The 57,671-nt window shown below is 33.2% G+C and carries 52 protein-coding genes (1 of these 52 running past the window's edge); 18 read left to right on the forward strand and 34 right to left on the reverse strand.

Annotation, left to right across the window (positions count from 1 at the left end; all coding sequences use genetic code 11):
* Nucleotides 1-234 precede the first annotated feature (234 nt).
* Both P7122_RS14675 and P7122_RS14680 read left to right on the forward strand, forming a co-directional pair.
* Nucleotides 235-2,124, forward strand: a complete 1,890-nt coding sequence (locus tag P7122_RS14675; RefSeq protein WP_278006553.1) for an Eco57I restriction-modification methylase domain-containing protein — start codon at nucleotides 235-237, stop codon at nucleotides 2,122-2,124.
* Nucleotides 2,125-2,204: 80 nt separating this feature from the next.
* Nucleotides 2,205-3,848 carry a coiled-coil domain-containing protein gene (locus tag P7122_RS14680; RefSeq protein WP_278006554.1) on the forward strand — a complete coding sequence of 548 codons (1,644 nt, stop codon included), beginning with the start codon at nucleotides 2,205-2,207 and terminating at the stop codon, nucleotides 3,846-3,848.
* A 109-nt stretch (nucleotides 3,849-3,957) separates the two neighbouring features.
* On the opposite strand, the gene P7122_RS14685 is transcribed toward P7122_RS14680, so the two are convergent.
* From P7122_RS14685 to P7122_RS14705, 5 genes are all read right to left on the reverse strand, one after another.
* Nucleotides 3,958-4,755, reverse strand: coding sequence for a Fic family protein (locus P7122_RS14685; RefSeq protein WP_278006555.1), 798 nt, complete (start codon nucleotides 4,753-4,755; stop codon nucleotides 3,958-3,960).
* 2 nt (nucleotides 4,756-4,757) lie between these two features.
* Nucleotides 4,758-4,970 (reverse strand): hypothetical protein, encoded by a 213-nt coding sequence (locus tag P7122_RS14690; RefSeq protein WP_278006556.1) that lies wholly within the window; start codon nucleotides 4,968-4,970, stop codon nucleotides 4,758-4,760.
* A gap of 680 nt (nucleotides 4,971-5,650) precedes the next feature.
* Nucleotides 5,651-6,733, reverse strand: coding sequence for a Fic family protein (locus P7122_RS14695; RefSeq protein WP_278006557.1), 1,083 nt, complete (start codon nucleotides 6,731-6,733; stop codon nucleotides 5,651-5,653).
* A 103-nt stretch (nucleotides 6,734-6,836) separates the two neighbouring features.
* Entirely contained in the window at nucleotides 6,837-7,439 is a 603-nt protein-coding gene (locus P7122_RS14700) for a hypothetical protein (protein WP_278006558.1), read from the reverse strand.
* A gap of 310 nt (nucleotides 7,440-7,749) precedes the next feature.
* Nucleotides 7,750-8,499 carry a hypothetical protein gene (locus P7122_RS14705; RefSeq protein WP_278006559.1) on the reverse strand — a complete coding sequence of 250 codons (750 nt, stop codon included), beginning with the start codon at nucleotides 8,497-8,499 and terminating at the stop codon, nucleotides 7,750-7,752.
* A gap of 210 nt (nucleotides 8,500-8,709) precedes the next feature.
* On the opposite strand from P7122_RS14705, the gene P7122_RS14710 reads away from it, so the two are divergent.
* From P7122_RS14710 to P7122_RS14720, 3 genes are all read left to right on the forward strand, one after another.
* Nucleotides 8,710-8,898, forward strand: a complete 189-nt coding sequence (locus tag P7122_RS14710; RefSeq protein ID WP_262733644.1) for a hypothetical protein — start codon at nucleotides 8,710-8,712, stop codon at nucleotides 8,896-8,898.
* A gap of 185 nt (nucleotides 8,899-9,083) precedes the next feature.
* A complete protein-coding gene (locus P7122_RS14715; protein ID WP_278006560.1) occupies nucleotides 9,084-9,713 on the forward strand; it encodes an NAD(P)H-dependent oxidoreductase in 630 nt (209 codons plus the stop codon).
* A 63-nt stretch (nucleotides 9,714-9,776) separates the two neighbouring features.
* Nucleotides 9,777-10,970 (forward strand): DegT/DnrJ/EryC1/StrS family aminotransferase, encoded by a 1,194-nt coding sequence (locus P7122_RS14720; protein WP_278006561.1) that lies wholly within the window; start codon nucleotides 9,777-9,779, stop codon nucleotides 10,968-10,970.
* A gap of 21 nt (nucleotides 10,971-10,991) precedes the next feature.
* Here P7122_RS14720 and ribB read toward each other — a convergent pair whose 3' ends face one another.
* The 9 genes from ribB to pheT all read right to left on the reverse strand — a co-directional run bounded on the left by ribB (nucleotide 10,992) and on the right by pheT (nucleotide 22,471).
* On the reverse strand, nucleotides 10,992-12,140 hold the full coding sequence (gene ribB, locus P7122_RS14725) for a 3,4-dihydroxy-2-butanone-4-phosphate synthase (RefSeq protein ID WP_278006562.1): 1,149 nt from the start codon (nucleotides 12,138-12,140) through the stop codon (nucleotides 10,992-10,994).
* 34 nt (nucleotides 12,141-12,174) lie between these two features.
* On the reverse strand, nucleotides 12,175-14,154 hold the full coding sequence (locus tag P7122_RS14730; protein WP_278006563.1) for an LptF/LptG family permease: 1,980 nt from the start codon (nucleotides 14,152-14,154) through the stop codon (nucleotides 12,175-12,177).
* A gap of 18 nt (nucleotides 14,155-14,172) precedes the next feature.
* On the reverse strand, nucleotides 14,173-14,817 hold the full coding sequence (gene lolA1, locus P7122_RS14735; RefSeq protein WP_278006564.1) for an outer membrane lipoprotein periplasmic chaperone LolA1: 645 nt from the start codon (nucleotides 14,815-14,817) through the stop codon (nucleotides 14,173-14,175).
* Nucleotides 14,818-14,835: 18 nt separating this feature from the next.
* Nucleotides 14,836-17,259, reverse strand: coding sequence for a DNA translocase FtsK (locus P7122_RS14740; RefSeq protein WP_278006565.1), 2,424 nt, complete (start codon nucleotides 17,257-17,259; stop codon nucleotides 14,836-14,838).
* Nucleotides 17,260-17,301: 42 nt separating this feature from the next.
* Nucleotides 17,302-18,090: a M15 family metallopeptidase gene (locus P7122_RS14745; RefSeq protein ID WP_278006566.1), complete on the reverse strand. Its 789-nt coding sequence runs from the start codon at nucleotides 18,088-18,090 to the stop codon at nucleotides 17,302-17,304.
* 73 nt (nucleotides 18,091-18,163) lie between these two features.
* A complete protein-coding gene (locus tag P7122_RS14750) occupies nucleotides 18,164-18,535 on the reverse strand; it encodes a diacylglycerol kinase (protein WP_278006567.1) in 372 nt (123 codons plus the stop codon).
* Nucleotides 18,536-18,542: 7 nt separating this feature from the next.
* A complete protein-coding gene (gene tpx, locus P7122_RS14755; RefSeq protein ID WP_278006568.1) occupies nucleotides 18,543-19,043 on the reverse strand; it encodes a thiol peroxidase in 501 nt (166 codons plus the stop codon).
* Between the two features lie 132 nt (nucleotides 19,044-19,175).
* Nucleotides 19,176-20,033 carry a phosphatase PAP2 family protein gene (locus P7122_RS14760; protein WP_278006569.1) on the reverse strand — a complete coding sequence of 286 codons (858 nt, stop codon included), beginning with the start codon at nucleotides 20,031-20,033 and terminating at the stop codon, nucleotides 19,176-19,178.
* Between the two features lie 11 nt (nucleotides 20,034-20,044).
* Nucleotides 20,045-22,471, reverse strand: coding sequence for a phenylalanine--tRNA ligase subunit beta (gene pheT / locus P7122_RS14765; protein WP_278006570.1), 2,427 nt, complete (start codon nucleotides 22,469-22,471; stop codon nucleotides 20,045-20,047).
* Nucleotides 22,472-22,656: 185 nt separating this feature from the next.
* Between pheT and P7122_RS14770 the strand changes: the two genes are divergently transcribed.
* The gene (locus tag P7122_RS14770) at nucleotides 22,657-23,892 is read left to right on the forward strand and encodes a peroxiredoxin family protein (protein ID WP_278006571.1); all 1,236 of its coding nucleotides are present in this window, start codon (nucleotides 22,657-22,659) and stop codon (nucleotides 23,890-23,892) included.
* Between the two features lie 513 nt (nucleotides 23,893-24,405).
* Here P7122_RS14770 and P7122_RS14775 read toward each other — a convergent pair.
* The 3 genes from P7122_RS14775 to recG all read right to left on the reverse strand — a co-directional run bounded on the left by P7122_RS14775 (nucleotide 24,406) and on the right by recG (nucleotide 29,206).
* The gene (locus P7122_RS14775; protein ID WP_278006572.1) at nucleotides 24,406-25,023 is read right to left on the reverse strand and encodes a hypothetical protein; all 618 of its coding nucleotides are present in this window, start codon (nucleotides 25,021-25,023) and stop codon (nucleotides 24,406-24,408) included.
* 165 nt (nucleotides 25,024-25,188) lie between these two features.
* The gene (locus tag P7122_RS14780) at nucleotides 25,189-26,583 is read right to left on the reverse strand and encodes a short-chain fatty acid transporter (protein WP_278006573.1); all 1,395 of its coding nucleotides are present in this window, start codon (nucleotides 26,581-26,583) and stop codon (nucleotides 25,189-25,191) included.
* 520 nt (nucleotides 26,584-27,103) lie between these two features.
* The gene (recG, locus tag P7122_RS14785) at nucleotides 27,104-29,206 is read right to left on the reverse strand and encodes an ATP-dependent DNA helicase RecG (RefSeq protein ID WP_278006574.1); all 2,103 of its coding nucleotides are present in this window, start codon (nucleotides 29,204-29,206) and stop codon (nucleotides 27,104-27,106) included.
* A 123-nt stretch (nucleotides 29,207-29,329) separates the two neighbouring features.
* Between recG and P7122_RS14790 the strand changes: the two genes are divergently transcribed.
* Both P7122_RS14790 and P7122_RS14795 read left to right on the forward strand, forming a co-directional pair.
* Nucleotides 29,330-31,300 carry a M1 family metallopeptidase gene (locus P7122_RS14790; protein ID WP_278006575.1) on the forward strand — a complete coding sequence of 657 codons (1,971 nt, stop codon included), beginning with the start codon at nucleotides 29,330-29,332 and terminating at the stop codon, nucleotides 31,298-31,300.
* The gene (locus tag P7122_RS14795; protein ID WP_278006576.1) at nucleotides 31,300-32,184 is read left to right on the forward strand and encodes a patatin-like phospholipase family protein; all 885 of its coding nucleotides are present in this window, start codon (nucleotides 31,300-31,302) and stop codon (nucleotides 32,182-32,184) included. The genes P7122_RS14790 and P7122_RS14795 overlap by 1 nt, the downstream gene beginning before the upstream one ends.
* Before the next feature lie 133 nt (nucleotides 32,185-32,317).
* Here P7122_RS14795 and P7122_RS14800 read toward each other — a convergent pair whose 3' ends face one another.
* Nucleotides 32,318-32,836 carry a DUF7935 family protein gene (locus P7122_RS14800; protein ID WP_278006577.1) on the reverse strand — a complete coding sequence of 173 codons (519 nt, stop codon included), beginning with the start codon at nucleotides 32,834-32,836 and terminating at the stop codon, nucleotides 32,318-32,320.
* 50 nt (nucleotides 32,837-32,886) lie between these two features.
* Nucleotides 32,887-34,443, reverse strand: coding sequence for an FMN-binding glutamate synthase family protein (locus tag P7122_RS14805; RefSeq protein WP_278006578.1), 1,557 nt, complete (start codon nucleotides 34,441-34,443; stop codon nucleotides 32,887-32,889).
* 137 nt (nucleotides 34,444-34,580) lie between these two features.
* Between P7122_RS14805 and P7122_RS14810 the strand changes: the two genes are divergently transcribed.
* The 3 genes from P7122_RS14810 to P7122_RS14820 are packed head-to-tail and all read left to right on the forward strand — an operon-like array spanning nucleotide 34,581 to nucleotide 38,317.
* Nucleotides 34,581-36,908 carry an ATP-dependent helicase gene (locus P7122_RS14810; RefSeq protein ID WP_278006579.1) on the forward strand — a complete coding sequence of 776 codons (2,328 nt, stop codon included), beginning with the start codon at nucleotides 34,581-34,583 and terminating at the stop codon, nucleotides 36,906-36,908.
* A gap of 55 nt (nucleotides 36,909-36,963) precedes the next feature.
* Nucleotides 36,964-37,656 carry a carboxypeptidase-like regulatory domain-containing protein gene (locus tag P7122_RS14815; protein ID WP_278006580.1) on the forward strand — a complete coding sequence of 231 codons (693 nt, stop codon included), beginning with the start codon at nucleotides 36,964-36,966 and terminating at the stop codon, nucleotides 37,654-37,656.
* Nucleotides 37,634-38,317, forward strand: a complete 684-nt coding sequence (locus tag P7122_RS14820; protein ID WP_278006581.1) for a putative outer membrane beta-barrel protein — start codon at nucleotides 37,634-37,636, stop codon at nucleotides 38,315-38,317. The genes P7122_RS14815 and P7122_RS14820 overlap by 23 nt, the downstream gene beginning before the upstream one ends.
* A gap of 17 nt (nucleotides 38,318-38,334) precedes the next feature.
* Here the strand turns inward: P7122_RS14820 and P7122_RS14825 are convergent, their stop codons facing one another.
* Together P7122_RS14825 and P7122_RS14830 are read right to left on the reverse strand one after the other, a co-directional pair.
* Entirely contained in the window at nucleotides 38,335-39,282 is a 948-nt protein-coding gene (locus P7122_RS14825; protein WP_278006582.1) for an early set domain-containing protein, read from the reverse strand.
* A complete protein-coding gene (locus P7122_RS14830) occupies nucleotides 39,279-40,253 on the reverse strand; it encodes a pepsin/retropepsin-like aspartic protease family protein (protein WP_278006583.1) in 975 nt (324 codons plus the stop codon). The genes P7122_RS14825 and P7122_RS14830 overlap by 4 nt, the downstream gene beginning before the upstream one ends.
* 88 nt (nucleotides 40,254-40,341) lie before the next feature.
* On the opposite strand from P7122_RS14830, the gene P7122_RS14835 reads away from it, so the two are divergent.
* Nucleotides 40,342-40,962, forward strand: coding sequence for an L-threonylcarbamoyladenylate synthase (locus P7122_RS14835; protein WP_278006584.1), 621 nt, complete (start codon nucleotides 40,342-40,344; stop codon nucleotides 40,960-40,962).
* Here P7122_RS14835 and P7122_RS14840 read toward each other — a convergent pair.
* Nucleotides 40,948-42,159, reverse strand: coding sequence for a multidrug effflux MFS transporter (locus P7122_RS14840; RefSeq protein WP_278006585.1), 1,212 nt, complete (start codon nucleotides 42,157-42,159; stop codon nucleotides 40,948-40,950). The two genes, P7122_RS14835 and P7122_RS14840, sit on opposite strands and share 15 nt — an antisense overlap.
* An 83-nt stretch (nucleotides 42,160-42,242) precedes the next feature.
* On the opposite strand from P7122_RS14840, the gene P7122_RS14845 reads away from it, so the two are divergent.
* The 4 genes from P7122_RS14845 (at nucleotide 42,243) to P7122_RS14860 (ending at nucleotide 46,600) form a co-directional block, all read left to right on the forward strand.
* The gene (locus tag P7122_RS14845; RefSeq protein WP_278006586.1) at nucleotides 42,243-42,689 is read left to right on the forward strand and encodes a DinB family protein; all 447 of its coding nucleotides are present in this window, start codon (nucleotides 42,243-42,245) and stop codon (nucleotides 42,687-42,689) included.
* 2 nt (nucleotides 42,690-42,691) lie between these two features.
* Nucleotides 42,692-43,222, forward strand: a complete 531-nt coding sequence (locus tag P7122_RS14850) for a GNAT family N-acetyltransferase (protein WP_278006587.1) — start codon at nucleotides 42,692-42,694, stop codon at nucleotides 43,220-43,222.
* Nucleotides 43,223-43,535: 313 nt separating this feature from the next.
* Nucleotides 43,536-44,810 carry a ribonucleotide-diphosphate reductase subunit beta gene (locus tag P7122_RS14855; protein ID WP_278006588.1) on the forward strand — a complete coding sequence of 425 codons (1,275 nt, stop codon included), beginning with the start codon at nucleotides 43,536-43,538 and terminating at the stop codon, nucleotides 44,808-44,810.
* A gap of 2 nt (nucleotides 44,811-44,812) precedes the next feature.
* Nucleotides 44,813-46,600, forward strand: a complete 1,788-nt coding sequence (locus P7122_RS14860) for a ribonucleoside-diphosphate reductase subunit alpha (protein ID WP_278006589.1) — start codon at nucleotides 44,813-44,815, stop codon at nucleotides 46,598-46,600.
* Between the two features lie 75 nt (nucleotides 46,601-46,675).
* Here P7122_RS14860 and P7122_RS14865 read toward each other — a convergent pair whose 3' ends face one another.
* The 6 genes from P7122_RS14865 to P7122_RS14890 form a co-directional block, all read right to left on the reverse strand.
* Complete coding sequence (locus tag P7122_RS14865; protein WP_278006590.1) at nucleotides 46,676-48,217, reverse strand: acyl-CoA carboxylase subunit beta; 1,542 nt, start codon at nucleotides 48,215-48,217, stop codon at nucleotides 46,676-46,678.
* Nucleotides 48,218-48,223: 6 nt separating this feature from the next.
* On the reverse strand, nucleotides 48,224-49,663 hold the full coding sequence (accC, locus tag P7122_RS14870; RefSeq protein WP_278006591.1) for an acetyl-CoA carboxylase biotin carboxylase subunit: 1,440 nt from the start codon (nucleotides 49,661-49,663) through the stop codon (nucleotides 48,224-48,226).
* 1 nt (nucleotide 49,664) lies between these two features.
* Entirely contained in the window at nucleotides 49,665-50,141 is a 477-nt protein-coding gene (locus P7122_RS14875; RefSeq protein ID WP_278006592.1) for an acyl-CoA carboxylase biotin carboxyl carrier protein subunit, read from the reverse strand.
* 126 nt (nucleotides 50,142-50,267) lie between these two features.
* Nucleotides 50,268-50,945 carry a PrsW family intramembrane metalloprotease gene (locus P7122_RS14880; protein ID WP_278006593.1) on the reverse strand — a complete coding sequence of 226 codons (678 nt, stop codon included), beginning with the start codon at nucleotides 50,943-50,945 and terminating at the stop codon, nucleotides 50,268-50,270.
* Nucleotides 50,942-51,499 carry an NUDIX hydrolase gene (locus P7122_RS14885; RefSeq protein WP_278006594.1) on the reverse strand — a complete coding sequence of 186 codons (558 nt, stop codon included), beginning with the start codon at nucleotides 51,497-51,499 and terminating at the stop codon, nucleotides 50,942-50,944. Before P7122_RS14885 ends, P7122_RS14880 begins: the two co-directional genes overlap by 4 nt.
* Nucleotides 51,500-51,612: 113 nt before the next feature.
* On the reverse strand, nucleotides 51,613-52,701 hold the full coding sequence (locus tag P7122_RS14890; RefSeq protein ID WP_278006595.1) for a M42 family metallopeptidase: 1,089 nt from the start codon (nucleotides 52,699-52,701) through the stop codon (nucleotides 51,613-51,615).
* Nucleotides 52,702-52,824: 123 nt separating this feature from the next.
* On the opposite strand from P7122_RS14890, the gene P7122_RS14895 reads away from it, so the two are divergent.
* Together P7122_RS14895 and trhA are read left to right on the forward strand one after the other, a co-directional pair.
* On the forward strand, nucleotides 52,825-53,517 hold the full coding sequence (locus P7122_RS14895) for a DUF4294 domain-containing protein (protein WP_278006596.1): 693 nt from the start codon (nucleotides 52,825-52,827) through the stop codon (nucleotides 53,515-53,517).
* A gap of 3 nt (nucleotides 53,518-53,520) precedes the next feature.
* Nucleotides 53,521-54,150 carry a PAQR family membrane homeostasis protein TrhA gene (gene trhA, locus P7122_RS14900; RefSeq protein WP_278006597.1) on the forward strand — a complete coding sequence of 210 codons (630 nt, stop codon included), beginning with the start codon at nucleotides 53,521-53,523 and terminating at the stop codon, nucleotides 54,148-54,150.
* Here trhA and P7122_RS14905 read toward each other — a convergent pair.
* From P7122_RS14905 to P7122_RS14930, 6 genes are all read right to left on the reverse strand, one after another.
* Nucleotides 54,138-54,614 (reverse strand): DUF1572 family protein, encoded by a 477-nt coding sequence (locus P7122_RS14905; protein WP_278006598.1) that lies wholly within the window; start codon nucleotides 54,612-54,614, stop codon nucleotides 54,138-54,140. The genes trhA and P7122_RS14905 overlap by 13 nt on opposite strands.
* 24 nt (nucleotides 54,615-54,638) lie before the next feature.
* Complete coding sequence (locus P7122_RS14910) at nucleotides 54,639-55,031, reverse strand: DUF1801 domain-containing protein (RefSeq protein ID WP_278006599.1); 393 nt, start codon at nucleotides 55,029-55,031, stop codon at nucleotides 54,639-54,641.
* 3 nt (nucleotides 55,032-55,034) lie between these two features.
* Nucleotides 55,035-55,676 (reverse strand): DUF1801 domain-containing protein, encoded by a 642-nt coding sequence (locus P7122_RS14915; RefSeq protein WP_278006600.1) that lies wholly within the window; start codon nucleotides 55,674-55,676, stop codon nucleotides 55,035-55,037.
* Between the two features lie 121 nt (nucleotides 55,677-55,797).
* The gene (locus P7122_RS14920) at nucleotides 55,798-56,196 is read right to left on the reverse strand and encodes a hypothetical protein (protein ID WP_278006601.1); all 399 of its coding nucleotides are present in this window, start codon (nucleotides 56,194-56,196) and stop codon (nucleotides 55,798-55,800) included.
* Between the two features lie 82 nt (nucleotides 56,197-56,278).
* Complete coding sequence (locus P7122_RS14925; RefSeq protein ID WP_278006602.1) at nucleotides 56,279-56,635, reverse strand: hypothetical protein; 357 nt, start codon at nucleotides 56,633-56,635, stop codon at nucleotides 56,279-56,281.
* A 656-nt stretch (nucleotides 56,636-57,291) separates the two neighbouring features.
* Nucleotides 57,292-57,671: the 3' portion of a hypothetical protein gene (locus P7122_RS14930; RefSeq protein ID WP_278006603.1), read on the reverse strand. The gene runs 259 nt beyond the window's last position; only the last 380 of its 639 coding nucleotides appear in the window; the start codon falls outside the window, past its right edge; it ends in the stop codon at nucleotides 57,292-57,294.

A 57,671-nucleotide genomic window follows, 5' to 3' on the forward strand; every position in this document is an offset into this window, starting at 1 on the left:
TCTGAATACCGTCTGATTACTTTGTCGTTTTTATACATAATGTTTAAAATTATGTAGCCTTTATTCAGGACGGGTCAAGGCTTACCATTACGTTGCGATATAGAAATAGTAAATGACGAACTGTATGTTATAGATGATAATGGCGCGCTATTCGAGTATAACCCAACCGAAAAAGAAAGCACACGCATACAGCACACGCTATTTCATCAAAAACAAACCCTTATAGAAAACTGTTTGTTTGGTGTAGATATAAACCCTAATTCTGTAAAAATATGTCGTTTAAGGCTTTGGATAGAGTTACTTAAAAACGCCTATTACACCAAAGAAAACCGTTTACAAACACTACCTAATATAGATATTAATATTAAGTGTGGTAACTCTTTAATAAGCCGTTTTAGTTTAGACGACGATTTAAAAGACGCCTTTAAAGGTAAACAAGTAAACTACAACTTTAAAGACTATAAAAACGCTGTTGCAGAGTATAAAGACACCAATAGCAAAGACCGTAAACGCGAAGTATTACAAATTATAGACGAGGTAAAACACAACTTTACAAGTACATTAGACAATACCTTTATAGCTAAATTCCAGAAAGCACAAGGCGAACTTATTAACGAGCAAGAACGCCAAAACAACCTAAAACAATTTGGCGAAAAAATAACTAAAAAAGACAAAGACGCACTAAAAAAACTAAAAACAAAAGCCGAAAATGCACTTATAGAAAAAGAAGAAATAGTAAACAATGCTATTTACCACAATGCGTTTGAGTGGCGTTTTGAGTTTCCAGAAGTATTAGCAGATGATGGCTCGTATATTGGGTTTGATGCAGTAATTGGGAATCCACCTTATATTAAAGAGCGTGATGCAAAAGATATTTTTGCACCAATACGCAAAAGTCCTAAATGGCAAGAATACCTTCAAGGAAAAATGGATTTGTGGTATTTCTTTTTACACCAAGCCTTTAATATCGCTTCCAAAGACGCTTATATCTCGTATATAACAAATTCTTATTGGGTAAAAAGCGATGGCTCAAAAAGGCTTATTAATAGAATTTTCAATGAAAAGACTTTAAATGAAATTATTTATTTTGATGATTATCCAATTTTTGAAGAAGTATCTGGTAAGCATATGATTCATTCTTACTTTAATTCATTAATTACTGATGACTATGAAGTAAAGTTAGTTATAGTTGACACAAAAGATTTTAGCAAAGATATTAATAAGGAAACAGTCTTACACTATAACAACAAGGTGATAGTAAATAATGATTCTATAACTTTAGATGCTAGTTCAAGTGCATTATTTAATAGTTGTATTAAATTAGGAGAATTATATAATACTTCTGTTGGCATACAAGAAAGTTCAGATAAGGTTGCTTCTAAAAATATACCTAGCGAATTAGAATCTCGATTCAAAGGTGGTGAAGGAGTATTTGTAATTAATAAAAATGAAGTAGAAAGTTTAAACTTAAACGAAAGTGAAATTAAATTATTAAAGCCATATTTAAACACTCATAATGTTGTAAGGTATGGTGTTAATTTTACAGATGAGTATTTAGTCTTTTCAGACAAACAAATAAGAAAGGATATTGAAGAAAATAAATATCCAAACTTAAAAAAACATTTAGATAATGTATCGCACTTTATTACATCTTCTAATGCACCTTATGGTTTGCATAGAGATAGAAGTTCTAAAGTGAATCCTTTTGATATGCCAAAACTTATTTGTCCTGGTATGTTCAAGTATCCACATTTTACATATGATGACAAACAATATTATGTTGGTTTTTCTTTTTCCGTTATTTGGCAAAAAAACAAAGAATATGATTTGAAATACCTTTTAGGCATTCTTAACTCAAAACTTGGCGAGTATTGGTTTAACACTAACGGTAAAAAAAGAGGTGTTGGTGTTGATATTGGGGTAAAAGTTTTTAGACAATTTCCTGTAAAGAAAGCATCTTTACAACAGCAAAATATTATAATAAGTTTAGTCGACAATGCTTTATCTCTAAAAAAAGACAACCCAGAAGCAGACACTACAGTATTAGAAGCAGAAATAGACCGAATGGTATATAAGTTATATGGATTAACAGATGAAGAAATCTCAATAGTTGAAAACTCTTGAGATTCATGAGTACATTAATATAAAATGTAAATAATACGAGCTAAATTGATATAGTAGAGCAATCATCAAAATAAAAAGAAGTGCCTTTAGAAGAAAAAAAATATGACATAGAAGCCAATAACGATTGGGCTAAAAATGTAAAAGGAGAACACTTGTTTATCGATGATGCTCAAAGCGGTCGTAAAGGCTACTTCTGTATAGGCTGCGATAAGCAAATGGAAGCGGTTATAAGAAAGAAAAACCCAAAACATAGGTCTTACTTTCGTCACGTTCCTGTAGATGTAGAAAAAGACAATACACCTTGTACTTTTAGTAATCTTCAATATAGAGAAACGTTAGCAACAGATATTCTACAAAGAATAAAAACTATAAAAGTGCCTAATGTCTATAAATACCCACCAAGAGGTGAAGATGGCGCACCAATGCTGTTAGAAAAAGCAAAATTTGTAACCGCAAATAAAGTTAAATCTCAATTAACCTTTTATGAAGATATTAATGGAGCTATTAAGTTTGGTAAAAATCCAGAAGTCGAAGACAGATACCTTTTAATTAGACCAGATGTTACTTTTTTTGATGCTAATAATATCCCTGTTTTATTAATAGAATTAGTAGTCACTCATAAAGTAAAAGAAGAAAAGAAAATTAAATTAAGACGGTTAGGTATTGATACGGTAAGTATTATAGTGCCAAAATCTTCCGCACAAGACATTGAAGACAATTTTAAAACAACTAAAAGAGTAAAGTGGGAATATAATGGAATCGAAGCAAACACCAAATATATACGAGTTTCCTCTGGAACTTCAGAAGGAGTATTGGAATTTGATGAATACCAAAGAAGAGTTTTTGAAGAATCGCTCAGCTGCCGCAAAACGAGACTTAATAACACGCTACGAACTATTAAAAAATGCCTTCAATCAGAACCTTACCGAAGAGCTGAATACGACTTTGAATCTGAAATATCAAGAATTGAGAGCGCTACAAAAGAAGCTGAACAGAGACTCACAGATTTGGAAAAACGATTTGAGAGAGAAGTTCTTGAAAGCCTTACAGAACGATATAGAGACTTTGAACTCAAACAAAAAGAATTTAGAGTGGAGAGAGAAAAATTTCAAAACAGAGTTGAAAAACTGGAAAAAAGATACCTTGCAAAAATTAAAGAAATTAGAGACCAGCAAGAATCAGTTGACCAACATAGAGCAATCGAACTTAAAGACAATCGAACTGAAGCAGAAATTAGAGAAGACTTTAGCCAATACACAGAAAGATTGGAAGGAGATTTTAGATCACGAAGAGACAGAATTACAAAACTTATCGAATCTGAAAGAAGAAGTCTTGATGAATTTAGTGGAGAGCACAACAGCCTACCAGAACAGTTTAGATATCTTGATGGAGTCGCACGACAAGAGTTTGAAACAGCAAGAACAAGCCTTGAGCAACAAGAAAGAGACCTACCAGAACAGTTTAGAGGACTTGAAGAGCAAGAACAAAGAGAGTTTGAAACAGCAAGAGAAAAACTTAAAAAAGAAGAAGCAGAACTTGAAAAAACAGTTAGAGAAGAATTTTATAGAACAATCCAAACAAATCCCAGAGAACTACCCAAAGGAATTAGAACCATATTGGAAGCACAAAGAGTTGGTCACGATTTCGAAGATGCTAAACGCAAAGAACAACGTTATAAATCAGCACGAGAACTTTTTAATAAGGGAACTTGGAAAACATGGTAAAACATTAGATTGGTTTATGGTTAAAATGGAAGAAACCAATTAAAATTATAGCAAGTTTTCAAAAGCAAACTACACCACTTAAACAGACTAGAGTGTTTTGGCAAAAAAACTATGCCTCGTTTGTCCTACGGATTAAATAATCAGTCATACCTTCTGCAAAATATTTTACCAAAAGCATATCAGAGTTTTCCTGCTCACAATTTACAATAGTGGTAATATACTCTATCTGCTCTTCTTGATTTGTTATTTCAGGAAAAATAGGCGGACAACCATTTTGCATCAATACTGCACCTATTACAATTCTACAAACCCTACCATTTCCATCAGCAAAAGGATGTAATTCATTTAAAAACTTGTTATGAAAGTATGCTATTCTTGTTAGTATATGCTTATCTTCTGTAGTGTTATCTATATCAGAAAAACGATTATCAAACATACCAACCCAAGTGCCCATTACATTTTCTAAATTATAATGAGCTATATATTCTTTATCTTCAAAAAAAGGCTGTCTTGACCCTATAGTTGGTATATTTCTATAATTACCTACCAATTCAGGTTTAAATTCAGTTTCCCAAGCTAAAGGACTTTCCATTAAACAACGATGTACCTCTTTTATTGAATCTTCTGTTAAACTAAAATTATTTAAAGAATCTAATAGACTTTTAAGAACGCTTTGATGATCAGAAATTCCCATTAATGAGTTAAGGTTTACACCTCTAACGGTTTCATTATTTAAAAACCTGATAGTATCACCATATTGCAGTTTAGAGTCTTCTACTCTTGCAGAATAGAAAGAGTAATCATTAATTAATGAATCTCTAAACGACTCTGTCCAATTGTCTCTAGGGTACTTTTCTTGAAAATCTGAAAGTGCTTTATTAAAATTTAATAAATAATCAGGTAACATTATTACCCATTGTATTTATTAAACATAAAACGAGTCCAACGTTTAATGTCGTGTGGGTAAGCAAATAAGCTATCATCCTTTTTAAAAAACGTTTTTCCAAAAAAGTATAATTGAAAATCTCTTTTAAAGGTAAAAGGTATGCTGTCAACAGGTACAGCTTCTTTTGTAGTTGATAATTTTTTTAAAGATAATATGTCTTGTCTTGTAACTAACATAGGGCAAATGTATTAATTTGTTTTGAAATGTCAACAACTACATTATAAATTTTAACTATTCGTTAATTATTAATAACCAATCAATTGTACAACTTAAACTATATATGATACATCAAATTATATACCAATATAATAAATATATCTTTATTCTCATCTACTTTTACAACTTATAAAAAAGTCCACACAACCCAAAACCCAGTTTTTTGCGAAAAAGCAAAAACCCTCTGTCTTTTGTGTTGTTCCGCGCGCCATATAAGTTTAGCGTTTTTTTGTCTTTAAGGTAATAGCATATTACAGCTTTGGTTTTCATAAAATCAAACCAAACTGCAATAAGCTATTCAGTTATTATTTTATCATAAAACCCTAAACTCACCCAAGCTATGTTTACATAATGCGTAGTTATAGCAACTAAAAGCGCTATAACGGTCATTATGTAAAATAGCCACGCACCAACCGCACAAATCGGAACAATAATTAAACTGTGGATATTCACGAGTACATTAATTTAAAATAAAAATGAAACGAGCTAAATAGTGGAGCAACCCCTACTTTAGTTTCGTCTAAAATTAAAATTCGCCGCTATTCACGAGCACCGTTAAAAAAAACAGAAATGGAGCGAGTAAATATCCGCTATAGCCAACGCTCACATTGGAACTTTAAACAAAATTTAGAAAATATTATTAAGCCTCTAACACAGCCATTAATCTATGGTTGAGATATAGTTTTTCTTTACCTACCTTTTCAGAAATTAAAAACCCAGCTTCTTCTAATTCTATTAAATAATTACCAACGGTTTTTGGTGTACCTAATTTGGCATCAATTAAAAACTGCCTTTTAGTGTATGGTAATCTAAATAGTATTTCAACCAATTCTTTAGTATATACTTTAGGTAGTGTCTCTCTTATTTCATTAGCCATTTGTTCCATTAAATCAGTAACATCCTTTAAACGTTGTAATCCTTTGTTAGCTGTATATTCTACCATTTCAAGCATATACAATATCCAACCTTCCCAATCATTATTTTCCGTTACTTCTCGTAATTTAGTATAGTATTCAGCTCTATTGTTAATAATATATTCACTTAAATAAATAGCAGGTGTATCTAATAGTTTTTCAAGTTTTAAATATAAAAGCAACAAAATACGACCTGTTCTACCATTACCATCACTAAAAGGGTGTATAGCTTCAAATTGATAATGCATTAATGCCATTTTAATTAATGGGTCTACAATATCTTCCCCATTTATAAAAGTTTCAAGATTAGCCATCTTTTCTCGTATTACAGCTTCACCAGTTGGTGGTGTGTAAATGGTTTCACCATTAGCATTTTTTAAAGCAGTCCCTGGTGTTGTTCTAATACCTGCGTTATTCTTTTTAATGCTTTGTACAATTTGAACACATAAATTAGTAGATATAAATGGACGTTTATCTATCTCTTGTAAACCATTCCAAAGTGCTTCCTTATAACTTATAACTTCTTTAGTAGCTGGATTATCAAATTTTTTATCTGCTACTAAAGATTTATACAAATCGTCATTAGTAGTTATTATGTTTTCTATTTCAGAACTGGCTTTAGCTTCTTGTAAATGAATGGTATCTAAAAACAATGTTGGGTTTGGTAAATTGGTAAGCATACCATTTAGTTGTGCTAATGCTCTACTGGCATCAATAGTTTTACGTAATACTTTAGTGGTTTCTAAAGTTGTTTTAGGTGGTAACAGTGGTAAACTATTATATGGTGTGTTTCTATTAAATTTAGCCATTTTAAACGAGGGTAAATATTACTTGTATTCTCTTAACGAGGGTAAATATACTATTTTTTTACCTTTGTTCAAGTAATAGAGGTAACTATTACACTCGTTAAAACTAACCTTTTAACCCAAGTTGTTCTTTAATTTGAAAATCATAAAGCTTGTAATCTGCGCCAAAACCAATTTCACCTAACTCAATCGCCTTATGCTTTCGATAATACCAATATGAATTATAAATGCCACCTTTTAAATACAAATCAATAATATGCTTATCAGCTTCAAATTGATGTCTAATATCTTGTACATAAAAATAATCTGTACCTACTTTAGCTTTTAAAAAATGTAACGTAATGTTTTCACCAATCTTTGGTAAATAACTTAATGGCTTACAATTAAAAGTAGCGTAGCGTTTAAAGTATTCAACATTTATAATCAATTCGGTTTTTCTAAAATCAAAATGATAATCAAATTTATAATCAAAAAGATAGTCATAAATTTCTTTAAGTTGTTTTCGTAAATGGTAAGATTTTATACCTGTTTCAGACTCAATTTGTTTTAAAGTAGGATATGGCAAATCATCATCGTAGTAATAATCTTTAGCATTTAAAAAATCAATTAATGGTTTATACTTTTCATTATTACTAAATTCTTTGTTTATCTGTGGCATAATTGATATTATATCAACAAGTATCTGCTTTACTGAAATTTGATGTTCCATAATATTTGAGTTTAGTAACTTAAAAATAAAAAAAGATAGCAAATATAGGTAGCTACCTAATGCCAACGCTATATGCTATAAAGGTCAAGCCCTAAAGGGTTTTAAATAAAACTTTTTTCAAAATAGTTCTTCTATTTCATTAAACATATTAATATAAAAAACTCTTATTCAAAAACCTTGACAGCATCATCCACGCTACCAAAGCATCAGCTTTCTTTTTTTGTTTTCTTTAAAAAAATAATAGTAAAAAGAAAAAGCCCTATGATACAAAACCATAGGACTCTTTCAGCTTCAAAGGTCAGAATGAAACTTATGCCACTTCTACGATGTTTAAAACGTTATATGCGCCATTTTTAAGCGGATACTGAACACCGTTAATCTCTTGAAAGAACTCTACTAATAAAAGAAATACATTGTTTCCTGTACCTGTTGGTACACCTGCTGGAGTTAATGTTTGCGATGCAGAAGTCGAATCAATTGGAATATTTACAGTCGGACTGTACTCAATCGCATTTTCTGTAGTATCAAAATCAACTTTTAAGAAAGCCGAAGTAAAACTAACGTGAGTTGCACCATTTGGATAAGCAATATCGTTTGTAGGTGTTAAATTTGGGATTGAAATTTCACCTGTAGAACCATCAACGCTAAAAGGAGCAAATAAAACCGCACTTAAAACAGCTCTATTATTAAAATCAAAGCCTTTTAAAGCCGCTTTACCTTCTGGTGTTGCCAATCCTGTTGCCACATTTCTTTCACCTCTTATAGAGGATGTATCGAAGTTTTTAATTTTCGTCATTACTTGCGTAACACGACTTGAAACTCTATTATCTTTTGCTTTAATCATTAAGTTTCTTGCAGAAGTTCTTAATAATTTTCCAGAAGATGCAGAACGACCAAATTCAGAACCGTTTTCTCGCGTACGCTCAAACGCTGGATCATTTTGAATACGCTCTTTTGAAACACCGCTTTTAGTCTTTACCAAATAGCCTTCTTTACCCTTGTAAAACGTCAAATTATCTAACGTACCTTCGAGTTTAATAATACCTTTTAATCTTGCCATAACAATTATATTTTTTGATGATGAATATTTAAATATACGAACATATCTAACACACTGGTTATAAGAGCTTCCGAAGTGTTTATAACTTGCCAAAACTTCCGAAATAGATAGTTTTTTCATTATGAAAATTGTCGTATATTGTATATAAGAGCTTTACAGCTACTGTATAGCTAAAGTATAGTTAGAGTATTAATTTTAAATTTAAAATGAATGAGTAGAATCTGTATTTACCCTAAAGACGTGCAAGTGGTAACAGGTAAAAGTGAGCGTTATGGTAGAACTATAATCAATAAGATTAAAGAGCACCTTAACAAAGAGTCACACCAATTAGTTACTATTGATGAATTTTGCGACTTTATGGGCTTTGAAATCAGTAAAGTACGAGGATTAATCAAGTAAATTTCGTATCTTTAACACAAGGTTTTAAAGGTGACCTATTAGGTGACCTCATAATGGTACAGGACTGAAACATCGATAAATAAAGACGCTGAGAAAGAGGTTCACTTACCTCTTTCTCCGCAAAGAGTTCCTAGAAATAGGAACTCTTTTTTGTTTATGGTATATCTTTGCAAATAAAAAAGTAGATGTCTATAATAGAAAAATTAAAGTGGCGCTATGCTACTAAAAGGTTTGAATCTTCAAAAAAAATATCTCAAGAGCAACTCAATACATTAAAAGAGGCATTTAACTTAACAGCTTTATCCTATGGTTTGCAAACATTAAAACTTGTTGTTGTAGAGGATAAAAATATTAGAGAAAAGTTAGTAGAGCACTCTTATGGTCAGCAGCAAGTAGTGGATGCATCACATTTGTTAGTCATTTGTATTCAAACAGAAATCGATGAAGTAGATGTAGATAGTCATTTTGATACCATAAAAAATATTAGGCAAACACCAGATAATATTTTAGATCCCTTTAGAGATGGCCTCAAGGCAACGATTCAAGGTATGAGCACAACCACCAAAAACAATTGGGCTACCAAGCAAGCATACATTGCGTTGGGCAATTTAATGACCGTTTGTGCTGTAGAACAAATAGATAGTTGCCCTATGGAAGGTTTTATTTCTGAGCAAGTTGATAATGTTTTAGGGTTAGACAAATATGGGTTAACGTCAGTTCTGTTATTTCCTGTTGGTTTTAGAGCAGAAGATGATATGTTTGCTAAGCTTAAAAAAGTAAGAAAACCTTTATTAGAAACTATTATAGAATTGTAAAATAACGCTTTTGAAGCGATTGAAAAGGTTATATTTGTTTTTCAAATAAAAAGAAAAAAAATTATGCCTGGATTTGAGTTATTTGGTGACTTAGAACGAAAAGAAGTTAATGATGTACTAGACAGTGGTGTTTTGATGCGTTACGGTTTTGATGGTATGCGTAATGGACATTGGAAAGCAAATGAACTTGAGGCAGAACTAGCTAAGACTTTTAACTCAAAACATGTTCAGTTAGTTTCTAGTGGTACCGCTGCAGTTTCAGTAGCATTGGCTTCGGCAGGTGTAGGAGCAGGTGATGAGGTAATAATACCAACATTTACTTTTGTGGCTAGTTTTGAAGCAATAATGATGCTGGGAGCAATTCCAGTTCTCGTAGATATTGATGATACTTTAACTTTAGATCCTAAAGCTGTAGAGGCTGCAATAACATCAAAGACTAAGGCTGTGATGGTAGTTCATATGTGTGGTAGTATGGCTAATCTAAATGCACTTCAAGAAATATGTGATGTTAATAATCTTGTTCTTGTAGAAGATGCTTGCCAGGCGATAGGAGCAACTTATGAAGGTAAACCTCTAGGAAGTGTAGGAGATTTAGGTTGCTTTTCTTTCGATTTTGTAAAAACCATTACTTGTGGAGAAGGTGGAGCGGTAATTACAAATAATAGAGACTATTACCTTAATGCCGACCATTATAGTGATCATGGTCATGATCATATTGGAAATGACAGAGGTGCAGAAACCCATCCGTTTTTAGGTTATAATTTTAGAATTTCAGAACTGCATGCAGCTGTAGGTTTAGCTCAGGTTAGAAGATTACCAGAGTTCCTAGACATTCAACGTAAGTATCTAAAGATATTTCAAGAGACACTATCCCAAATTTCTGAAATCACGCTAAGAACTGTGCCAGAAGGAGGTGAGGAGAGTGGAGCGTTTTTTAATTTCTTTTTACCAGATTTGGAAACGACAAGAGAAGTTATTAAAGCTTTTAAAGAAAATGGTATAGATGCTTGTTGGAATTATTATGACAACAATTGGCACTACATACGTAAATGGGATCATTTAAAAGATTTAAAATCGCTATTCCCAATTTCTGAAGAGGTTAAAGTAGGTTTAAGTTACCTTAAAACAACGTCTTTTGAGCAATCTGATTATTACATAGGTAGAAATATTTCTTGCCTCATTAAATTGTCATGGACAGAAGAAGAAGTGAAATCTAGAGCTCAAAAAATGGCTGAAATTATTAAATCTTTATTATAATCTTAATATAGTAAACTGCTATTAATAATTAACATAATCTACTATTTCTAAACCATATCCAATCATACCAACACGCTTGGTTTGAAGACTGTTAGAAAGTAGATTGATTTTACTAATTTTTAAATCGTGAAGGATTTGTGCACCAATACCAAAGTCCTTAGAATCCATTGAGATTCTTGGAGCTTTAACTAATTGTCCTTCTTCCTGATTTTCTTTTAAAACAGATAAACGAGATAATATATTCATAGATTCAGCTTGCTGATTTATGAATATAATAGCACCTTTTCCTTCTTTGTTAATGGCATTAAACATGTCATCTAACTTTTGGTCAGCATTATTGGTTAGTGTGCCAAGAATATCATTGTTAACTAGAGTAGAGTTAACACGTGTTAATACCGTTTCGTCAGGTTTCCAAGTACCTTTTGTTAATGCTATATGAACTTGATTATTGGTGGTTTGTAGATATGCTCTAAGTCTAAATTTGCCAAAGCGAGTCTCTATATTAAAATCTTCTTTCTTTTCTATTAATGAGTCGTGCTCCATTCGGTAAGCCACTAAATCTTCAATAGAAACAATTTTTAGATCAAACTTTTTAGCCACTTCCATAAGTTGTGGTAGTCTTGCCATGGTTCCATCTTCATTCATAATTTCCACAATAACACCTGCTGGCTCAAAACCAGCTAAACGTGCAAAATCTATTGCAGCTTCTGTATGGCCTGTACGTCTTAAGACACCACCTTCTTTTGCTATTAAGGGAAAAATATGACCTGGTCTTGCCAGTTCAAAAGGTTTTGTGTCATCATTTACTAAAGCTTTAACGGTCTTTGCTCTATCGCTTGCAGAAATCCCAGTGCTAACACCATTTCCTCTTAAATCTACAGATACTGTAAAAGCAGTTTCCATTGGGTCAGTGTTATTTCTTACCATCATGTTAAGTTCTAACTCTTCACATCTATGCTCTGTAAGTGGTGCACAAATTAAACCTCGACCATGCGTAGCCATGAAGTTTATCATCTCTGGAGTTACCTTTTCGGCAGCAGCTAAGAAGTCTCCTTCGTTTTCACGATTTTCATCGTCAACGACAATAATTACTTTGCCTTGACGAATGTCTTCTATAGCTTCTTCAATGGTATTTAACTTAGTTTTTGTGTCCATAGCATTAGTAGTCATAACCTAAAAATTTAGTGATGCAAAGATACGGTTATTATTTGATGTTGAGAATACAACTTTGGTAGAAGTCGAACGTAATCTTATTTCTTAGAATAATATATTTTATTGGGTAAAGAGGAATAGAGAGTATAAATAATATAGGGTTAACTCTTTTGTTTTTTTGCCCAATGGTTTTGTAAAATTTAGAATATACATAAGCATCTACAACAATATAGATTGCATAGAATATAAAAGCAATAATACTTAAGCTTAAAGATGCTTCTGCAATTTCTGGTAGTTTATTGTTTTTACATATAAAATGCAGCCCAAGTAAAGCACCTCCTGTAATAAAACTTATTAAGCTGGTTTTAGAGTAATCTTTATAATCTTTAAGCAATTCTCTACCTTTTATAAGCTTTTCATCTACTTCTAGGCCTTCGTCTCTTAAACTCTCTAAAGGTATGTTTCTATTTAAAAGATTATGAAGAGCAATTTCCTTTGGTTTTTTGTCTAAATCAAATTCGCCTTGCTCTTTTATAATTCCAACTAATTCTTCTATTGAATACTTTTTGTAGTAGTTGTAAGACTTTGTTTCACTTTCAGATAACTGAAGTTTATTTTTAGGGGCAAAGAGTCTTTTTAATGGAACTATAATGGCATCAAATTGAAAAACTCCTTTGTCATTAGTAGCTCTAGTCGTCAGATAAATACTTAAAGGAAGCATAACAGCTGTAGATAGCCACGATCCTATAATTGGACTAAAGCTTCCTTTTTCTGCACTGTTTTTTGCAAAAATGCCAAAGAAGTGATAGGTTAAAAACAGTACCACTGCAATTACAATTGGTAATCCTAGACCTCCTTTTCTTATTAAGGCTCCAAGAGGTGCACCAACAAAGAATAAAATAATACAGGCAATAGCTAATACAAATTTTTCATGAAAAGCTATTATGTGCTTGTTTAGATGTATGGTTTTGGTTTCAAAATTCTTTTTGTTAGAGTCTATTATTTGGTTTGTACTATTTGCAGAGTTTAATGCAAGATTTAAAATTTGCCCCTTTTTGCTTGTAGGGAAGAGGTCCATAACATTGCCTGTAAATGATGAATCTTTTTCTGTGCTAATATTTAGATTTAAAGCAGCGTAGGTTGTTCTATTGTACAGTGTATTGGATAAGGTTTTGTAATCTTCGTTTCGTTGACCTTTCAAGCTATCTATCGTATAGTTTAGCTGGTCAATGTTAAGCATTGAATGCTTGTCTTTGTAGTTCTTTTCATCCAGATCCTCATCATTAAGCATTTCTAAATCTACATTAATGGTGTAGCTATCAAAATAGCTTTTGGCATGAGGTCTATTAATGTTTTTTCGAATATCTTTATCTATAATTTCTTCGTAGTAGTTACCATTAATGAGTTCTAATTGCAATACATTAGAATCTTCACTACTTTTTAATTCGCCTTTTTCAGAAATAATAACTTTAAAATTACCCGTCCTAGCAGAACTTTTATCGTGTATAATTACATTTTCTAGATACTGCCCTCTGTCTCCAGATTTTTTGTCTACTTTAATGTTAATATTTCCAATTTCATTAAACTGACCTTCAGCGATGGCAAGGGCTGGTTTTACTTTTGCTATGTTTTTTCTTAGGTTGTAAAAGTTATATTCTCCCCAAGGAATAACATTATTTGCAAAAAAGAAACAGGCAATACCAAGAGCAACAATAAAGACACTAAGACTACGCATAGCACGTTGCAAAGAAATACCTGTAGATTTCATTGCTGCAAACTCATAGTTCTCAGCAAAATTTCCAAAAACCATAATAGAAGATAATAATATGGTAAGTGGTACAACCAAAGGCACAAGCTTTGGCATGTAGTATAAAATAAATTTTACAGTTACAGAAATGTCTAAGTCCTTACCAGCAAGTTCAGATATGTACAGCCAAACACCTTGAAGTACAAAGATGAACATGAATATAATTAAGACGCTAAAAAACGTTCTTAAAAACGTGATAAGTATGTACCTATCTAGTATTTTCACATATAAAGTATTAAAACCTTAGTCTATTCTATTAATAAAGTAATCTGAATATTTACTTTCGTCAAAAGTAAACAAGGTTTTTGAGATAGGTTGATCGGTTTGAAAAGAATTAACAGTTAATGTTGTTTTTGTTCCGTTTTTACCAACTTCAATAAGATTGTATATGTGTTTTGTTGTTGCGTCTATACCTAATAAAACATGTTTTATCTCAGAATCTGTGTCCATAGGACTTAATTTTACATATTGAATTTTTCTACCTTTTACATTCTGAATAATATCCATTTTGTAAGTATATCCATCTTCGTAAAACGATAACATATCACTTGGTGAGATTGTGCTTTCATCATCGGAGTTATCTGAAGAAATTGTAACTTCTTCATCTGCAGGACTAATAGTGTAAAGCGTTTTACCATCAAAAATTCTTGTAATGCCTAATATGTTAAGCTTATATTTTTCGCCTTCAATAACAACATCGCCACGCGTTTCTTGATTCATGTTTTCTTCATTGGCGTTGTTTAACTCATATTTAAAGTCAATTGAAATGTTTTTGTAGCTTTTTATTTTAGTACTCACATCATTTAATAGCGTTTCTGCTTTTGTGTCATTTTGAGAAAAACCTGTAAAACCTAATGTGATGAATGTTAAAATTAATAATCGTTTCATTTTTATTTTGAGTGTATATTATTGTTCATTTTCTAATAATTGATCTAGAGCTACTAAATCTGGTACTAAAACTTGTCTGGCTTTACTTCCTTCAAAAGGACCAACAATACCAGCAGCTTCTAACTGGTCTATAATTCTACCAGCTCTGTTGTAACCTAATTTTAGTTTTCGTTGTAGTAAAGAAGCAGAACCTTGCTGTGCTGTAACAATAATTTCGGCAGCTTCTCTAAACAATTTATCTCTGTCAGAAATATCTATATCAAGATTTGTGCCACCTTCTTCACCAACATATTCTGGTAAGAGATGAGCATCTGGATAGGCTTTTTGCGAACCTATAAATTCTGTTATTTTTTCAACTTCTGGTGTGTCTACAAAAGCACATTGCAGACGAATAAGATCATTACCTTGTGTATAGAGCATATCTCCACGACCAATAAGCTGGTCTGCGCCAGAGCCATCTAAAATGGTGCGCGAATCTATTTTACTCGTTACTCTAAAGGCTATACGAGCTGGGAAGTTTGCTTTAATAATACCAGTAATAACATTAACAGAAGGACGCTGTGTGGCAATGATAAGGTGAATACCAATAGCACGTGCCAACTGTGCCAATCTGGCAATAGGTGTTTCTACTTCTTTACCAGCTGTCATAATTAAATCAGCAAACTCATCTACCACCAAAACAATGTAAGGTAAGAATTGATGACCATCATTAGGATTTAATTTTCTGGCTTTAAATTTGGCATTGTATTCAGAAATGTTTCTACAAAATGCGTTTTTTAGCATTTCGTAACGATTATCCATTTCTATACAAAGTGAATTTAAAGTGTTTATAACCTTTGTGTTGTCTGTAATTATAGCATCTTCGCTATCTGGTAACTTGGCTAAATAATGACGTTCTATTTTATTAAAAAGCGTTAATTCCACTTTTTTAGGATCAACCAGTACAAACTTTACCTCAGCAGGATGTTTTTTGTATAATAACGAAGTTAAAACAGCATTTAAACCAACGGACTTACCTTGACCAGTAGCACCAGCCATAAGTAAGTGAGGCATTTTTGCTAAATCTACCACAAAAGTTTCATTACTAATGGTTTTACCAAACGCTATTGGTAATTGCATATCTGATTTTTGAAATTTTTGCGAAGCAATTACAGAGCGCATCGAAACTATAGTCGATTTCTTGTTAGGAACCTCAATACCAATGGTACCTTTACCAGGAATTGGCGCAATAATTCTAATACCTAGTGCAGCAAGCGATAAAGCAATATCGTCTTCAAGATTTTTAATTTTTGAAATTCTAATACCAGCATCTGGTACAATTTCGTATAATGTTACTGTAGGTCCAATAGTGGCTTTTATACTGGTAATACCAATTTTGTAGTTGTTAAGTGTTTCTACAATTCGGTTCTTATTTTCTTCAAGCTCTTCCTGATCTATAGAAATACCTTCGTTATCGTATTTCTTTAATAAATCTAAATGCGGAAATTGAAAATTGCTTAACTCCAAAGTTGGATCAAATTTTCCAAAATCTTCTACAAGTTTAGCTGCAAGATTATCGGTTTCAGATTGTTCTTCCTCAACAGATTCTACCTCAACTTTTATTTCAGGTTCGGCCTCAACTTGAGGCTCAGATTTTATTTGAGGTTCAACTTCAATATTTAATTCTTTTTCTTCTTTTGGCTTAGAATGATTGCTAATTGTAGGTTCTGGTTTATCTAAAGAAATTTCAAAAGCAGACTTTATAGCTTCAGCTTCTTCTGTTAAGCTATTGTCTATAATTGCTGTTTGCGCATCATCTTCTGCATTAGGATTCATGTCATTCTGAAAATCCCTTTTTGCACTACTAAAGAGTTTAACAAATGTGTCTCCTGTAACTTTAAATCTTAATGCAAGGTAGGCGATAAGTCCAAAAAGTAATAATAGCGCAGTGCCTATTTTTCCGATATAATCTTGAAAGAAATGATTCATTTCAAAACCAATTGTACCTCCTAGAATATCAAACTTATGAGTAAAGAATCCGAAGAAAATAGATAACCATACAACTATGAGTGTTCCCCAAATCCAGTGGTTTCTAAGCTTTTCCTTTTTGAGGTTTAAGGTAACGTAAACACCAGAAAGAAAAATTAAACCAGAGAAGATAAAAGAGGGTAGACCAAAGCCGTTGCTTATAAATAACTCACTTACCCAAGCACCCAATTGGCTAGCCCAGTTTTTGTAGGTTTCTGATCGTTCTGGAAAATTGCTCAATGCACTTTGATCTTCTTTGCCTGTGAAAATAAAAGACAAGAAGGAAATAAATAAAAGTACTCCCAATATTATCAGCAGACTACCAAAAATTAGCTTTTGCTGATTAGATAATATAAGTGATGGCTTTTTAAAAGCTCTTTTTGGCTTTGCCTTGGTTTTGGTTGTATTTTTCTTTTTAGTTGTCTTTTTTGCCATGTTATGCCGATTGCTGATTCGGTATCTGTATTTTATGGTGTATTACTTATACGCTTTTACGTTATTGGGAATCCCGTTAACAAAATCTTCAATAATATGAAGATCTTTAGCAAGTTGAGATCCTTCAAACTCTGAAATATCATCAGTTTTTATATTAGAATTATAAAATTCTAAATATTTGCTCGCCAAAGGTACAAAAGACCAGTGCCATTTTTCTTCATTATATCCTGTTCTTCCATTATTTTTATTGGTATAAACTTGATAGAATCCAAAACTATTGGCATGCTTTTTTAACCACAGGTAGGTTTTTAGACCTTTTCCGGTGTTAAAATACGAATTATTTAAACTATTTAAATCTATATCTGTTCCCCAATGATGTCTGGATGTAGAAGGCATAGAACTGTATTCTAAAATTTTCTTAGCTCTATCAACAGGGTTTAGGTTGCTGTATTTTTTCCATTTTCTATTCCAAATGGCTTTTTGTTCATAGAAATTTCTTGTTCCAGATATAATTTTGAAATCAATGCTATCTTTTTTTGCAGCTTCAGTCATTTCAAGAAATGCTTTGTAAACTCTGGTGTTTAAATAGATTTCTTTTGTGCTATGCTTAGCGTCTACTTTTGTAAATGTAGAGTCTGTTTTGTAATTAAACTTACCAAGCACAAACGCTTTGGTAATGTTTAGAGAATCGTTAAAAAAGTTGTTTTTCTCTGGTGTTGTTTTAGTTACACGATCTGTTTTAACGTCTGTTACTACTGAAGTTTCTTTAGGTTTGTTTTGACAACTCGCTACCAATAGTAAAAAAGAAAGAAAAATAGAAAGTTGTTTCATGTTATATAAAAGACAAGTTTTTAGATTGATAGAGCCTTCTATCAATTAACGTTATTTATTTAGGTTTTGGTATTTAAAAAATCTTAGGAAGATAGATTATTCCTGCTATAATCACAGCAACTATTGAAGCAATAAAAACGGCTCCGGCAGAAATATCTTTAATAAGACCTATTTTGGGATGGTGATCTGGGTGAATGAAATCTGCTATATATTCTACAGCAGTATTAACACCTTCAATACTCATTACAAGACCAATCATTGCTGTTTGAAACATCCATTCTGTGGTTGAAATATTAAAATAAAAACCAGCAAGAGTAATTACAATAGCAATAAAGACCTGAATTTTAATGCTGGCTTCGGTTTTAATAAGAATAAGCATTCCTTTAAAAGCGAAACCAACACTTTTTAGTCTGTTTATAATAAATGGTTCTTTGTTTTGTTGCATCTTAGAATTAAGATAAGCTATTCAAAGCACTTGTGTAATCTGGTTCGTTTGCAACCTCAGAAACCTGCTCCGTATGTAATACAGTACCATCAGTATCTATAACAACTACACATCTAGATAATAGAGTTTCAAATGTTCCACCAGCAAATGCTAAGCCGTAATCTTTACCAAATTGACCTGTTTTGTAGTCTGATAAACTTATAACATTGTCTAAGCCTTCTGCGCCACAAAAACGAGCCATAGCAAATGGTAAATCTTTAGAGATACAAAGTACTTTAGTGTTTTCTAATTGACTTGCTTTTTCATTAAATGTTCTAACTGATTGCGCACATGTACCAGTATCTACACTTGGAAAAATGTTTAATACTAAACGGCTACCTTCAAAATCAGAAGAACTTTGATCTTTTAAATCTGTATCTGTAAGTTTAAAATCTGGTGCTTTGCTACCAACTTCTGGTAAGTTTCCTATTGTTTCTACAGGAGTTCCTCCTAGTGTTATTTTTGCCATGGTTTAGTGTTTTAAATTTTGTTAAAAATAAAAAAAGCAACACTGAAAAGTGTAAATAAAATGATAATGTTTCAGCAAGTTGTAGAAGTATGCATATTATTTTGCAGATGCACTCTTAGGATTGAAGTAGCGTTAAAACCTTCCTACAAGCCCAATTTGGTTGCCTGTAAAAGCAAAACTCCAAGATATTTTGTTTTTATTAGGTTCAATAATATCAAAAGCCTCTTCCTTAAATAAAAACTTATCTACGCTATCAACTACTATTATACTTAGAGCTGTGCTAAAACCAATATCTGTAAGCCAATGCGCACCATCTATTAGTCTAGACATTGGTGGAATTGCGCCCAAGGTATACACACCTGCTTTTATCCAAGGACTTTCAAATTGTTTGGCAATGGAATGTGCCATAGTTACAGAAAGTACTGTGTGTCCTGAAGGGAATGAATGTTGTCCTGCTTCTTTTGAAAAAAGTTTAAAATGAAAAGCGCCTTTGCCTGTGCCTGGTCTAGCTCTACCAAATCCGTTTTTAGCAACAGTTTGTATAAGGCCACTTGTAATAGAGGACGTTATGATGAGCACACTGGTTCGTCTAATTTTACTGTTTTTGGTTACTAAACCAAAGCCATAAAGCCCAGCATTGGCCATAAAATAATTCTGAGGACTACCAAAATACCAGCCATAATCTCTAACTACTTTTGGGAAATTAGACCTATGGTTATCTATGTACTTGTCTACACCTTCATCAGCAAGGGCTAGGGTAGCTGTACCAAAGACTAAACCACTAAGTTTTAAAAAATCATTTTTTTTCCAGTGAAGTGGTCTTGTAAACGAATACTTTACTCCATGCCAAGTAGTGTTAATATCATATTTTAACAATGACCAAGTTGAAGCACTATCCTGATCTATTTTATATAGATGTTGGGCATCAATACATTGAGTGGAAAACACGATGAGTATTAGCGTTGTAAAAAGGCGTTTGGCTAATAACATAATAACTTTGATTATCTCAATTCAGCACCAAGCTTGTTTTCAAAATTAGATTGAAGCTTGTTCATTATTTTATCGATTTGTTTATCGTTAAGCGTTTTGTTTTCGTCTTGTAACGTAAAGCTTACAGCATAACTCTTTTTGCCTGCTGGTAAGTTTTTACCTTCGTAAACATCAAACAGATTTACAGCTTTTAGCAATTGTTTTTCAGTTTGCTTAGCAATTGTATAGATATCATCAAACGTAACGCTATTATCAAGTAGCAACGCAAAATCTCTACGAACTTCTGGATACTTAGGTATGGCAGTAAACTTAATTTTGTTGTGTTGTGCCATGTCTAAAACATTATTCCAATTAAAATCAGCAAATAATACGTTTTGAGAAATTCCAAAATGTTTTAAAACCGATTTTTTAACTAACCCAAATTCAACTAAAGTTTTCTTTCCTATAGAAAGGCTCATGCCTTCACTAAGAATATCGGTTTTATGAGGTGCAGATTTTAGTCGGTTTAAGCCTAAGCGCTCTAATACAGTTTCAATAGTACCTTTTAAATAAAAGAAATCACTAGGTGTAGCTTGTGTATTCCAACGTTCTTGTGCTTTGTTTCCGGTTACAAAAAGTGCCAAATGTTTGTGTTCTTCTCTGTTATCTGAATACTGATGGTAAGTTTTACCAAATTCAAACAACTTAAGGTCATCACGTTTTCTGTTAATATTGTGCGAAACAGCTTCTAATCCAGAAAATAATAAAGATTGACGCATAACTTCTAAATCATTACTTAATGGATTTAGCATTTTTACGTTATGGTCAGCATTCAATTGTTCACTTAACTCAATATATTTTGGAGATGTTAAAGAGTTAGCCATAATCTCAAAGAAGCCTTGAGAAGCTAACTGATTGCCAATAACATTTTGAAGTTTGTAATCTTCAAAACGAGATGTGTTAGAAATAGAAGCGTTAAGCTTTTCAGTTGTTTTTATGTTGTTGTAACCGTAAACTCTTAGGATTTCTTCAATAACGTCAGCTTCGCGCTGTACGTCATTTCTAAAAGACGGTACCGTAAGTCCTAAACCAGCTTCAGTAACATTGTTAATTTTAATGTCTAAAGAGGTTAAAATACTTTTTATGGTTTCTTTAGGAATTTCTTGACCGATTAATCGCTTGGCATTATCAAAACTCAATACAACCTGAAAATCTTCAATTTTATTAGGATAAGCGTCAGAGATGTCACTTGTTATTTCACCACCAGCAATTTCAGTAATTAAAAGTGCAGCACGCTTTAAAGCGTACTTTGTAAAGTTAGGATCTATACCACGTTCAAATCTAAAAGAAGCATCTGTATTAAGCCCATGACGCTTAGCTGTTTTTCTAACGCTTACAGGATCAAAATAAGCACTTTCTAAAAAGATATTGGTTGTAGTTTCGGTAACACCAGAATCTATACCACCAAAAACACCAGCAATACACATTGGCTTTTCGGCATCGCAGATCATTAAATCATCTTCGTGTAATTCTCTTTCAATCTCGTCTAGAGTCGTAAACTTTGTGCCAGCTTCGCAGGTTTTAACTTCAACCTTGTTACCAGTGATTTTTGCAGCATCAAAAGCGTGTAATGGTTGTCCTAATTCATGCAAAACATAATTAGTAACATCTACAATGTTGTTAATAGGAGATAAGCCAATTGCTTTTAAGCGGTTTTGTAACCAACTTGGAGATGTTTCAACTTTAACACCAGAAATGGTAACACCACAGTAACGTGGACATTTATCCTTGTCTTGCACATCGACGTCAACCTTTAAAGAACGCGTATCTACGTGGTAAGACATTACTGATGGAGATATCAACTCCAGGTTAAGATCTTGTTGTAATAAACCAGCTTTTAAATCTCTAGCCACACCATAATGACTCATGGCATCGGCACGGTTTGGTGTTAGACCAATTTCAAAAACTTCATCATTTTCCACTTCAAAAATCTCAGCAGCAGGAGTACCAACTTTTAAGTCGGCATCAAGAACCATAATGCCATCATGAGATTCGCCAAGACCAAGTTCGTCTTCAGCGCAAATCATTCCGTGGCTTTCTTCGCCTCTAATTTTACCTTTTTTGATTTTCCAGGCTTCACCTTCTGCAGTGTAAAGCGTTGTGCCAATTGTAGCAACAGGTACTTTTTGTCCTGCAGCCACATTAGGTGCACCACATACAATTTGTACAGGCTCTGCTTCACCAATATTTACAGTTGTTACTTTAAGTCGGTCTGCGTTTGGGTGTTGTTCGCAAGTTAATACCTCGCCAACTACGATGCCTTTAAGGCCACCTTTAACAGATTCGTAGGTTTCTATACCTTCTATTTCAAGACCAAGATCTGTAAGTAATTCGCCTGTTTTTTCGGCGTTCCAATCTATATTGATAAACTGTTTTAACCAGTTGTAAGATATTTTCATGTGCTGTTTTATTCAGGCCACAAAGATAATAATACTTAAATGTTAATGAAACATCCCTAATTAAATTTTAAACAGGTTGCATTTCGCTATCATAAAAACGTAAATCTGTGTAGAGGATTTTTGGATAGGCTTTTTTATGTAAGGTAATTGTTGTTATTTCGAACTTAAATAAAATTCAATTTACAATGCGATATATTTTTGGTCTTTTAGTGATAAGTCTTCTATTTTCATGCAAAGACGATAAAAAAAACAATACCCTTAGAGACAATAAATTAGAAACAGGAAGTTACAGAGCTTGGATTTCAATTCAGGATAATGAAGAAATTCCATTTGTGTTTGAGGTAGAATCTGATAAAAAATTAAATATTTATAATGCTGAAGAAACGATTGTAGTAGATGAAATAGAATATAAAAATGATTCTGTATACATTAATTTACCTGTCTTTGAAGACTACCTAGTGGCAAAAATTAATCAGGATAATAATTTAAACGGTTTTTATATAAGTCCTGATAGAAATAGAAAAGTACCGTTTGAAGCTACGTTTAAAAATGCAATTAGATTTGGAACAGGAACAGGTGCGGCTTATAATATTGAAGGAGTTTGGGAAACTGTATTTAGTAAAGGTGTTGAGGAAGATGAATACATTGCAAAAGGTGTTTTTAAGCAATACGATAATGGGAAAATTACAGGAACATTTAGAACTACAACTGGTGATTATCGTTATTTGGAAGGTGTATTAGATGGTACACGCTTAAAACTCTCAACCTTTGATGGTGCTCATGCCTTTTATTTTACAGCAACTGTAACCGACTCAACTATGAACGGTTATTTTTATTCTGGAAATCATTGGAAAGAACCTTTTGAAGCGAAGCGTAATAAGGATTATGAACTGCCAAGTGCCAATGAATTAACCTATTTAAAAGAAGGTTATGATAGTTTAGATTTTGTTTTTTCTAATACCTCTGATGAGTTGGTAGGTCTTAAAGATGATAGATTTAAGGATAAAGTTGTAGTGGTGCAAATAATGGGAACATGGTGTCCTAACTGTTTGGATGAGAGTAAATACTATGCGGACTTTTACAAAAAAAATAAAGACAAAGGTATAGAATTTATTGCCTTGGCATTTGAGTATGCTAAGGACAAGGAAACTGCTTTTAGTCGTATAGACAGGCTACAAAGTAAAATAGGTATAGATTATCCTGTACTTTTAGCTCAATATGGTGGTGCAGACAAAGCCAAGGCACAAGAAAAATTACCAATGCTTAACCATGTGTTGTCTTATCCAACTTCAATTTTTATTGATAAAAAAGGAAAAGTAAGAAAGATACATACAGGATTTAATGGACCTGCAACAGGTGAAAAATACATAGAATTCAAAAAGGAATTTGAGAGTTTTGTAAACGTATTACTGGCTGAATAAATAAATAGCCTTGATCTAACTTACATAAAGATTAAGGTATCAGTAAAGCTACCTGAGAAAATAGATAGATAATTATTGGGATGTTAAAAATCAGAGTTGTGGCAAGTAGATAGTTGTTTGCTTCGCCTGAAAGTTTTGACTTTGATTTGTATAATTTGAGAACATAATAGGAAGAAATAAGATTTATAATAACAGCTAATAAGTAAGCGAATATTGTTGTTGTAAGTTTGTTCTCGTAGGGTGTAAACCAAAGTAAATTACCAAATTGTTTAATCGTTATTGAGTCAAAAAAAGAACTTAGTCCCAAGCCTATGAAAATACGCACTAGGTTTGCTAACAAAATGCCAATAACTGCAATACCCAAAACAACTAAAAAATGAAGATATATTGATTTGTGAGGCAAAGAAGCTTTTAGGTTGTTCTTATTGAATTTGTAATATACCAGAAATAATACAGGACAGCATATAAGCATTAATAAGATTTCAATAAAAGCAAGAGGAAATCCCATAAAATCTAATTCTCAGTGATTTTTTGAAGCTTTAATTTGAAGTTATTAGGAAGAGAAACATCATATTCAGATTTTTCAATAAGTATTTTAAAAAGTTTTTCTAAATCTTCGGGTTTATAATCTTTAATGTTCATAGATACTTCAGATTTAGTTCTAAAATGAAGTGTTATGTTATTAGTAAATTTGCTAAACTCTATTTTGATAAGTTTATCGATGTCTCGTACTTCTACCCAGTGATTCTTTAAAATAAAGGTATTGCCTTTAATGTATGCTCTGTAAGGTTTTAGTTTTTTGTAAACAAACCAAAATATTACTTCAGCCAAAGCAGCAATCCAAAATAAAGAAATAAGATAAATAATATCTTTTTCTCCTTTCCAAGGCCATAATAAGAAAGTCATTAATATAGCGTAGAGTAAATTGAATATGTTTATTTGTTTACGTTGACTTTTTATTTTAAAGTCTGCAACATATTCTTTTTTTAGAGTGCTGTATTCCCACATTAAAATAATTATAAAACATAAAGTGACTAATGAAATATTTAGAACATCTGGGAACTTGTTTTCAGTGAATTGACCTATAAACAAGGTGATGATTAAAATGATAATAAGGATATGATATCTCATTGATAAGTTGGTTTTTTCGGAATTATATGATAGTGGGTGATGGTCTGTGGTGATAGTTGATAACAGGTTTCTATTGATTTGTAATTTCGATTGCTTTCTCTAAAATTTCATCACGTCCTTGTATTAATCCGTTTATTGTGGTGATATTAAAAGTTCTTAACAGTGTTAAAGCGGCATAAATGTCACCAAAAGTGCCTGCACCACAAACAATACCACAAAAGGAATAAACAAATAGCCAACCACATCTCTGGCTTGTATTTTAATACCTTTGCTCATTACAGGAAAAACGACGAGCAAAAAGAAGGGTTGTAGTAAATTACTTAAGCTTTCTCCGTACGCAACAGACATAGAAGCTCTGGCTGTCATAGCTGTAATTTCAGTAGGTGAGAGATTGATGCTAAGTTCTTGTACCATGTTTAAAATACTTGGGCCAATAACCGCAAATTCACCACCTGCAGACGGTATTGCAAAATTGATAATGCCTCCTGATAAATATGATATAAAAGCGTAATTTTCGGTCGTAGCAATAGTTACTAAAGTGTTTGTGATTTTTTCACCCAAACCAGAAGCGAGCATAATGCCCATTATACCTGCATAAAACGGATATTGAAACAGGACTCCCGAGATATTGCTGCTGGCACGTTTCATAGCAATACTATATCGCATTGGTGTAATGTGTAATAGCATCCCAGCCACAAAGAAGATGAAAATCATAATATTAAAGTTGAGATCAAAGCCCTTGGTTGCAAAGTGGTAAATGATATATGTTAATCCTAGTGCGGCAACAGTAAGCTGCAGCCAACCAGCATTATTTAAAGCATCAGATAATGCTTTGTAAGGTAGCTTGTAAGAAAGGGCTTCGTCTTTAACCGAATGGGTTTCGTCATCTAACGACGTTTGTAAATCCTTGAGTTCTTTGCCTTCGTGAGTTTTAGGAATAAGTAACCAAATCAATAATGGAGAAACAACCACAAACAAAACAATCATCGCAATATTTAGCGTCGCGCCTAAACTATAACTTGTAGAAATAGTATCGTTTAAAATACCTTCTTGTATTAAAAAGTTGTTTTCTGTATTAAGCAACAAGGCAATAGAGCTAGATAAACCGCAAACCCAACCATTAAAAGAAAAGTACACGCAAGCCACCAAAAAAGGATAGTGAATACCTTTAATGCGCAAAGCCAATTCGCGACCTAAAATGGCAGTAACTACGACCATTCCAAAGCTAATTAAGGATAATAATGCACCAAGCGCAATGATAATCAAATAAACCTGTGTTGGTGTTTTAATGTATTTAGTAATGTGGTCAATCCCTTTTTTTACAGGTGAAGATTGCGCAATACAGTAAGCGGTAATGATAATAAGTACAATCTGCATACCAAACGACAGAAGACTCCAGAAGCCATCGTACCAACCTTGTAAAATATTAATAGGTTGGTGGTCTGTAAATACCAAGGCTAAAGCAAAAGTGAGTAGAGTAAGCAGTAGCGCAAATACATAAGCACTAGGCATGTATTTGGTAAAACCATCTGTAAATTTCTGACCGAGTTTGGTAATCATGGTTGGTGTTGTTTTGTTAAAAATCGTCAATTCAAGTGAGTTTTACGATTCTTAAATCGAAAAATTTGTGTAATAAAAGATAATTAAGACTGTAATCTGTTCTCGGTTTTATTTTAGTAATCTTAATAATACGTTAATTAACAATTGGTTACTGTTCTTTAACAAGTCGCTAACAGCCTCGCTTTCAAAAACGGTCTACCTTGAAAACATATTCATCAGCAAAACACGTTTGGTTATGTTTTGAAGGTCTGGTTGTTGTTGGTGCCAGGCCTTTTTTTCATTCCTGCGAAAAGCAGGAATCTCATCGCAAAAGACCCTAATCTATATAAACCACGTATTGTTATTCTAAACTTGCTTGTTCTGAATTTGTTTCAGTATTTCAGCGTCTTCTAATTAATGAGTAAGTCGTCAGTTCGAGTGATTTTGAGATTATCGAAAACAAAATATATTTTGTTTGAAGATACCTAAGCGTAGCTTAAAAATCGTATAGAGAACTTTTACTGAGATCAATTTCTAAATCTTAACTAATATAATTCCAGATATTACGGTATTTACTCATTTGTCTGTAAGTGTTCAAAATCATATTATGCTCTGGTAAAGCTAAGCTTGGATCAAGATTTAAAACCGACTTAGCATAGTGTCGTGCGCTTTGTAAAATGTCTTTATCCTTTACAATATCTGCAATTCTAAGGTTTAAAACACCACTTTGTTGTGTACCCATAATATCACCAGGACCTCTAAGTTTCAGGTCTACTTCGGCAATTTCAAAACCATCTGTAGAGCGCACCATGGTTTCTAAACGCGTTTTACTGTCGTTACTCAGTTTGTGTCCGGTCATTAAAATACAATAACTCTGTTCAGCGCCACGACCAACACGTCCACGTAGCTGGTGTAATTGCGATAGGCCAAAGCGTTCTGCGCTTTCAATAATCATAACTGAAGCATTTGGTACATTAACACCAACTTCAATAACAGTAGTTGCAACCATAATGTTGGTTTTGCCTTCGGCGAAACGTTGCATCTCATAATCTTTGTCTTCGGCTTTCATTTTTCCATGAACAATAGAAATTTGATAGTCTGGTGTTGGAAACTCTCTTGAGATACTTTCGTAGCCATCCATCAAATCTTTATAGTCCATTTTTTCACTTTCTTGAATGAGAGGATACACGACATAGATTTGTCTGCCTTTTGCAATTTCGTCTTTCATAAATCGAAAAACTTTCAGTCGATTATTGTCGTATCGATGAACTGTTTTTATCGGTTTTCTACCAGCAGGTAATTCGTCAATAATTGAAATATCTAAGTCGCCATAAACAGACATTGCCAAGGTTCTCGGAATTGGAGTAGCAGTCATGACTAAAACATTAGGAGGAAGTTCGTTTTTATGCCATAATTTTGATCTTTGTTTTACGCCAAAACGATGTTGCTCGTCGATAATGGCAAGTCCTAAATTTTTAAATTTTACCTTATCTTCGAGTAGTGCGTGAGTGCCAATTAAGATTTGTAAATTGCCATTTTCTAGATTTTCATGAATGATCCGTCTGTCTGAAGTTTTAGTTGAACCAGTTAATAATAAAATGCTGATATTCAATTTATTGCACCACTCAAGTAATTCATTATAGTGCTGAACTGACAAAATTTCAGTTGGCGCCATTAAACAGCATTGAAAACCATTGTCAAGTCCCATGAGCATTGACATAAACCCAACTATAGTTTTGCCAGATCCTACATCTCCTTGTAAAAGACGGTTCATTTGTGCATTGCTTCCTAAATCTGCTCTAATTTCTTTAAGAACACGTTTTTGTGCATTGGTTAAATCGAAGGGTAAATGGTCTTTAAAAAAGGTGTTAAAATAGTCTCCTACTTTTTCAAAAGTGAAGCCTTTTATTTTTGATTTGTGGATTAAATTTTTCAAAATTAACTGCAATTGAATGTAGAATAATTCTTCAAATTTTAATCGAAATTGTGCTCTAGAAAGTAGCTCTGGAGACTTCGGAAAATGCACATTAAAAAGTGCATCAGATTTTGATAATAATTTTAATTCCCCTCTAATTGTATCCGATAAAGTTTCAGCATAACGTCCTTTGGTTTCCAAAAATAATTGCTGCATTATTTTGGTTACAACACGATTTGTTATCCCTTTATTTGATAGTTTTTCGGTAGACGGATAAATGGCTTGCATGGCAGAACGCAGATTTTTTTCATGTTCTGACAGCAATTCTAATTCTGGATGTGGCATACTAAATTTGCCATTAAACCAATTGGTCTTACCAAAAATAACGTAAGGCTGCCCTGTTTTTAAGCTTTCTCTTATCCATTTTTGTCCTCTAAACCATACCAGTTCCATAACTCCAGTATCGTCTCTAAATTCAGCTACTAAGCGTTTACCTCGTTTTTGTGCTACTTCTCTAAAACTGGTAATTCTACCAATTACTTGCACTTCGGCATTGTTGCGTTGTAATTGATTGATTTTGTAGTATTTGGTGCGGTCGATGTAGCGGTTTGGGAAGAGGTTAATCAAGTCCTGATAGGTGTGAATACCCAATTCTGAGCGCAATAAGTCTGCTCGGTTAGGCCCAACTCCTTTGAGGTAATCAATAGGTGTTTGTAAATTCACACTCATAACTGCGAATTTACCAAATTCTTGCAAAGCTGTAATTCTAAAATTTTGTTATTTCTAATCTATTAGGTTTAGTGTTTGTTTTAAAAGTTTTACTTTGGTCTAATCCTTGATTTAATCGGAATTATGAAAAAATTATTGGTTGTATGTCTGTTGTTTGTTTCTGTGTTTTCTAATGCGCAGCAAACGGATTATGTGGATTTTAGAAGAGCAGAAGCTTTATTGGTTTTTAATCAGTTAGCGGTAGATAGTACAACTTATAATTCTTACGAAATTGATTTTAAAATTTTAAAGCCAACAGATTCTATTTATTTAGATGCTGTAAATATGAAGTTTAAGCATGTGGCTTTAGATAATTCTACGGCAACATTTAAAAATGATGGTAAAAGATTAATTGTTTTCAATGATTTTAAACCTAATGAGTCTTATAAATTAAGCTTTGTCTTTAACAATGCGCCCAAAAAGGCTATGTATTTTATAGGATGGGAACATGAGGGTAAGAATCAAATCTGGACACAAGGTCAAGGAAAATACACTAGTAATTGGTTACCAAGTCTTGATGATACAAATGATAAAATTGAGTTTGATTTAAAGTTTCTTGCACCAAAAAAGTATGAGGTTATTTCAAATGGTATTTTAAAATCAAAGTCAGATAATCTTGGTAATATATTGTGGGAATATGATATGCAAAAGCCTATGTCTAGTTACTTGGTGGCTGTTGCAGTTGGTGTATATAATAAAAAAACAGAAATTTCAAAAAGTGGCATTCCTTTAGAGTATTACTATTATCCTGAAGATTCCTTAAAAGTCGAGCCTACCTATCGCTATAGTAAAAGAATGTTTGATTTTTTAGAGGAAGAGATTGGATTTGCTTACCCTTGGCAAAACTACAAACAAGTGCCAGTACACGATTTTTTATATGCTGGTATGGAAAATACGAGCTGTACTATTTTTTCAGATGCTTTTATGGTAGATGATATAGGTTTTAATGATAAAAGCTATGTTAATGTTAATGCGCACGAATTGGCACATCAATGGTTTGGTGATTTAGTAACGGCAACGTCTGGCGAACATCATTGGTTACAAGAAGGTTTTGCAACCTATTACGCCTTGTTAGCGGAGCGTGATATTTTTGGTGATAATCATTATAATTTCAAATTATATGAGTCTGCTGTAGATTTAGGACGACAAGATTTAGCAGGTGAAGGTACGTCGCTTCTAAATGCAAAGTCGAGTAGTTTAACCTTTTATCAGCGTGGTGCATGGGTGCTTCATGCGTTGAGAGGTTTGGTTGGTGATGATGTGTTTAAAAAGGCCGTGAAAGCTTATTTGGATAAACACCAGTTTAAAAACGTTAAAACTTCAGATTTTATAAATGAAGTAGAGCGTTTCTATGGTAAATCGCTAAATACATTTGTTGATGTGTGGATTAAGCAAAAGGATTTTCCTGTTGATGCTGCTTTTGGATTGCTTCAAAATGAATCTACTTTTATTAACGAGTATCTTATGGTAGATTGCCAGGCAAAAACTTCTAAATGTGAAGAGTATTTAAAATATTATGTTTCAGACGAAGCAAAAGTTAAAGTGATTTCTCAAATGCCAGAATTGGTAACTAGCGATACCTTTAAGCATGGCTTTAAGGTAAGACAAGCGATTTCGCAATACGTAAGGCAAATACCAAAAGCGATCAAGGAAGACTATGAAACGTTGTTAGATGATAAGTCTTACGTAACTATTGAAAATGCTTTGTATAATCTTTGGACAGCATTTCCTGAAGAACGAGCAAAATATCTGTCTAAAACCAGAAATGTAGTAGGTTTTAATGATAAGAATGTGCGCCTGCTGTGGATTGCTTTAAATCTTAATACTCCATTTTACCAAGCTGATAATAAACAAGGCTTGTTTGAAGAATTGGTAAGTTATACAGATGAGCGCTATAATGCGGATTTGCGTATGAATGCCTTTAACTATCTTAATCTTATGAATGCATGTAACGACACCTGTAAATCTAATCTTGAAAAAGCAAAATCGCACCATAACTGGAGAATGGTTAAGTTTGCAAAAGAAATGTCCGAAAAATTAGAGAATAAAAAATAATGCGAGCATTAGTAATTTCAGGTGGTGGGAGTAAAGGTGCTTTTGCTGGTGGAGTAGCGCAATACCTTATGGAAAGGGAAAAGCGTGAATACGACATGTTTTTAGGAACGTCTACAGGTAGTTTGTTGGTGCCGCATTTGGCACTAGATAAGGTAGATAAACTCTATGATATTTTTACCAATGTACAGCAACAAGATATTTTTAGTGTAAGCCCTTTTGTGCAACGTAAAAAAGGTGATAGAGAGTATGTGTCTATAGATTTTGTGAACTCAATGTGGCAATTTATTAGAATGAAGCGCACATTTGGAGAGAGTAAAGCACTTAGAAAGCATATAAGAAAACATTTTACGGTAGAAGAGTTTCAGAAAATTAGGGCAACCAAACACGATGTAGTAGTGACGGTAAGTAATCTGTCTATGAATCGTGTAGAGTATAAGTCTATAAATGATTGTACTTACGATGAGTTTTGCAATTGGATATGGATTTCTTGTAATTATATTCCATTTATGTCATTAGCTATGGTGGATGGCTATGAGTATGCAGATGGTGGATTAGGATGTGTAATTCCTATACGAGAAGCAATTTTAAGAGGAGCAACAGAGGTAGATGCGATTGTTCTTGAGGCAGAAAACCTTGGAAAGCAACGTGTACTTGGTAAAAATCCGTTTTCATTAATGATGAATTTATTTGGGCATTTGCTCGATCAGGTTGAGCGAAGCGATGTTCTAATTGGAAAACTTGCTGCTAAAAACAAAAATGTAAAACTCAATTTATACTACACGCCAACAAATCTTACAGAAAATTCTCTAATTTTTAGTAAAAGACTTATGGAAAAATGGTGGCTTCAAGGGTATGAATACGCAGAGAAAAAGCATTCTGATTAAAGTGTGCAGGTTGTAGTATTCGCTCTATACTGTTTGACTAGCTTTTGTATGCGAGCTTTTTTAGAATTTAGTTCTAATTTAGACTTAAACGAGAGTAAAAAAGTCTTCCTTTAGGAAGATTTAGATGGGCTTTTTACCACATTTCGCCAACTTCTTTCTTTATGTAAGAAAGAGCAGCATTGCTAGGTGCAGGTTTGTCCATAAGCTCTGTTAAAACAACTTCACGCAACTTATTAGCACTATCTGTTTTTTCATTCATATTAGCTTTTCTTATGAGTTGAATTGTTGCGTTTTTAGCGGCTAAAATAATACTCCAGCATTGATCGCTAACATAGATTTGCTGTGTTAAATTATGTTCAAACTCTTGCTCTATAGTTGCTATAAGTAGATTTTCGTAATCTTCTTTATTTGAAGAGGTTGGAGATGTTCTTGTTAATAAGCTTTGCGGTTTTATGCGTTCTAGAAAAAGAGACATGCGCTCGTAAGCTTGTAGTCTTAATGGAAATGACTCTTTCTGTAAATCTTTAGTTAATAAAAAATGACGTCTTTTGCTTTCGTTAGTCATATGTTCTCTAAAAAATAAAAAAGCAATAACACCTGTAACAACAGCAGGTATAGTATACATCAAAAGATTAAGAATTTGTTCTTCCATAGTTTTTAATAAGAAGTGATTGGTAAAAAATTAGTAATTAGTTTCAAATATTATTTACAGCCGCCAAGATAAACACAATCTTTTAATTCTTGCATACTTTTAAAATCTACTGGAGTTTTTTCGTAATTAAACGTGTGCTTAAATTCTTTTGTAAGATTGTGGTCATCGACATTCATTTCGATATCTCGCATATTGAATTGGCATGGGTGTTCGTAGCCAGCTGCATGAGTAATTTCGATTAATTCTTTTTTAAAGGTTTTAAAGTATTGTGCTAAACGTTCAGATTTTAAAGGTACATTAATACCATTTTGCAACCATTTCTTTTGTGTAGCTACACCAGCAGGACAGCGGTTAGTATGGCAAATTTGTGCTTGTATACAGCCAATACTCATCATAGCTTCACGTGCTACATTGATGCAGTCGACTCCCATTGCAAATGCCATAGCAGCTTTTGCAGGAAAGCCTAATTTTCCGCTACCAATAAAAACAATACGTTCTGTAAGATTATGCTTTTGAAAAAGTTTATAAACATCACTAAATCCATAAACCCAAGGTAAAGAGACATGATCAGCAAAACTAGGAGGTGCTGCACCAGTTCCTCCTTCACCACCATCTATGGTTATAAAATCTGGTCCACGATTATCGCGTTCCATAATTTGAGCCAGTTCTTCCCATTGTTCTAGTTTTCCTATAGCGGCTTTAATACCAACTGGCAGACCTGTTGCTTCGGCAATACTTTCTACAAAATCTACCAATTCTGGCACTGTGGAAAATGCCTTGTGGTTTGGTGGAGATAAAACAGTTTTGCCTACTTCAACACCTCTGATATCTGCAATTTCTTTGGTGATCTTTTTTCCAGGAAGCACTCCGCCTTTTCCTGGTTTTGCACCTTGAGATAGTTTTACTTCAATAGCTCTGATAAAAGGATTGTCTTCAACTAATTTTACCATTTTTTCCATAGAAAAACCACCATCTTCTGCTCTTACACCAAAGTAGCCAGTACCAAAATGAAATACAACATCACCACCATTACTGTGGTATGGAGACAAACCTCCTTCACCAGTATTGTGGTACGCGCCAGCTAACTTTACCCCTTTATTTAAAGATTCAATAGCTTTGGCAGATAATGAGCCAAAACTCATAGCAGAGACATTAATTATTGATGCTGGTCTGTATGGACGTTTACGTTTGTTATAAGCTCCCATAACTTTAGCGCAAGGAGCAAATGTTTTATCAATGATGTTTGGATGATTTTTTTCAACCTTATATGGCATCATGGCATTGTTTATAAAAATGTGCTGATGTGCATATATGTCTCTGTCTGTACCAAAACCTTCGTAATTGTTTTCTTGTTTTGCAGAAGCGTAAATCCAACCTCTTTCAATACGATTAAAAGGTAATTCTTCTCTATTGTTGGCAACAAAGTATTGGCGCATTTCTGGGCCAATGCTTTCTAGCAAATAGCGCAAATGGCCTACAATTGGGAAGTTGTGACTTATGGTGTGCTTACGTTGAAAAAAGACATCTCTCATGGCTACGAGTACTAAAAAAACGATAATCCAAAGCCACCAAGGAATGTTACCCAAGAATTCTAAAATGGAATCCATAATCTGAAATAAAATTTGCACTAAGATATTGAAAATTGATTACATCATATTCTTGATATTTTGTTTATAATTTATAAAGATAAAACATGGTAAAACCTATGGTAATATGTAATTTCACAGCTTGAAAAAATGAAGTTTTGGAAAAGTATCTTAGTCAACTAAACGACGCACAATTAGCACCAACCATACAGAAAGACGGACCAATGATCGTAATCGCTGGTGCAGGTTCAGGAAAAACAAGAGTGCTTACATATCGTATTGCTTATTTAATGAGTCAAGGAGTAGATGCCTTTAATATCTTATCATTGACTTTTACCAATAAAGCGGCTCGAGAGATGAAAGGCAGAATCGCAGATATAGTAGGTGATAGCGAAGCTAAAAACCTTTGGATGGGAACGTTTCACTCAGTGTTTGCCAAAATCCTTAGGTTTGAAGGACATCATCTGGGTTTTCCTAGCAACTTTACTATATACGATACCCAAGATGCACAAAGACTTATAAGTTCTATTATAAAAGAAATGGGACTTGATAAAGATGTGTATAAGGTGAAACAAGTTTATGGTAGAATTTCTTCGTACAAGAATAGTCTTATAACTGTAAAGGCATACTTTAGAAATCCTGAGCTTATGGAGGCAGATGCTATGGCACGCAGACCTCGTTTAGGAGATATTTATAAAGAATATGTAGACCGTTGTTTTAAAGCAGGAGCAATGGATTTTGATGATCTTTTATTAAGAACCAATGAGTTGCTAACGCGTTTTCCGGCTGTATTGGCTCAGTATCAAGATCGTTTTAGATACATATTGGTAGACGAGTATCAAGATACCAACCACTCTCAGTATTTAATAGTTAGAGCTTTGTCTGATCGTTTTCAAAATATATGTGTGGTAGGTGACGATGCGCAGAGTATCTATGCGTTCCGTGGTGCAAACATCAATAATATTCTAAACTTTCAGAAAGATTATGATGATGTAAAAATGTATCGATTAGAGCAAAATTACCGTTCTACAAAGATGATTGTAGGTGCAGCCAATTCTGTAATTGAGCATAATAAGACTAAGTTAGATAAAGTGGTTTGGACCGCTAATGATGTTGGGGAGAAAGTTATTGTGCACAGATCCATGACAGATGCAGATGAAGGGCGTTATGTAGCAAGTACAATTTGGGATACCAAGATGAATCAGCAATTGCCAAATAGCGATTTTGCTGTACTTTATAGAACTAATGCACAGTCTCGTGCTATAGAAGATGCGTTGCGTAAAAGAGACATTCCGTATAGAATTTATGGAGGATTGTCGTTTTATCAACGTAAGGAGATTAAAGATGTAACGGCTTATTTGCGTTTAATTTTAAACACTTCAGATGAAGAAGCTCTAAAAAGAGTGATTAATTATCCTGCAAGAGGTATTGGACAAACTACCGTAGATCGATTAATTGTAGCAGCAAACGCTACAGGTAAGACCATCTACGATATTATGAAAAATATAGATAATGAGTCTGTAAATATTAATGGAGGCACTAAAAATAAATTAAGAGATTTTGTAACTCTCATAGAAAGCTACAAAGTAATGAACCAAAATGCTAATGCTTTTGAGTTGGCAGAACATGTAGCAAAAACTAGTGGTCTTGTAAGAGAATTAGGCAAGGATGGTACACCAGAAGGCGTTACTAAGATGGATAACGTGCAAGAATTGCTTAATGGTATTAAAGATTTTGTTGAAGGACAAATTGAAGTTGCAGATAGTACAGGTTCTTTATCAGAATTTTTAGAAGATGTTGCATTGGCTACAGATTTAGATGGTGATAAAGGTGATCCGGATCATGTGGCTCTAATGACAATTCACTTGGCAAAAGGACTTGAGTTTTCGCATGTTTTTATTGTTGGTATGGAAGAAGATTTATTTCCAAGTGCCATGAGTATGAACACCCGAAGCGAGCTAGAGGAAGAGCGTCGCTTGTTTTATGTGGCTTTAACAAGAGCAGAGAAGCAAGCTTACCTTACGTATACTGTGTCTCGTTACCGTTGGGGAAAACTAATAGATGCAGAGCCAAGTCGTTTTATTGAAGAAATTGATGATGAATTTGTAGATATTACCACACCATTAAAAGAGCAACGCTTTAATCCAATGTTAGATGCATCTATTTTTGATGATGTAGAGCCAAATAAGGTGCGTTTTGCAAAACCAAAGTCTCCAAAGTTTAAAAAGAAAGAGACGAAGAAGCCAGAGAAGTTTCAAATTAGTACACCAAAAAAATTAAAGCCTGTAAGCCAAACAGATACAGGAGCTAATTTGTTTGATACCAAATTAACTGTAGGCAATATTGTGAATCATCAACGTTTTGGTAGAGGTGAGGTTCTTAAAATTGAAGGTGTAGGAGGCGACTTAAAAGCCGAAATTAAGTTTGAAGGTGGAGCTACTAAAAAACTTTTATTGCGTTTTGCTAAGCTAGAAATTATTTCTTAGCCTTTTTTAACGCAACCATTTGTGGTTTTTCTCATCTAAAAATAAACTTTTCATTATGCCCAAAAGGCTTCATTTTGCGATATGGTTAATGCTAGTCGCTGTTTTTAGTTGCGAAGACACAATAATAGAGGATAATATTAGAGTTTTGGTGCATGGTAGTGTTGTGGACCAAAATGCAGAACCAATTACAAATGCAAGCATTAAAGTTTATGCAGACGCAGATGCTTTTGGTGCAGACCGAGTACTTTTAGGAGAAGGTGTTAGTGATGCTTCAGGAAATTTTAATATAACGTCTTTATTTGGACCAAATGAATTGTTTCTTGTAGACGTTTCTTCAGGCGATCAATATTCTACTTACCGTTATCAAACCAATACAGAAGAGTTTACTCCTGGTGATCTTACTTTTAATTTACAAACTGTAGCGTTAAAAGAGATGACCAATTTTACTTATAATATTATAAGAGAAAGTGGTGAAGGCAACACCTTGTACTATAGATTTACATACTTAGATGCCAATTGTACAGAGGTTTATGAAGAAGGTGCTTTAAGCGATTCTCTTAGTTATTGCAATACTACAAGAGTTACGGGTTCTACTTTAGATGATGCATCTCCTAATGCAGAAAATATAGGTTTTATAGTGCCATTACAATCTCAGGTTGAGTTCTCTTACCGTCTTAATGAAGGTGAAGAAATTTCTGAAATAATAACTATTAATTCAGCTGACTATGCGTTTCAATTTAGCTACTAAGATTTTAATTATTCTTGTTTTTGGTTTTCAGCTGAATGCTCAAAACGATAGTATAAGCCAAAATAAAAAAACATCAAAGGTTCCTGTTTTGTATGATGAAGAACGTCAATATTTTGGTGCTATGTCACTAACATATCAGAGTCCGATGCCTTATGGTAACAATTTTATAGGTAAAGGTTTTGAAGGTAATGGAGGTTATAATTTTAAATTTCAGGTTTTTATATTCAAAAACTTCTTTGTTGGTTTTAGTTATGGTTTTAGTGATTTTAATACTACAAATACCGAATTAATTGGTAATTATACAGAGAGTACTGTAGAAGAAATCTCAGGTATTTTGGGTTATGAGTTTCTTCCGTTACCTAAAGTTAGGTTAGGAGTTAATACTTCGGTCTTTGGAAACGCTACTTTAACAAATTCAATTCAATCTGGTTATGGCAATAGAGATTTTGGTAAGCTAAGAAATTTTGGTGTAACACTAGAGTATGAGTTTGTTAGAAATCTAAATGTATTGTTAGAATACAATTGGCGAAAAATAAAATCTGAGATTGAGGTGCCGAATGAATTAAAATCTTTTTTTGAAGAAGGAACTTATAATACCTTAAATATTGGATTGAAGTTTAATTTTGGAGGTTCAGCGTTTACAGAAAAGCTATCGTTTTAGTACCTAATAACAATATATCATTTTACCATACAAACAGAATTGATGTTGCCATCATTATCGTATTCTTTTACGGTATTTGTTGGGTCTGTAATCCATTTTCCGTCTACGATAAATTTATAATGGTATTTTCCGCCAGATAATCTTTTGTTGTAAACCCAGCAATCATCTACTTTAGTCATTTTGTATTCATCTTCTGTCCAGTCGTTAAAATCTCCACTGAGAATTACCGTTTCTGCGTTTTTAAATTCGCAAAGTCTAAAAGTTACATTTTTTTGAACATCAATAACAGAGTTATAACCGCCAAATTCGTTTTCAACTTTTGAAGGATTTTGAGGGTCTACAATCCAAAGGTGTCTGTCTATTATAAATTTGTATTGATAAATATCTGGTTTTAGTTGTAAGGTTACTTCCCAGCCATCTTCGGTAGGTTTCATTTTAAAACCAGTTTCGTCCCAACGGTTAAAGGTGCCACTGAGAATAACACGATCAGCGTCTTTGTAGCCTTTTAGCTTAAAAGTAACATTACCATAATCTGTAGCAAATGCACTGTAAAGCTTGAGGTTGTAGGTCATAAGCCTTTGACCACCATAATCTCTGGCATCTACAATATTTTCAAAATCAGAAGAAGGTTCTGCCCAATGAAACCCATTAACAACAAACTTAAACTCCCAATCAAAGTCTGATGTAAAAATGGATAGATCCTTTTTTAGTTCATAGATAGAATCACTGACTTTGTTCATTCTCCATTCGTCATTGTCTCTAGTCCAATCATTAAATTCGCCAGATACACATACAAAATCTATGTCATCACCATTATTTTTTATATTGGGATAATCATTAACATTGAATATAAATGTAAGATTGTCGCCTTTAATTTTATAACCCTTTTGGTTTTGTGAGTGTATACTAATGGTTATAAATAAAAGCCCTAAAAAAGGGAGTAGTATCTTGTTTTTTATGATCAAGGTTCTGTAATAGGATTGGCAATAAAATAGAGCCTTTTTTTCCTGTAATTGATTATTGTTCTCTTTTGTATGAAGAATTCAAAACCTAAAACACCATCTAAATTAGTACCAAAAGCCGAGTTCATTTTTTTTAGATTGGTAAGTACTGTTTTCATAGGGCCAAAGTAAATTGAATCATTCAGTTTTACTCTGTACAATTTTCCTGCCAAAACCTTTTTTTGCTTACCACTGGCTCCTGTAAGTTTTAATTCTCTACTTGGGTAAAAATAATCTAAAATTTCTGAATCAAGGTTTTTATTAAGCTGATTGTACTCTGCGGCTGTATCTAATCCAAATTTTACTTTTTTGTCACCAACGTAAGCATCTAATATAATGGTATGCTTTTTTAGAGTAAAATCTATACTGTCTTCAATGGTTTCTGCATAGACTTTGTCAGAAAGTTTGTTTCCTTTTTTGTCTATTTTGGTAAGTGTTAATTGGTTAAGGTGCATGTCTATAAAGATTTCAAAATCTTTAAGAACACTATAGCCAATAATGCCAAGGAGTTTAATTCTTTTGGTCTTTTCTATGTGTGATAAATCTATAACGTCGGCATCAAGCTTTTCAAGGTTTATATCATTTATGCTAAGTAAGTTGAGGTGTTTTTCTTTTACATCTTCAATATTATCATTAACACCACTTTTTTGCGTTCCGTCATCACCATATTTTCGTGTTGGCTTAAAGTGGATACTATTTAAAATGAGAGTTTCGGAGCCAGTATCTATAATAAAGTCACCAATTTCATCTAAAATTTCTACTTCAACAACAATGAGTTGGTCAATGACTTTAAAAGGAATACGCGTTGTAGAAGCGTTAACAAATTCTGCTTTGGTAAAAAAGATAGGAGGAATATCCTTTATAGGCTTGTCTTCGGTAGCAAACATAGTTGCAGAAAACAAGAATGCGATTAGTATTTTGATTGATTGATTCATACTATATAAGACTGTAAGTTAAGGTATAATGTTACAGCTTTAAAAAAAAAAATTATTCTTTTTTTGCTTTTATATGTATCTTTAATTTATGGCAGAGTTTATAAAATTATATCCTGAGAACCCAAACCCAAGAGCTGTTCAGAAAGTTGTTGAGGTTTTAAAAAGAGGTGGTTTAGTCATTTACCCAACTGATACTGTGTATGGTTTAGGTTGCGATATTACCAATATAAAAGCGCTAGAGCGTATAGCTCAGATAAAGGGCGTGAAACTTGAAAAGTCTAATTTTTCGTTTGTTTGTGAGGATTTGAGCAATCTTAGCGATTACGTAAAGCAAATAGACACTTCTACATTTAAAATTTTGAAACGTGCTCTACCAGGTCCTTATACCTTTATTTTGCCAGGTTCTAAAAGTTTGCCAAACCCTTTTAAAAAACGAAAAACCGTAGGAATTAGAGTACCTGATAATTCAATTGCTTTGGCTTTAGTTAGTGCTTTGGGTAATCCAATAGTATCAACATCTATAAGAGATGAGGACGATATTATAGAGTACACTACAGACCCAGAATTAATTTTAGAAAAATGGGATAATCTGGTTGATATTGTTATCGATGGAGGCTACGGAGGCAACGAAGCTTCTACAATTATAGACCTATCTAATGATTCGCCTGAAGTTATAAGAGAAGGAAAAGGAGCTTTAGATATTTTTTAGAATTGTTTTTGCTTTGGCGCTAATAGAATAAAAAAGCACTAAAGAAATAATTCCACATACCAAGAAACCAATAAATAATGGTGTTACAGACTCCTTTACAAAACCACCTATAAAATTAGCAATAGGCACAGCCATAACTGTTGATATAAAACCGTTTAGAGCAGAGCCAATACCAGCTATATGTCCCATAGGTTCCATAGCTAAAGCACGAAGATTACCAAATAGAAATGCTACGCTGGCAAATTGTAACATAAAAAAGCCTATTAAAACTTCGATACTAGGATTGCCAGAAACACCAAATAAAATAACGTAAGTAAGAGAAATGCCTATAAAAGAAAGTAAGGCAATATTAACAAGGTTTCTCATCCCAAAACGCATTACTAATGCGCTGTTAAGATAAGTAGCTAGCCCAATAGTTACAGCTAAACTTGCAAATATGTATGGAAAGTATTCACCCAAATCATATTGTACCTGAAATATTTGTTGAGCAGTACTCAGGTAAACCATAAAAGAACCAGTAATTAAACCCGAGAATAAAGTGTAAATCACAGCAGGTTTAATTCTAAAAAACTCAATTGTACCATTTTTAAATATAGCAGGTCTAAACGTTTTTTTGTGTTCGGGTTTTAGGGTTTCTTTCTGTCGTTTCCAAAACCAAAACATAATGATTAAACCAAAACCTAAATTGAAAATAAAAATAGATTTCCAACTAAAGTGTAGCATCAAAAACTGACCAAGCATAGGAGCAATAACAGGTACCAAAATAAATGTCATTACCACAACAGATAAGATTTTTGCCATATGGTCACCACTGTAAGAATCTCTAACAATAGCAATACTCATGGTTCTAGGAGAAGATAGTCCAATACCTTGTAGTGCTCTTCCTAAAATCATCATTTCAAAACTCTTGGTGGTAATACATATGTAAGATGCAATGATGAAAATAAAAAAGCCAACGTATACCATAGGTTTCCTTCCAAAGCTATCAGACAACGGACCAAAAGCTAGCTGACCAATACCTAATCCTAAAAATATAGTTGTAATCAATTTTTGATTTTCGGTGTCACCCAAACTTCCTATGTGTGCTCCAATTGTAGGTAGTGCAGGTAATACAGCGTCTATAGATAATGCTACAATAGACATTAATGCTGCCATAAGCACAATAAATTCTAACTGGGATCTGTTTTCATTTTGCATGCTGCAAAAGTAAACCAATTATTATCTACTTTTGAAGAGTTACCATACTATAACGCAACATTAACATTCAAATAACTAATACCATGTTAACAGAGGCTTTAATAAAATTGTTTAATAGAGATTTGGCCAAATTAAAAGCCGAAATACAGCTTTATAAGAAAGAGTCAAATCTTTGGATCACAGATAAAACGGTTTCTAATTCGGCAGGTAATTTGGCGCTTCATTTAGTAGGAAATCTAAATCATTTCATAGGTGCTGTTTTGGGTAATACAGGATATGTAAGGCAACGCGATTTAGAATTTTCTCTTAAAAATGTACCTTTAGCTGAAGTGCTAAAGCAAATAGACGATACTACAGTTGTAATAGAAAACACATTAAGCAAGTTGTCTCAACAAGATTTGCAAAAAGAATATAGAAGAAATCCGTTTGAAGATTATATGACCACGGAATTTTTTTTAATGCATCTGGCAATGCATTTAGCTTATCATTTAGGACAAATTAATTATCACAGACGTTTATTAGATTATTAAATATGAAATTCAAAAACTTTACAATAAGACTTCTTCAACCAAATGAAGGCAAAGCATTTTTTAATCTTATAGAGAATAACAGAAGTCGTCTAGAGGATTTTTTTGCAGGTACAGTATCTAAAACAAAAACCTTAGAAGATACACTTTTGTATTGTGTAGAAATACAAAAAAAAATTAAAGATTTTAGCTATTTACCTTATATGATAACAGATATTAATACAGGTGAATTTATAGGTCTTGTAGATGTAAAAAACATTAATAAAGATTTACCTAAAGCAGAGTTGGGATCATTTATAGATCATCGATATGAAGGGAAAGGAGTAGTAACTGATGCAACAAAACTAGTTGTAAATCATATTGTAGAAGAATACAAATTTATAAAGCTACTCTGTAGAGCTAATGCAAGAAATAAAGGAAGCATTGCTGTTATTCTTAAAAACGGCTTTGAATTAGAAGGTACAATAAGGAGAGACTATAAAACGACTAAAGGCGAAGTAGTAGATTTAAACTACTATGGAAGGGTGTTTAACTAAACATCTTGAGCAAATTAGCCACACAAAACAGTTATAATCCTATAAGAAATTTAAATGTTTTATATACAGATTGTTAAGAATTTGTTCATAAGTATTTAGGTAAAATTTTCATTATAAAATGTTCAAAACAACGGCATAAATTAACCCTTTTTTTGAAAATAATTTTTCAAATCGACGATTTCGTTGATGTATGTTCAACGTTACCTCAATGTTAATAAAAGTGTTAAAAAAAATGAAATTGTAAGCTCGAAAAAAGGAGGAATAAATTGGATATTTGACTTCGTCCAAATATTAATCTAAATACATTTTCCTCATGCAAATAACACATATCCAGAAGCGGGATTTTTCAACAAAACCATTCCAGTTAAACAAAATTACAAACGCAATTCTAAAGGCCATGACAGCACTAGAACATGGAAGTTTAGAAGATGCTGAGCGTATTTCTCAGAGCGTTTTAGATGTGTTATTAAAGCAAAAAGAAAAAGAGCCAAAGTATGTGCCAACAGTAGAAGAAATACAAGATGCTGTTGAGGATTCTTTAATGCAAAATTCATTTTTTGATGTAGCCAAAGCGTATATTCTTTACAGAGATGAACAGGCAAGAAAACGTAAGACAAACATCTTTGAAAAACGAATTAATTTAAAGCCATACGAGTACCCAGATTTGTATGAGTATGTGCCCGCAATAAGGCATTCGTATTGGATTCATACCGAGTTTAATTTTACAAGTGATATTCAGGACTTTAAAGCAGGATTGTCAGACGTTGAGCGTAGTGCAATTAAAAACACAATGCTAGCTATTTCTCAAATAGAAGTAGCAGTAAAATCATTTTGGGGAGATATTTATCACAAAATGCCAAAACCAGAAATAGGATCTGTAGGAGCAACATTTGCAGAAAGTGAAGTAAGACACCATGATGCATATTCGCACTTATTGGAAATTTTAGGTCTTAATAAAGAATTTAGAGACTTAAAGAAAAAGCCAGTAATAATGCGTCGAGTACAGTATTTAGAAAACGCTTTAAAGAATTCTAAAAGTGAAGACAACAGAGCTTATGCAGATGCAGTATTATTGTTCTCTTTATTTATAGAGCATGTATCTCTATTCTCTCAGTTCCTTATTATCATGGCTTTCAATAAGCATAAGAATGTCTTAAAAGGTGTTTCTAACGTAGTAGAAGCAACATCAAAAGAAGAGCAAATCCATGGTGATTTTGGTATAGATATCATTAAGATTATTAAAAATGAAAACCCAGAATGGTTTGATGATAACTACAATGCAACTGTGCAAGACATGTGTAGAGAAGCTTTTGATGCAGAAAGTAAAATTGTAGACTGGATTTTTGAAAAAGGAGAAATAGACTTTTTACCAAAGGCTGTTGTAAACGAATTCCTTAAAGATAGATTCAATAGATCTCTAACAAGTATTGGAATAGATTCAATTTTTGATACAGACGAAAAACTATTAGCTGAGACAGAGTGGTTTGATGATGAAATTATCGGAACCAAACATGGTGATTTCTTCGTGAAGCGATCAATCAACTACAGCAAAAGAACCCAAAGTATAACCAGTGATGACCTTTTTTAAAAATGATAGAACAAAACCAGATTAGTGGCTTAAATAGCACAGAGAATAAAACAGAAAACGAATTAATAAATGCAAGAAAAAAGTCGTTACAGCAAATAAAGACTAAAACCGATGGTGATTTTAGTTGGTTAACAGACCATAGTCGTAAATTTTTAGCTTCGGGTTACTTAACAGAAGGCTTTTCGGCAGAACAACGCATTAAAGAAATAGCAGATAGAGCAGAGCATATATTAGGTATTCCAGGTTATGCGGACAAGTTTTATAATTACATGTCCTTAGGGTATTATTCATTATCCTCTCCTGTATGGTCAAACTTTGGAAAAGAAAGAGGTCTTCCAATATCTTGTTTTGGCTCGCATGTAGATGATGATATGGGTAACATACTTTATACCCAATCAGAAGTAGGTATGATGTCTAAACTTGGAGGTGGTACTTCAGGTTACTTTGGAAAAATAAGACATCGAGGTGCTGCTGTAAAAAATAACGGTCAGGCTTCAGGAGCTGTACATATTATGCAGTTGTTTGAGTCTATGGTAGATGTAGTAAGCCAAGGTTCTGTTCGTCGTGGACGTTTCTCTCCTTACTTACCAATAGATCATCCAGACATTATGGAGTTCTTAGAGATAGGAACAGAAGGAAACCCAATCCAAGAGTTAACACACGGTGTTACTGTTACTAACGATTGGATGCAAGAAATGATTGATGGTGATGTAGAAAAACGTACAGTTTGGGCAAAAGTATTACAAAGAAGAGGCGAAATGGGTTATCCATACATTTTCTTTACAGATAATGCCAACAATGGTGCAGCAGATGTATACCAAGACAAAAAGTTACCAATCTATGCAAGTAACCTATGTACTGAGATTATGTTGCCATCTAATGATGACTGGTCTTTTGTATGCTGTTTATCTTCATTAAACGTATTACACTACGAAGATTGGAAAGATACAGATGCTGTAGAAACAATGATTTATTTCTTAGATGCTATTATTACTGAATTTACAGAGAAATTAGAGCGTTATAAGAATTCTCCAAGCAAAGATGATCAGCAAACATTCCTATTTATGGAGCGTGCTTATAACTTTGCAAAAGATAACAGAGCATTAGGTTTAGGTGTTTTAGGATGGCATTCTTTACTTCAGTCTAAGATGTTAGCATTCAATAGTCAGGAGGCATTTAATTTAAATAGTGAGATCTTTAAAGTTATAAAAGAGAAATCTTACAAAGCATCTGAAGAATTAGCAGCTCAGTTTGGAGAGCCAGCAGTTTTAAAAGGCTATGGTAGAAGAAATACAACCTTAAACGCAGTAGCACCAACAACGTCTTCTGCATTTATTTTAGGACAAGTATCTCAAGGTATTGAACCAATTTGGTCTAACATCTATGTAAAAGATATTGCAAAGATTAAGACAACGATTAAGAATCCATATTTAGAAGCATTTTTAGAGTCTAAAGGTCAAAATACGACTGAAGTATGGAGAAGTATTAGAGATTACGATGGTTCTGTGCAGCACTTAGATTTTATGACTGAGGAAGAAAAAGATGTCTTCAAAACCTATTCTGAAATCGATCAGATGGATATCATTTACCAAGCGGCAAACAGACAAAATCACATTGATCAAGGTCAGTCGGTAAATATCATAGTACATCCAGATATGTCTGTAAAAGAGATTAATAAAATCCACGTTACAGCATGGAAACTAGGTTTAAAGTCATTATACTATCAGCATAGTATGAATGCAGCACAAAAGTTTAAACAAAAGAAAGAATGTGCAAGTTGTGAAGCTTAGGTTTCTAAACTAAACACTTTATATCATAAAAAAACCCGATTTTATAATCGGGTTTTTTTGTTTGTATTGTAAAAACTACAAAGGAATATTCCCATGTTTTCGGTTAGGTTTGTTAACCTCCTTGTTTTCTAGCATACTAAAAGCCTTTATTAGTTTGCGTCTTGTATTTTGTGGCAATATAACCTCATCTACATAACCACGTTCTGCAGCACTATACGGGTTTGCAAAAAGTTCAGCATATTCAGCTTCCTTTTCTTTCCATTTAGCTTCAGGATCATCAGCAGCTGAAATTTCACGTTTAAAAATAATTTCTGCAGCACCTTTTGCTCCCATAACAGCAATTTCAGCATTTGGCCACGCAAAATTCATATCAGCACCAATGTGTTTAGAATTCATTACATCATAGGCTCCTCCATAAGCTTTACGCGTAATTACAGTAACTCTCGGTACAGTTGCTTCACTAAATGCGTATAATAATTTAGCTCCGTGTACAATAATGCCATTCCATTCTTGGTCAGTTCCTGGTAAAAATCCAGGTACATCCTCTAGTACTAACAATGGAATATTAAAAGCATCACAAAAACGCACAAATCTTGCTGCTTTTTTAGAGCTATTTACATCTAATACACCAGCTAAAAACATAGGTTGGTTAGCAACAATACCAATTGATTTTCCGCCAAGTCTGGCAAAGCCTACAATGATATTTTCAGCGTGGTCTTTATGAATTTCGTAAAACGAATCTTCATCAATAATACCATTAATAACACCATGCATATCGTATGGTTTATTAGGATTATCAGGTACTACATCTATTAAGGTTTCTCTTACTTCATCTTTTAATTCAAAGTGTAAGTCTTGTGGTTTTTCTTTATTGCTCTGAGGCAAATAACTTAGTAGTTTCTTAATGTCTTCAAGGCACTCAACATCGTTTAATGAGGTTTTATGTGCTACACCAGACTTTGTAGAGTGTACACTGGCACCACCAAGTTCTTCGCTGGTGACTTCTTCGTTAGTTACAGTTTTAACAACATTTGGTCCTGTTACAAACATATAACTAGTGTCTTGTACCATGATAGTAAAATCGGTCATAGCAGGCGAATACACTGCACCACCAGCACAAGGACCCATTATAGCTGAAATTTGAGGAATTACTCCTGATGCTTGTACATTTCGGTAAAAAATATCTGCATAACCACCTAGAGAGCGTACTCCTTCTTGAATACGTGCTCCACCAGAATCGTTAAGACCTATTATTGGCGCACCAACATTAACAGCCATATCCATGATTTTGCAGATTTTTTCGGCATGAGTTTCTGAAAGGGAACCTCCAAAAACTGTAAAATCTTGAGCAAAAACATAGATTAGTCGACCTTCTACAGTACCATAACCAGTAACAACACCATCACCATAAAACTTTTGGTCTTCCATACCAAAGTCTTTAGTTCTATGTGTCACTAAAGCACCTATTTCTTCAAAAGAACCTTCGTCTAACAGATAAAGAATACGTTCTCTTGCTGTTAGTTTTTTCTTTTGATGTTGCTTATCTATTCGTTTTTGACCTCCACCTAATTTAGATAAGGCCATTTTTTCATTAAGTGTTTTTATTTTAGAACTCATAGTATCTTAATTAGGTAGTCTTAACAATTTTTGATCTTCTAAATATTGCTTTAATGCTAATTGTGCAGCAATCTCAGCTTCAGTTTTGTGTTGCGCTTCTAGCAGGCTAGGTGAGTAGTACTTTTTTACAAAGTGTGTGTCAAAGTTACCACTTCTAAAAGCTTCGTGTTCACAAACAAAACGCCCAAAAGGTAATGTTGTTTGTACACCTTTTACATGATAGTTATCTATAGCTTCTATCATAAGTTCTATGGCTTCTGCACGTGTTTTGCCATAAGTGATGAGTTTTGATAGCATGGGATCGTAATAGATTGGTACATCCATACCTTCTTCAAAACCATTATCTACTCTAATATTATTTCCGACAGGTAATTGGTACACTTCTAAGTTACCAACACTTGGTAAGAAATCGTTCATTGGGTCTTCTGCATACACACGAAGTTCTAAGGCATGACCATTAATTTTAAGGTCTTCTTGCTTAAGTGGTAAAACCTCACCACGAGCTACTTTAATTTGAAGTTCTACTAAATCTACACCAGCAATCCACTCTGAAACAGGATGCTCTACTTGTAGTCTGGTATTCATTTCAAGGAAATAGAAATTATGATCAGCATCTAAAAGAAACTCAACCGTACCAGCACCAACATAATCGCAAGCACGAGCCACATTAATAGCTGCTTGTCCCATTTTTTCTCTTAACTCTGGAGAAAGCACTGCAGAAGGAGCTTCTTCAACAACTTTTTGATGACGTCTTTGCACAGAACATTCGCGCTCAAAAACATGAACTATGTTTCCGTGCGTATCTGCCATTACTTGTATTTCGATGTGTCTGGGTGAAGCCACATACTTTTCTACAAAAACAGAGCCATCACCAAATGCTGAAGTAGCTTCGCTAATAGCACGTTTCATTTGGCTTTCAACATCAGCTTCTTTTTCAACAACACGCATACCTTTTCCGCCACCACCTGCAGCAGCTTTTATTAAGATAGGTAAGCCTATGCGTTGTGCAATTTCAACCGCTTCTTTTGGGTCTGTAACAGCATGATCTACACCTGGAACCATTGGGATATCGTAGTCTTTAACGGCATCTTTAGCCGCTAATTTGTCTCCCATCATTTTTATGGCTTTAGAACGTGGTCCTATAAAAATAACATCATTTTTTTCGCATAATTCAGCAAAATCAGCATTTTCACTTAAAAATCCGTATCCAGGATGAATACCATCAACATTAAGTGACTTAGCCACTTCGATAATTTTATCTCCTTTAAGGTACGATTGATTAGAAGGTGCTGGACCAATGCAAACGGCTTCGTCTGCAAATTTAACGTGTGGTGCATTTCTATCAGCTTCAGAGAATACTGCAACTGTTTTTATTCCCATTTTTTTTGCAGTTCGCATAACACGAATTGCAATTTCGCCACGATTGGCAACTAATATTTTTTTCATTTTATTCGAATTCGATTAAAAGTGCATTTTTTTCAACAGTATTTCCCTGGCTAACAGCAATAGATTTTATAACACCATCTCTTGGAGAGTTAATGACGTTTTCCATCTTCATAGCTTCAAGAATTAATAACGGATCATTCTCTTTAACTTCTTGCCCTTCTTCAATATTAATTTCTAAGATTAAGCCAGGCATTGGTGCTTTGATATCGTTGACTTGCTTTGCAGCACCAATTTCAAAACCTAATGCAGCAATTTGCTGATCTAAAGTATCGTTGAGTACAACATTGTAAGTATTGTTGTTTACCTTAACACTATAGGTTTTCTTGTTATAATCGGAGTTAAGAATTGTAGCTTTTACAGATTCGTTGTTTTGAATAATATGATACTCGTTTGTTGAGGTCTCAACAGCATCAAGTTGGTTTACTGCTTCTTGGGTTACTTCAAACTCAAAAGAAGCATTAACTTTTGCTTTATACATATTTAGAGGTTTATTAAACTTTGACTAAGTTAATTTTAATTGGACTTCTAAAATATGAAATAAATCAGGTTTACTAAAAGACTTTAAGGTATTATAACATTTTAAGATGTTATGAAAAGATAATACTTAATCAGTTTTGAATGTGGAATTATCTTGATGTCGACGAATAGCTTTTTTTGATAGGATTATGCCAATGATTAAGGACACAAAAGCACCAATTGAAATTCCTGGAATAAACCCTATAAATAAGAAGAAATCATAGGCTCCATGAAACAATACAGCTAAAAATAGCCCAATTATATTGAGCTTAACTCTATTGTTTGAAAACTTAGCTAAACCCATAAAATAGCCCATTAAAACTCCAAATGTAGCGTGCGCAGGCACAGCAGTAAAAGCTCTAAGAATAGCAGTACCATAACCACCTTGTATAACGTAGAGTATATTTTCTGTACAGGCAAAACCCATTGATACCATTACGGCATATATGATGCCGTCGTAGGGCTCGTTAAAGGCTTTTTTGGGTTGAGCAAAATACTTAACAATGACGTATTTACTAAATTCTTCTGATAATGCTACAACTACAAATGCTTGAATAAATTGTTGCCAAATACTGTACTCGTCTGTGATAGGAAGAAATCGTCCTGTAAAAATATAAAGGATAGTTACAATAATAATGCTAACTATTGCACCAAATAGAAAATTAGCAATTAAAAGACCAACCGGTTCTTTTTCATATTTATCATGAAAATAAATGTAGATTATTATTGTGAATATAGGTGCTACAGCACAAAGAATTAAGTTCATAGTTCTAGTTGGGCTTTTATTGCATCTAAGATAAAATTATAATAAGACTTGTTGGTTGGTATAAAGTGATTGTTTGTTTCACTGTTGGCTAACAATTCTTCAAACGCTTTAAAAGTTACTAGTTTTATAGCTTCAACTTCTTCGTCTTGAGGTGTTAAATCTTCGATGTTTGCTGTAAGTTCAGCAATATATACCTGATGAAATTCATTGTCTTGAATAGTTCCGTTAGCATAAGAACTTTCATAAAGCTTAGTGCCAATTTTAGTTAAGTCTTTAGCTTCTAAGGCAAAACCAAGCTCTTCTTTGGTTTCTCTAATGGCAGCTTGAGTAAACGATTCGCCAGCATCAATATGTCCTGCTGCAGAAACATCCCAAAGCAGTGGATGAATAGATTTTTTATGAGACCGTTGTTGTAAAAGAATTTCGCCTTTTTTGGTATAAAGCCACAGGTGAATAGTGTTATGGTACCAACCGTTTTTATGCGCTTCAGATTTAAGTGCTGTTTTACCAGTTGGTTCTCCTGTTGGAGTGACTATATCAATATATTCGTCCATATAAAAAATGAAGACGGTCTGAAAAAAAATATAATTGTCATTCTGAATTAATTTTCAGAATCTGAAACGAGTTCAGATAGACAACACAAAAGGCTTTTCAGACCGTCTTTTAATTATTTAAAATAACTAAACGTTTCTCCGTCTTCAATCTTTAGAAGCGTTTCGTAAATAAGCTTTATCACGTTTTCAACATCGTCTTTATGAACCATTTCTACAGTGGTATGCATATAGCGTAATGGTAAAGAGATTAGGGCAGAAGCTACACCACCATTGCTATATGCAAAGGCATCTGTGTCTGTACCTGTAGCTCTAGATAATGCTGCACGTTGAAAAGGAATTTTCTTTTCTTCAGCTGTATCTGTTATTAAATCTCTAAGCTTTTGTTGCACAGCAGGAGCATAAGCAACAACAGGACCATCCCCAATTTTTGCTAAACCTTGTTTTTTAGGGTCTATCATAGGTGTTGTAGTATCGTGGGTTACGTCTGTAACAATAGCAACATCTGGCTTAATAGTTTGTGTAATCATTTCAGCACCACGCAATCCTATTTCTTCTTGTACAGAATTTGTGATGTACAGCCCGAATGGTAATTTATTTTTGTTTTCGTGAAGTAGTCGAGCTACTTCAGCAATCATAAAACCTCCCATTCTGTTGTCTAGTGCTCTACAAACAAATTTGTCGTTATTTAAGATGTGGAATTCATCAGGATACGTAATAACACAACCTACATGAACACCCATTTTTTCAACCTCTTCTTTATCTGCAGCACCTATATCTATGCAAATGTTGTCTGGTTTTGGCGCTTCTTCTTTGGCTCTGTTTCTGGTATGTATTGCTGGCCAACCAAAAACACCTTTTACAATGCCGTTTTTGGTATGGATATTAACCACTTTACTAGGAGCTATTTGATGATCGCTACCTCCATTTCTTATCACATACAACAAACCATTATCAGAGATGTAGTTAACGTACCAAGAAATTTCATCAGCATGTCCTTCTATAACAACTTTGTATTTAGCTTTTGGGTTTATTACTGCAACAGCAGTTCCGTAAGTGTCTGTAATAAATTCATCTACATACGGTTTTAGGTAATCCATCCATATTTTTTGCCCTTCCCATTCATAACCTGTAGGCGAGGCATTATTTAAATATTTTTCTAAAAAGTCCATAGACTTTTTATTGAGTAATTGCTTTTTAGCCATTCGTAAAAATTTTTCTTAAAAATAATAATATTAATATGATTTTAGGGTTAAGGAAGTAATAATTGTTAATTTTGAATTCTCTGAAATTTGTGGTTTGGAACAGTTTTAGATATCAATTTCAATATGAAGTATATAACTTACATAATGTTGCTGTTTTCAGCTTTAGTTTTTGCTCAGGAAGATCCTGTGGAGCAAGATTCTACAGCGGTACATTATATGATTATTGAAGGAGATTCTATTCCTGTAACCGAAGTAGAGTTAGATGAAGTGTTAATGCTTCCTAATCTTAGTTTTGAAGACAGAAAAGCACGCATTAGATATATTGTTTTAAGACGAAAAACTCTAAAGGTTTTTCCGTATGCTAAATTAGCAGCAGAACGTTTAGAAACCTTACAAAAACGCTTAGATCTGTTAGAGCGAAAACGCGATAGAAAAAAGTATGCAAAGGTTATACAGAGGTATATTGAAGATGAGTTTTCGGCAGAATTAAAAAAGCTAACAAAAACTGAAGGTCAAATACTAGTAAAGCTTATACATAGACAAACAGGAAAAACAACTTTTGATCTTATTAAGGAACTGCGGAATGGTTGGCGTGCCTTTTGGTTTAATAGTACGGCAAAATTATTTAATATTTCTTTGAAAAAAGAGTTTGATCCTTTGGCCGTAGAAGAAGACTATTTAATTGAAGATATTTTACAGCGCGCTTTTCAAAATGGCATATTAGAAAAACAAGAACCAGCATTTGAAATAGACTATTATGCCTGTGTAAATAAATGGTCTAAACCCAAAAAGAAATCATCTAACAAATCTGAATAGCACATGCGTACACAAACCAAACTAGAGGAACAACTAAATGCTTGGTCTCATGGTATTGGTGCAGCCTTAGGAATTGCCGCTTTAGTTTTACTCATCATTTTTTCTGATAACAATACAAAACCTTGGAGTCTTTTTAGTGTTATTGTTTATGGTGTTTCTGTAATCATTTTGTTTTTAGCATCAACATTTTATCATGCTGTAAAAGGTGAGAAGCGCAAACACTATTTTAGAATTGTAGATCATATAAGTATATATCTACTTATTGCTGGCACTTACACTCCTGTACTATTAGTTTTACTTAGAGATAGTTTAGGATGGCCTTTGTTTTGGGTAGTTTGGGGAATTGCAGCTTTCGGGTTGATTTTAAAGCTTTTCTTTACAGGTAGGTTTGAGTTGTTTTCTACACTATTATACCTTGTAATGGGATGGTTAATTGTTTTTGATTATTCTAACCTCGCAGAAGCAATAGGACCAACTGGAGTATTGTGGTTATTTGCAGGTGGTTTGTTTTATACTGTTGGTATAGTTTTTTACGCTATTCAAAAGATTCCTTATAATCATGTTATATGGCATTTGTTTGTGCTTGGTGGAGCCATTTGCCATTTTTTTATGATTTTTAATCATGTGATATAAGACGATTCAATCATCTTTTTTATCAGTACAATTTGCCCAAGATGGTAATAAGCATGTTCTATTAAGCCATCGATATTGCGTTGGTAGTTGCCATATTTTTTATCTACAAATGGGTTTTTGAGTTCAGAATCTGATAAATCACTGATGTGCTGAATTAATTCTTCGGTGTCTTTCCAAAATAGATTTTGAAACGATTTCCATTGTTTTTGTGATGTTATAGGAGGAAAATCAAAACTAAACTTGTCTCTTATTTCTAAGTTGCCGCTAATAAAAACGTTTTTTATACCAGACACATAGTAGTGTATGTGTTGCGTTAAAATTGCTATGGTATTTAGCGATTTAACTTGTTTGTTGGCAATGGTATAATCTAAGTTTTCTATTTGATCTTTAATGTTAGTGTTAGCGATCCATCTGCCGTTTAAAATAACTTCTCCAAGTCTGTTGGCTAGTTGGGTTGAGTTCATAAATATTCAAGAATGTTTCTTTAATTATTTGAGTCTAAGTAACACACCTTTGCGTTTATAGATATTTTTATAATCCCATTGAATTAATTTAGACTTTTCAATCCAACGGTTTAAGTCTTCGAGATTAATCTCATCTATAGAAGTATAGAGCTTAGATGCGTCTTTAAATTTTCCGGTTCCAGGTTTTAAACCTTCTTCTTCAAAGCTTGCGCCACTCCAAAACATAAGTTGTATACCAGCTTTAAGTTTACTGTAACCTACAATAGGATTACCTTCTAAAAACCATACAGGATGTCTGTGCCAAATTTTGTTTTCGGCATTAGGTAATAATTGATAAAGAATAGTAGACAATTGCTCACAGATTTCTCGTGCTCCATCTTCTTGGTTTTGATTATAAAGTGTAATGTCAGAGTTCATCTTCTATGCGTTTAATTGCTTATGAGAGCCATCGCAATTTGGTTTTCGTTTAGAGAGTCCGCAGGTACAATCTGTTAGTCCATAGCCATCTAAAATACGTTGCTTGTTATTTTCTATCCGATTGGTTTTGGTTTTAGATTGTTTGGCTTTGTTAAAGAATAGCAAGTATCCTTTTTGTCTTCCTGGAGTTAGGTTGCTAAATGCATTTTTAAAGTCATTATCATTTTGAAACTGCTCTTCTAATTCAGCAGGTATATCGTAATCTGAAAGTGCCTTGTAGGTTACTTTTTGTCCTGATTTTTCAACCTCAATAGCTTCAAAAATATAGTGCTTAATTATGGTTGAAAGGGTTTTAATTTCATTGAGTTTTGTAAACCTTATTTGTCTGCTGGCTTGTATGTTTTCTGTAGGTTGAATTAGAATACCTTCTGTGTCTTTTAACAAACTGCCTTTTAAAAATGAAATGGCACAGTAATCTTTAAAATCGTGAATGATAACTACGTTTTTATTTTTATAAGTATAACAAGGATGTTTCCATTTGTAAGCTTCTGTTAAGTTACAATTTAGTACAATTTTGCGCAGTAGTGTCAATTCTTCTTGCCATCTGTTTAAATTGTCTAAATACGCAGTAACTTTAGGATTCATGTGGTTTATGATTTACTTACCAATAGTTTTAAAATAAAAAGTATAAGTCTCTAATATGGTTTTTTTAAGTGATTGAAAGATAGTTAATAGATTTATAATTATAGCAGACAAAATTTATTGTTTATATATCATAGTTCTCATTTATATCAATTCCCCAACTCAACTTTTGGGCATGATTAGAAAACATATCTTGTATATAACTGTAATTTTTAATATCCTCTAATCGTATGGGTCTAATTTCAAATCTAGGTGCATGTCCACCTGTATTAAAGAAGCCAATATAAAATCGATTAGTAAACCTGCTTCTGTAAATATGAATATTAAGCATTGAGCACACTTTTGCAATTTGAATATAAGGCTCAAAGTTTAGTCGGTATTTAATAAAATCATCATAGGTTTTATCTTCTATGTATCTTGTTTTTCGATAACTGCTTAGATCAATATAAAAGTTGCATTGATGAGAATTAAAAAGCTTATCAAGTTGCTGCTCAGATGTTATTTCATTTATGGTTAATGTCAATTTTTAATTGATTTTTTTATGTTATGGGTAGTACTAAATAAGGAATTCCGTTGTAATGAGTTATAAACGTTGTTATGTGCGTTTATGACCGATCCTTCTGTTTTTTAGCATTAAACAAATGAAAAAAAGCACCAACTAAAAACAAAACTCCTATTATAGTCGTAAATCCAAGTACTTTTTTGGTAAGAACTTCATATAGAATAAAAGCGGAACCCATTAACCCATAGAGTAGCGCATATCTTAAATATGCTCCAACAGCAGTATTCTTAGATCTTGTGTTTTTGTGAATCAATTGATTTACTAGAGTAACTTCTTCAACACAAGAGTTGGTACATGCTATTCCATTAGGTAGTTCTGTTAAACATTCATGACATATTCCTTTATTGCAGTTTTTACAAATTCCAACGGATTCTGAATTAGGATGGTTAAAACATTTCATAGAGAGTTTACTGTTCTTAATTGTGTATTGAGGCGTTTAATATATGGTAAGTTGGGCAGAAAATAAGCAATTACTTTCGGTTTAGTCACAAGCCAAATCTTTTTATTTCGTTTTAATTTTTCTCTTTTAATACCAAATCAAAAGATTTGGCGTCTTTGCAAACAGACAAAACAATCTTTGGATTAAGCACTAATCGCTCAATTTGCTAAATATCGTGTTGTATGCAGTTTGTTTTTCATGCTTTGTTTAATGAAGTGAACTAACAGCTGTAAATATTGCTATTATTATAGCTATTGGTATAAATCCAACCAAGAATCCATATGTCAGTGGTTTTTTTTTTTTTCTTTTAATTAGAAAACTCAGAGTTGAAATTATCACAATGCCAACATATAGAGGTAACCTGTCATTTAATAAATCAGTCAAATAAATTGAGACCGTAAAAAGACCTACTGAAAGTATAAGACCTAGTATAAATTTTAAGATTACTTTTAAATTTATTGAGTTCACTTTAATTACATATATCGGTCTCGTATAACCGTCAGTTACGGGATTAAAGTTAATAATTTTCGGTTAAGCACTGACGTTAGCAATTCCGAGAGGATTCGGACGTAGTCGAATCCGCCGTAATTGCGGTTATACATTGTTTTAGTGCGTTTTTATTTCCAAAATTCCCACCAATTTCCTTTCTCAACCGTTTTATTTTTCTCTTTGTAATTATTCTTTTCTAAATCAGTTCTATTGTCAATATATTCCAATTTTCCAAACTCATTCGTTTGTCCGATTAGTTTTATTTTTCCATTTTCTATCCAGTTTAAAACTTTCTCAATTTCAAGAATAATATCTGGATAGCATTTGTTTAATAAAGTTTCTTTTTGTGTTTCAGTCAGTTCGTCAAAGGTTTCTGCTTTGTAGTAACTATATGGACATTCTAAAAGCAAACCATATTCGAATGCTAAATTGTCCATAAAATCATAACCTTTACAATACATAGAATAAAAATTTCGTATCGATTTCGAGTAGTTTTCAGTTCGGTTTT

The sequence above is a fragment of the Winogradskyella marincola genome (assembly GCF_029624125.1).
GTDB lineage: Bacteria > Bacteroidota > Bacteroidia > Flavobacteriales > Flavobacteriaceae > Winogradskyella > Winogradskyella marincola.

Coding starts and splice junctions, on each gene's coding strand:
- P7122_RS14740 (WP_278006565.1), bottom strand. CDS start 17,259: ATGGCAAAAAAGACAACTAAAAAGAAAAATACAACCAAAACCAAGGCA.
- P7122_RS14690 (WP_278006556.1), bottom strand. CDS start 4,970: ATGTTAGTTACAAGACAAGACATATTATCTTTAAAAAAATTATCAACT.
- P7122_RS14795 (WP_278006576.1), top strand. CDS start 31,300: ATGCGAGCATTAGTAATTTCAGGTGGTGGGAGTAAAGGTGCTTTTGCT.
- tpx (WP_278006568.1), bottom strand. CDS start 19,043: ATGGCAAAAATAACACTAGGAGGAACTCCTGTAGAAACAATAGGAAAC.
- P7122_RS14865 (WP_278006590.1), bottom strand. CDS start 48,217: ATGAGTTCTAAAATAAAAACACTTAATGAAAAAATGGCCTTATCTAAA.
- P7122_RS14805 (WP_278006578.1), bottom strand. CDS start 34,443: ATGGATTCCATTTTAGAATTCTTGGGTAACATTCCTTGGTGGCTTTGG.
- P7122_RS14850 (WP_278006587.1), top strand. CDS start 42,692: ATGAAATTCAAAAACTTTACAATAAGACTTCTTCAACCAAATGAAGGC.
- P7122_RS14780 (WP_278006573.1), bottom strand. CDS start 26,583: ATGATTACCAAACTCGGTCAGAAATTTACAGATGGTTTTACCAAATAC.
- P7122_RS14775 (WP_278006572.1), bottom strand. CDS start 25,023: ATGAGATATCATATCCTTATTATCATTTTAATCATCACCTTGTTTATA.
- P7122_RS14705 (WP_278006559.1), bottom strand. CDS start 8,499: ATGGCAAGATTAAAAGGTATTATTAAACTCGAAGGTACGTTAGATAAT.
- P7122_RS14750 (WP_278006567.1), bottom strand. CDS start 18,535: ATGCAACAAAACAAAGAACCATTTATTATAAACAGACTAAAAAGTGTT.
- P7122_RS14885 (WP_278006594.1), bottom strand. CDS start 51,499: ATGGACGAATATATTGATATAGTCACTCCAACAGGAGAACCAACTGGT.
- P7122_RS14895 (WP_278006596.1), top strand. CDS start 52,825: ATGAAGTATATAACTTACATAATGTTGCTGTTTTCAGCTTTAGTTTTT.
- P7122_RS14695 (WP_278006557.1), bottom strand. CDS start 6,733: ATGGCTAAATTTAATAGAAACACACCATATAATAGTTTACCACTGTTA.
- P7122_RS14700 (WP_278006558.1), bottom strand. CDS start 7,439: ATGGAACATCAAATTTCAGTAAAGCAGATACTTGTTGATATAATATCA.
- P7122_RS14830 (WP_278006583.1), bottom strand. CDS start 40,253: ATGAATCAATCAATCAAAATACTAATCGCATTCTTGTTTTCTGCAACT.
- P7122_RS14770 (WP_278006571.1), top strand. CDS start 22,657: ATGCGATATATTTTTGGTCTTTTAGTGATAAGTCTTCTATTTTCATGC.
- recG (WP_278006574.1), bottom strand. CDS start 29,206: ATGAGTGTGAATTTACAAACACCTATTGATTACCTCAAAGGAGTTGGG.
- P7122_RS14800 (WP_278006577.1), bottom strand. CDS start 32,836: ATGGAAGAACAAATTCTTAATCTTTTGATGTATACTATACCTGCTGTT.
- P7122_RS14860 (WP_278006589.1), top strand. CDS start 44,813: ATGATAGAACAAAACCAGATTAGTGGCTTAAATAGCACAGAGAATAAA.
- P7122_RS14855 (WP_278006588.1), top strand. CDS start 43,536: ATGCAAATAACACATATCCAGAAGCGGGATTTTTCAACAAAACCATTC.
- P7122_RS14910 (WP_278006599.1), bottom strand. CDS start 55,031: ATGAACTCTGACATTACACTTTATAATCAAAACCAAGAAGATGGAGCA.
- P7122_RS14925 (WP_278006602.1), bottom strand. CDS start 56,635: ATGAAATGTTTTAACCATCCTAATTCAGAATCCGTTGGAATTTGTAAA.
- P7122_RS14760 (WP_278006569.1), bottom strand. CDS start 20,033: ATGTTATTAGCCAAACGCCTTTTTACAACGCTAATACTCATCGTGTTT.
- lolA1 (WP_278006564.1), bottom strand. CDS start 14,817: ATGAAACGATTATTAATTTTAACATTCATCACATTAGGTTTTACAGGT.
- P7122_RS14845 (WP_278006586.1), top strand. CDS start 42,243: ATGTTAACAGAGGCTTTAATAAAATTGTTTAATAGAGATTTGGCCAAA.
- P7122_RS14880 (WP_278006593.1), bottom strand. CDS start 50,945: ATGAACTTAATTCTTTGTGCTGTAGCACCTATATTCACAATAATAATC.
- P7122_RS14890 (WP_278006595.1), bottom strand. CDS start 52,701: ATGGCTAAAAAGCAATTACTCAATAAAAAGTCTATGGACTTTTTAGAA.
- pheT (WP_278006570.1), bottom strand. CDS start 22,471: ATGAAAATATCTTACAACTGGTTAAAACAGTTTATCAATATAGATTGG.
- ribB (WP_278006562.1), bottom strand. CDS start 12,140: ATGACTACTAATGCTATGGACACAAAAACTAAGTTAAATACCATTGAA.
- P7122_RS14790 (WP_278006575.1), top strand. CDS start 29,330: ATGAAAAAATTATTGGTTGTATGTCTGTTGTTTGTTTCTGTGTTTTCT.
- P7122_RS14720 (WP_278006561.1), top strand. CDS start 9,777: ATGCCTGGATTTGAGTTATTTGGTGACTTAGAACGAAAAGAAGTTAAT.
- P7122_RS14685 (WP_278006555.1), bottom strand. CDS start 4,755: ATGTTACCTGATTATTTATTAAATTTTAATAAAGCACTTTCAGATTTT.
- P7122_RS14905 (WP_278006598.1), bottom strand. CDS start 54,614: ATGAACTCAACCCAACTAGCCAACAGACTTGGAGAAGTTATTTTAAAC.
- P7122_RS14820 (WP_278006581.1), top strand. CDS start 37,634: ATGCGTTTCAATTTAGCTACTAAGATTTTAATTATTCTTGTTTTTGGT.
- P7122_RS14745 (WP_278006566.1), bottom strand. CDS start 18,090: ATGAAACAACTTTCTATTTTTCTTTCTTTTTTACTATTGGTAGCGAGT.
- P7122_RS14875 (WP_278006592.1), bottom strand. CDS start 50,141: ATGTATAAAGCAAAAGTTAATGCTTCTTTTGAGTTTGAAGTAACCCAA.
- trhA (WP_278006597.1), top strand. CDS start 53,521: ATGCGTACACAAACCAAACTAGAGGAACAACTAAATGCTTGGTCTCAT.
- P7122_RS14915 (WP_278006600.1), bottom strand. CDS start 55,676: ATGAATCCTAAAGTTACTGCGTATTTAGACAATTTAAACAGATGGCAA.
- P7122_RS14835 (WP_278006584.1), top strand. CDS start 40,342: ATGGCAGAGTTTATAAAATTATATCCTGAGAACCCAAACCCAAGAGCT.
- P7122_RS14840 (WP_278006585.1), bottom strand. CDS start 42,159: ATGCAAAATGAAAACAGATCCCAGTTAGAATTTATTGTGCTTATGGCA.
- P7122_RS14710 (WP_262733644.1), top strand. CDS start 8,710: ATGAGTAGAATCTGTATTTACCCTAAAGACGTGCAAGTGGTAACAGGT.
- P7122_RS14715 (WP_278006560.1), top strand. CDS start 9,084: ATGTCTATAATAGAAAAATTAAAGTGGCGCTATGCTACTAAAAGGTTT.
- accC (WP_278006591.1), bottom strand. CDS start 49,663: ATGAAAAAAATATTAGTTGCCAATCGTGGCGAAATTGCAATTCGTGTT.
- P7122_RS14815 (WP_278006580.1), top strand. CDS start 36,964: ATGCCCAAAAGGCTTCATTTTGCGATATGGTTAATGCTAGTCGCTGTT.